Raw genomic sequence first — 57,671 nt, 5'->3', positions numbered from 1 at the left:
CCACCGCTCCCGCCTCGACCAGCACCGCGATCACCTTGCCCGGCATCGGCGCGGTCAGACGTCCTTCGCCGCCTTCGGCGTCGGCGGCATGCGCGAGCAGGTTCTGCCATTCGAACGCAAGCGCCTCGCCATAACAGAACACATGGAACGTGTCGCCGTCGACGAACACGCGGCCCGTCACGCGAGCGTCGCCGAGCGTCGCGCGGAATTCGTGCGCGCCCGCGCCGGCCGACCAGCTGAAGCTTTCGCGCACGCCGTCGTGTTCGAGCGTTTGCGTGCCGCCGTCGCGCGCGAACCCGACCGTGAACGCCTCGCTGCCTGCGTGCTGGCCGCCGTCGTCGAGCGCGCGCCAGCCGAGCGTCTGCGTATAGCCGCTATTGAGCCGCCAATGCGACAGCGCATCCCACGGCGACGCACCGTGCGCGATGCCGCCCTCGCGCGTGAGCAGCGCCGCGCAGGCGAGCGCGAGTGCTTCCCTGAAGGGCTTTTTTACCGGCGCGAACAGCGCATCGTGATGACGCTCGATCAAACCCGTGTCGAGATCGCCGCTCGCGAACGGCTCGCTCGCGACGATGCGCTGCAAGAACTCGACGTTCGTATGCGGCCCGACGACCTCGCACGCATGCAACGCACGCGCGAGACGCGCCAATGCTTCCTCACGCGTCGCGCCGTGCACGATCAGCTTCGCGATCATCGGATCGTAGAACGGCGTGATCGTATCGCCCTCGCGCACGCCGCTGTCGATGCGCACCGGCGCCTTGCGGCCAGGCTCGCCGAGACCGGCCGCGTCGATCGCGAACTCGACGCCCTCGGGCATGCGCAGATGCCTGAGCGTGCCCGTGGACGGCAGGAAGCCGCGCGCCGGATGCTCGGCATAGATGCGCGCTTCGATCGCGTGGCCGTCGAGCTTCAGTTGCGGCTGCGCGAGCGGCAGCGCCTCGCCCGCGGCCACGCGCAATTGCCATTCGACGAGGTCCTGCCCCGTCACCATCTCCGTGACCGGATGCTCGACCTGCAGGCGCGTGTTCATCTCCATGAAATAGAACTCGCCGCTGCCGGTCATGATGAATTCGACCGTGCCCGCGCCGACGTAGTCGACCGCGCGCGCGGCGGCCACGGCCGCTTCGCCCATTGCGCGCTTGATGTCGGCGGCAAGACCCGGTGCCGGCGCTTCCTCGAGCACCTTCTGATGACGCCGCTGCACCGAGCAGTCGCGATCGAACAGATAGACCGCGCCGCCGTGCCGGTCCGCGAACACCTGCACTTCGACGTGACGCGGCCGCGTCAGATACTTTTCGATCAGCACGCGGTCGTTGCCGAAACTGCTCGCCGCCTCGCGCTTGCACGACAGCAATGCGGCCGCGAAATCCTCGCTGCGCTCGACCACGCGCATGCCCTTGCCGCCGCCGCCCGCGCTCGCCTTCAACAGCACCGGATAGCCGATCGCATCCGCTTCGCGCTGCAAGAGCCGCGGGTCCTGATCGTCGCCGTGATAGCCGGGCACGAGCGGCACCGCGGCCGCGTGCATCAGCGCTTTCGCGGCGGCCTTCGAACCCATCGCGGCAATCGCCCCGACCGGCGGCCCGATAAAGACGATGCCGGCCGCTTCGCAGGCATGCGCAAAATCTTCGTTCTCCGACAGAAAACCGTAGCCCGGATGCACGGCCTGCGCGCCGGTCGCGCGCACGGCCTCGATGATGCGCTCGATGCGCAGATAGCTTTGCGCCGCCGTCGAGCCGCCGATATGCACCGCTTCGTCGCAGGCGGCGACGTGTTTCGCGTTGGCGTCCGCGTCGGAATAGACGGCCACGCTCGCGATGCCGAGCCGCTTGCAGGTCGCGGCGACGCGGCAGGCAATCTCGCCCCGGTTGGCAATCAGGATCTTGTTGAACATGAGTGTCTCGATGAAGTGTGCGGTTCGGCGCCGGGTTGCTGTGTCAGCCGCGCCAGGACGGCGCGCGCTTGTCGAGGAACGACGCGATGCCTTCGCGGCCTTCCGCGCCGGCGCGTGTGCGCGCGATGCGCGCGGCGGTGTCTTCGATCAGCGCGTCGTTCAGTTCGCGGCCCGCGACGTCCTGCACGAGCCGCTTGCAGGCTCGCACCGCTTGCGGTCCGTTCGCGCACAGCGTTTGCGCGAGTTGCGCGACGCTCGCGTCGAGTTGCGCCGCGCTCACCGCTTCGCTGACCAGACCGAGACGCCACGCGGTCGCGCAGTCGAACGCTTCGGCCGTGACGAAATAGCGCCGCGCCGCCTGCTCGCCGAGCGCGCGAATCACGTAGGGCGCGATCGTGGCCGGAATCAGGCCGAGCCGCGCTTCGGAGAGGCAGAAATGCGCGCTGTCCACCGCGACGACGATATCGCAGGCCGAGATCAGGCCCATGCCGCCCGCGTACGCGTCGCCCTGCACGCGCGCGATCACCGGCTTGTTGCAGCGGTACACGGCTGCCAGCATGTTCGCGAGCCGCATCGCATCGGCGCGGTTCTCGTCGTCCGAATAGCCGGCCATCTGCTTCATCCAGTTCAGGTCGGCGCCCGCGCAGAACGCCTTGCCGTTCGCGGCCAGCACGACCGCCCGCACGTCGTCGCGCGCATCGAGTGCGGTGAATGCCGAGGTCAGTTCGGCGATCATCGTTTCGTTGAACGCGTTGCGCACGTCCGGGCGATTCAGCGTGAGCGTCGCAACCTGGCCGGCCACTTCGAACTTCAGCGTTTCGTATTGCATGCGTTGTGCTCCTTTACCGGGCTTTCCCGCATCATCGCGTCGTGGCGCGCCATCACATTCTGAACACGCCGAAGCGCGTGTCTTCGATCGGCGCGTTCATCGCGGCCGAGAGGCCGAGACCGAGCACGTCGCGCGTTTGCGCCGGATCGATCACGCCGTCGTCCCACAGACGCGCGCTTGCATAGTACGGGTGCCCCTGATGCTCGTATTGCTCGCGAATCGGCTGCTTGAACGCCTCTTCCTCTTCGGCGCTCCATGCGCCGCCCCGGCTCTCGATGCCGTCGCGCTTGACCGTGGCCAGCACCGACGCGGCCTGCTCGCCGCCCATCACCGAGATGCGCGCGTTCGGCCACATCCACAGAAAACGCGGCGAATACGCGCGGCCGCACATGCCGTAGTTGCCCGCGCCGAACGAACCGCCGATGATGACCGTGAACTTCGGCACCTTCGCCGTCGCCACGGCCGTCACCATCTTCGCGCCGTTTCTCGCGATGCCTTCGTTTTCGTATTTGCGCCCGACCATGAAGCCCGTGATGTTCTGCAGAAACACGAGCGGAATCTTGCGCTGGCAGCACAACTCGATGAAGTGCGTGCCCTTGAGCGCCGACTCCGAAAACAGGATGCCGTTGTTCGCGACGATGCCGACCGGATGTCCCCAGATATGCGCAAAACCGCACACGAGCGTCGTGCCGTAGCGGGCCTTGAATTCGTCGAAGGCCGAGTCGTCGACGATGCGCGCAATTACCTCGCGGATATCGAAAGGCTTTCTCGTATCGACCGGAATCACGCCGTAGATACTCGTCACGTCATGGCGTGGCGGCTTCGGCTCCTGCAACACGAGCGGCACCGGCTTCACGCGATTCAGATTGCCGACGATGCTGCGCGCAATCGCAAGCGCATGCGCGTCGTTCTGTGCGAGATGATCGACGACACCCGAGAGGCGCGTATGCACGTCGCCGCCGCCGAGGTCCTCGGCGCTCACCACTTCGCCGGTCGCGGCCTTCACGAGCGGCGGGCCGCCGAGAAAAATCGTCCCCTGGTTCTTCACGATGATCGACTCGTCGCTCATCGCCGGCACGTAGGCGCCGCCCGCCGTGCACGAACCCATCACGACCGCGATCTGGGGAATGCCGGCCGCCGACAGATTCGCCTGGTTGTAGAAGATGCGGCCGAAGTGGTCGCGATCGGGGAACACGTCGTCCTGATTCGGCAGATTCGCGCCGCCCGAATCGACCAGATACACGCACGGCAAGCGGTTCTCGCTGGCGATTTCCTGCGCGCGTACATGCTTCTTGACGGTGACCGGATAGTAGGTGCCGCCCTTGACCGTCGCGTCGTTGCAGACGATCACGCACTCCTGCCCGGCAACGCGGCCAATCCCGGTGATGACGCCCGCGCCCGGCGCGTCGTCGTTGTACATGCCGTAGGCGGCCAGTTGCGAGAATTCGAGGAACGGCGTACCCGGGTCGAGCAGTTGCGCAATGCGCTCGCGCGGCAGCAGCTTGCCGCGGCTCGTGTGCTTGTCGCGCGCGGCCTGGCCGCCGCCCTGCGCCAGCAGTTCGACCTTCGCGCGCAGATCGGCGACGAGCGCTTCGAGCGCCGCCGCATTCGCGCGGAAGTCATCGGAACGCGGGTTCAGCTTGGATTCGATGATCGGCATGAAGTGACTCCAGGTTGCCGCTTTTTATGGGCCGACTTTAGGGCCGACTATAGGCCGACTTTATGGGCCAACAAGCACGCCACAACGCACGACGCCATGACGCCGCAACGCATGCGCACTTGCGTCACAAAGTCTCGGCAAACAGCTCGCGCCCGATCAGCATGCGACGAATCTCGCTCGTGCCCGCGCCGATTTCATAGAGCTTCGCATCGCGCCACAAACGCCCGACCGGATACTCATTGATATAGCCATTGCCGCCGAGAATCTGGATCGCCTCGCCGGCCATCCACGTCGCTTTTTCGGCGGTATAGAGAATCACGCCCGCGCAGTCCTTGCGCACCTGGCGCACGTGCCCGCTACCGAGCGTGTCGAGCTGACGCCCCACGGCGTACAGATACGCGCGACAGGCCTGCAGCGTCGTATAGAGATCGGCGACCTTGCCCTGGATCAGCTGGAATTCGCCGATCGACTGGCCGAACTGCCTGCGGTCGTGGATATACGGCACGACCGCGTCCATCACCGCGACCATGATGCCGGTCGGGCCGCCCGCGAGCACCGCACGTTCGTAGTCGAGGCCGCTCATCAGCACTTTCACGCCACCGTTGAGCTGGCCGAGAATGTTTTCTTCCGGCACCTCGACGTCCTGAAACACGAGTTCGCCCGTATGCGAGCCGCGCATGCCGAGCTTGTCGAGCTTCTGCGCGACCGAGAAACCCTGCATGCCCTTCTCGACGATAAACGCGGTAATGCCGCGCGAATTCGCCTCGGGATCGGTCTTCGCATAGACCACCAGCGTGTCGCAATCGGGACCGTTCGTGATCCACATCTTGGTGCCGTTGAGCACATAGCGGTCGCCCTTCTTCTCGGCGCGCAGCTTCATGCTGACGACGTCCGAGCCCGCGTTCGGCTCGCTCATCGCGAGCGCGCCGACGTGTTCGCCCGAGACGAGCTTCGGCAGATACTGGCGCTTCTGCGCGTCCGTGCCGTTGCGATGAATCTGGTTCACGCACAGATTCGAATGCGCACCGTAAGAAAGACCCACCGAGGCCGACGCGCGCGAAATCTCCTCCATCGCGACCATATGCGCGGTATAGCCCATGTTCGCGCCGCCGTATTCCTCGGCGACGGTCATGCCGAGCACGCCGAGGTCGCCGAACTTGCGCCACAGGTCCATCGGGAACTGATCGGTGCGATCGATTTCCGCCGCGCGCGGCGCGATTTCTTTGGCGGCGAACGAGGCGATGCTGTCACGCAGCATTTCGATTTCTTCGCCGAGCGGGAACTGCAAACCGGGCAGATTGCGCATTGCGGTATCTCCTGAGTTCATTGGCGGCCGGGCGCGGCTCGCGCTGTGCACGCCCAAACCACGCGCATCGCACGCCCAAACGTATCAACGCGCATTTCACGCCAGATTGACGTATGCGTCAATAGGTATTTTTGAGCGTGACTCAGAAATTTACGAACCGGCATCGGGCGCCAATTAGGTGCTAGTATCGCGACGATCAGACATCGAAATCTGTATTTCCTGCGCTAACCGGCTCCACAAATCTGAATCCGACTCACATGACCGCTGCCGTTAAGACCGGACTCCCCGTCTCGCGCCGCGAACCGGCCGGGCGCAAGTCGCAACAGCGCGTGAAGGAAATTCTCCAGGCCGGGCGCGACGTGTTCGCCGCCAAAGGCTACGAGCACGCGACGACCGCCGAAATCGCGCAGCGCCTCGGCATTTCCGAGGCAACCGTGTTCAGCTATTTTCGCGGCAAGCGCGAACTCTGCGCGCGCGTGATCGGCGACTGGTACGACGAGATCATCGAGGCGATCGAAGCGGGCTTGCCGCGCGACGGCAGCGTGCGCCAGCAGTTCGCGTTCATCGTGCGCATGCATGTGCGGCTGATGCTCGTGAACGGCACGGACCTGTGCGCGCTCGTGCTGTCCGAAGGCCGCGCGCGTCATCACGAGTTGAGCGAAGCGCTGACCGAATTGCAGCGCCGCTACACCGCGCCGCTGATGCGCGTGCTCGCCGAGGGCCAGCAAAGCGGACAGATTCGCGCGGACATGCCGCTGCGCCTGCTGCGCTCGATGGTGTTCGGCCCGATGGAGCACGTGCTATGGGATGCGACGCTGACGAACCGGCAGATCGATATCGATGCGACCGCGGATCAGTTGATCGACGTGCTATGGGCCGCGCTCACGCCGCCCGATCTCGCGCTGAGCGCGTTGCAGCGCTTTCGCGCGGAAGTGGCCGAAGCGAACCGGCGTTTCGAGGAGACCACCAGGATGGCCGAAACGGCGCAAGAGGTCACGCAAAAGACAACGCAGGAAGCAGGCAGAAAAGCAGGCAGAAAAACGGCAAAAAAAACGGCGAACCCGAATCGTTGACGACACCGCGCATCTTGCGCCTCGAACGTCTTCAAAATTTCTACTTACGAATCGTCTTCCCTATGTCAATCCGTCTTTCGCCACTGTGCCCTTCATGCGAGGATCAGGCCCATGCCCGGACCCGTCACCACGACCCACTACGATCATGCACTCGAAGAGCAAGGCATGCGCAAGCAAGGCATGCTCGGACGAGGCGGCAACATGGGGAACGCGCTTTTTTCGATCGACTATGATTGCCTGCCCCCCGAAGCCCGCCGCACGATCGACCTGATCATTTCGGATGGGCCCTTTCCTTATCCGGGGAAAGACGGCTCGTCGTTCGGCAACCGCTTCGGCGATCTCCCCAACGGCAAGTATCTCGAGTACACGGTCGCCACGCCGGGTGTGCGCAATCGCGGCGCGCGGCGCATCGTCGCCCGTGCAACCAATGGCATGCTGTTCTTTACCGCCTGCCATTACGAACGCGTCAGCGCGCGAGGCGGCACCGCGACCGAACGGGCCCAGGCGCAAATCGACGCGACGCAGGCGCTGGACCCGGAATGGCGCAACGGCTTCTACATCATCACCGGCATGACTCTTACGCTGCGCGATGAGGTCACCAAGGCGGTCAAGCGCCAGAACGGTGCCACATAATAAGCGGCGAAACATGAGCTGCGAAACATGAGCGTGGCCGCTGAACCCGGCGGCCCGCACGAAAAAAACGCTCACGCAAGGATGAAAAACGAGACGGTCTTCCCGCCTAGCCGAACATCGGCGGCGGGCGGACGATAATGACCTTGTCCGACTTGCCCAGTTGCAGATAATGCGGCCCGCGGTCCTTGTTGCGGCCGTTCCAGATGCGCTCTGAAATCTTTGGGCCGTAGTGTCCTTCGCCGTCATCGGCGCCATTCGACTCCGCCGTATAAAGAATGCCCTGCTGACAATCGACGTCGTAGATCAGCGCGATGTGCCCCGGCGACCGTGTCTCCACCTGCGCATCGTTCATCCATAGAATCATGTCGCTCGGCTGCACGTCGTCGAGTTCCCAGATCAGCGGGCTCTCGCCCGGCGGCCGATGGTTATGCTTGGCCTTGTTGATAAAGGTAAAGCAACTCGCGCCGCCGCTATATCGCTCGATATCCATGATCCCGAGCGCATCGTAAAAGGCCACGACGAAGCCCGTGCAATCCACGCCGAGATTCCGGTCGGCCCATGCCTGGATATTCTCGGGCTGGACCGTGCCCGAGTCGACCGCGAGCGTCAGAATATGCTCGCAGTCGTCCGGCGAAACCTTGCCGCAATTGGCCCGCGCAAATGCGCTGTCCTTCGGCCCGAGATGCTTCTTGAGCGCCGCCGTTCGCACCGCCGCGCGCGCCTGCGCTTTCGGGCTCGAATAGTCCGCGCCGATCATGTACTTGTTCAACGACACGCTCGTCGGCCATTCGCTGCTGCCGGCCTGGAGGTTCATGTATCGATCGACGAAATCGTCGGCGGTAAAAGTGTCGCTTGCCATGTGCTGTACTCCATAACAATCGTCGCGAGAGGTCCGGCCTTGCGGATCGCACTGCTCGCGCGCTCCGCGCGCCGGCGGCGTGTTGCTACTCTCCCGTGCCGCTTCTGCTCCCCCGCTTTTGCTTCCCCGCTTTTACCCTCTTACTCGCCCCCTTGCGCCACCCGCTCCTGCAAGCGCCGCCGCACCTTGCCGACGTCGATGCCATCCGGCCCCGGCGTATCGACGATCGGCATATAAGCCGCGGGGGTATGCAGCAAATACGCCTGCATCTCGTCGATCACGATGCGGTCGCTCGGATCGTAGCCGAGGTTCGCCAGTTGCCGGGTCAACTCCGCGCGTTCCTCGTAGCTCAATTCCCGCCACCAGAACGAACGGCATGCGTGCGCGTAGGCATTATTCGAGAAGTACTGCCAATGCCCCAGTTCGTGACTGAGGATTGCCGCCCTGACCGCGGCGTTGATCGTCTCGCCGCCCGGTGCGGGACCGAGCCCCGGAATCGTGATCAGAAAATCGCGCGGACTCGCCGCTTTCCAGACGCCCTGCTCCTCGCGGATCAAACGCCATCGCACCAGAATCGCCTGCAAGGTACGCTCGCCCTGATTCAGCACCACGCCCTGCTCGCGCGCGAGTTCGAAAAAATGCGTCAGCTCGACGGTGCTGAAGTTGTTGCCCGCCGTCAGTCCCGCCGGATCGGCGCCGAAGCGCCGCGCGTGAGCCACCAGCGCCGCCGCCGACACCACGCGGTCGCGCGGCATGTCGCGCCTCTCGAGCAAGGCCACCACGCGCGAAAACATGGCGCCCTGCTGCGCGAGGCTGGCGGCCTGCATCACATGGAGTCCAGGCTGATCCGTCACGGTGAACAATTGCAGACGCGCGTCGGACACCAACGCGGCTTCGAGCTGGCCCAGCGGCAAACGGATGGCCCCGGTGTCGCCATCGACGGCGAGCGCGGGCCATGAGCGCGCGCCCGATCCGCTCGATGCACCCGACTCGCCTGATCCGTCCGGGCCATCGGCGGCACGCGCCGGCGCGTGCATGTCCACGGCAAGCGCGAACGCGGCGAACGTCACGAACAGCAGCGCCGCCCGTCTCGCGAGGGCGCAATACCCGCGATAGCGCGTCATCGGCGGCCTCCCGACAGTGTCTAATCCGTGACCGTGACGATCGTCACGCGGCGGTTCTCGGGCGCCGTCGGATTGCGCCGGTTCAGCGGATCGGCGGAGCCCTTGCCGACCGACGACAGCCGCTCGGAGGCGATGCCGTCTTTCTGCGTCAGGTATTCGACCACCGCGGCGGCACGGTCTTCCGAGAGCTTCATATTGGCATCGGCCGAACCGCGCGGATCGGCATGCCCTTCGACGCGAAACCGGTAGGCCGCGAGCTTCTCGGACTGCAAGGCACCGGCGACCTTGTCGAGCGCGGCCTTCGCGCTATCGGTGAGCGTGGCCGAATTGGTGGCGAACGTGATGAGGATTTGCGCGGAAGGCGTTCTCGCCGGCGCGGGCCGCGGCGCGCCTGCGGGCGGCTTGTTCGACAGCACGAAGCCGCGCGTCACGATGTTGTCGTCGGGCCCGCCGGACTGCGCGGGTTCGAGCGCTCGCGTGACCGACTGCTCGTTGATGTCCTGCTCTTTCATCACCGGTTCGGCGGCTCGCGCGGCCGCGCACAGCGAGGACAAGGCGCACAGCGCGGCAACCAGAACCGCGCCTCGCGCGCGGGTTCCGGAAGCAGAATGTGTCAGGCGTGACATACGGAAATCTCCGCGGAATTGACCGGCCATCGGACCGCGAGGCCGCCAGCGCCTCGTCGCGGACCGTCGGCGAACATGGACGGACCCCGTTGCGGGGCAGCTTCATCCTTCAAAGACGAATGACGGGAAGCCAATTTGAAACCCGTCACCTTATACGTTACTCATCCGTCATCCATCCGGCACCCATTCGACGCGGCGATGCCATGGCTACGCACCCGCGTGCGCAATCAATGCGGTCACCGCGTCCCATTCATCCCTGCCGGCGTCGAGCAGACTCGCGAACTGCGCGCCGCTCGTCGCGCCCGCGCACCGTCGCGCGGACGGCGCCACGGCCGGCGATCCGTCGCTCCACCAGAGGCTCCGTCCCGCAGCGACGGTTTCGACCAGCAGCGCGGCGAAGCCGTCGGATGCATCGGATGCATCGGGTATGGCCCGCCGCCATGGCATCGCTTCGCGCCCCTCGTTGCGCCAGCGCTCGGCGCGCACCGCCGCGTCGAAACCATCGAGCGTGAACTCCGGCGCGAGGGTCGACAGGGCCAATGCCACCAGCCGGTCATACCAGGCCTGTGCATCGGCCAGCCGTCGTTCGAGTTCGGCGGCCTCGATGGCCTGCGCGATCGTGAACGGAAAATAGCGCCCCACCCGGTCCACCCCCGGCGTCAGCACGCCCGCCCAGGCATGCGGGCCATACGGGCCCGCCGCCAGCGCGAAACACCACACGGGCGCGTTCAGATACAACGGCAGCCACTGCGCGCCGAAGCGCTGCCGCCCGAGCAGCATGCCGTTCTGCAAGCCCTCGTCCCACGGCATCATGAACTCCGCCGGCAAGCGGCGCGCGACGAAATCGCCATGCGTGCGCACCTTGCCGAAAAACCCGGGCGCGGCCGATGAGTCCTCGCTCATAACCGGTCCAGACAGCGGAACTGCTCGAGCGCGGCGCGGCGGAACGGGTTCACGATACTGCTGGCCGAGAGTTCGAAGGCCGCGCGCCGGCCATCCGATTCGAAACTCAACCGGAAGCGGTCGGGCTGCGAAGTCGGTTGCAGATGGGCGTCGTCCATCAGATGCAGCAGAGCCCACGGTCCGTCGGCCCGCGCCGCCGGCGCGTTGCCCGCCGGCGTGAACTCGACGTGCGCCTGGCCGGTGCCCTTGCCGCTCGGCCACTGGAACACCATCGACTGCGGCGTGTCGGGTTTGACGATCATCTGCTGCCCGTCGATGTCGAGCGTGAACTGCGTGATCGACGGATCGATCGTCAGCGGCTTCACCTCGAAGCGCACCGACACGTCGCGCCCGCCCGCGCGGAAGAACGCATCGCGAATCTGCGCCGCCCGCTGGAACTGGCCGAGCACTTCGACGGGGATGCCGAGCGTCTCGGCGCCGCTGCGCCAGCGCCATTGCGGCCCCGACATATCGACCAGCATCGCCAGGTTCTTCTGGAAGAAATCGTCGATCAAACCGCCCGGGCCGAGCAGGCGGCCGAAATCGTCGGGCGCGGCATCGCGCGTGGACCCGCGCACGAGCGGATAGCGGCCGTCGAGCGCCTGCCGGCACAGCTGCGCCACATTCGCCTGCCACAGCGCGTTGAGCCGCGCGCGCTCGCCGCCCGTCATCAGCGCGTCGGCGCCGGTCGCGACGTTGGCGGCGACCGCCGCCAGCGGCGGCGGCGCGCTTTGGGCCGCGAGCTTGAGCTTGTTCAACGCATCGCCGGGCGGCGGCGGCAAGCCCTGGCGACGCGCCGCGTCCGCAGCTTCGAGATAGGCCGCCGCGTCCTTCAGCGCGGCCAGTTGCGTGTCCAGCGGCACCGGCCCCGGCGCGCCCGGTTTGCCGGCGAGGTCATGCAGCGCCTGGAAATGCGCGTCGACCGGATTGAGTTCGGCCGGCGGTGGCGGCGCCGCGTCGTCCGGCGCGTTGCCGAGCGCGCTTTCGAGGCGCTTCTTGGCCGCGTCGAGCTTGCCGCTCAAGGCGGCGACGCCCTGCTGCGCGAGCGAGCCGGCCGGCGCGCCGTTGCCCAGCGTGGTTTCCTGCGCCGCGGCCAGCATCAGCGAGCGCAGCGGCGAGTCGGCCGCCGCCAGCAGGTTCGCCAGGCGCGCGCCCTGGTCCACACCGTTGAACGGCACCACGTCGACATCGCCGAGCAAGGCATCCCATTGGCGGATGTACTCGTCGTAATAGAGCCGCGTCATGCCGGCCTTCAGGTCGTCGAGACCATTCGGCGTCAATACGGATTCCTCGCGTCCCAGCACCCAATCGTCCTTGGCGATATCGAGCACCGCCGCGTCGCGCAACTGGACGAACTTCCGGTAACCGGCCCGCGTATAAGCGCCCGACACGCCACGCGTCAACGGCGCGCCGCTCTTGCGCACCAGCACCAGCGCGGCATTGCGCCCAGCGGCATTGGCGACGCTGAACTCCGGCAGCCTGCTCTGTTCGAGATCGCGTTTGACGCGGTTGAACAGGCGCTGGGTCAGCGGCATCTTCGCGAGCGTCGCCCGCGCCTGCGCGATCAGGTCCTTGTCGAGCGGCAGCGACGCATCGAAGCGCGCCGGCTGGAACAGCGCCGCCAGATGACCATCGATATCGTTGCGCTGCTCGTCGCTCGCATCGCGCAACGGTCCACGGCGCCAATCGACATCGGCCCACAGGCGCACCGAGTCGGCGTCATAGTGCAGCGAATCGCCGAGCATCAGATAGGCGCGCAGCACTTCATACTGGAAGTCGGGATTGTTCGCGTCGCCGCGGCGCAATTCGTCTTCCATGCGGCTCACCACGAGCGGCAGCAGCGTCTGCCGCAACAGCCGCCGATAACTGGTCTGCGCTTCGAGGCCGAGCTTGTCGCCTTGATAAAGGCCGAGGCGCGACAGCCACGGCACGCTTTTATCGCGGTCCGCATAACCGCCGGGCAGATCGCGCGCGGCATTGAGCAGCGGCAGCAGTGCCAGCGGGTTGTCGCTGGGCTGCGTGCTCTGCGCGAGCTTCTGCAATGCGGCCGCATGCTGCTGCACCTTGGCCACGTAGGCTTCGTTGCGCTGATAGCTGACGAAGAACAGCACCAGCGCCAGCACCGCGACGACCCCGATCGCCGCGAGCGCGGCGCGCTGGAACCACGCGCGGCGCCGCTCCAGTTTCTGGTTCACGCCCGCGAGCCCGGCTTCCTCGAAAATCACGTTGCGCAGCAGCTTCGTGATGAAGTACGCTCGCCCGCTCGCCGCATCCGGCACGACGACCTGTTGCTGAAAGCCGAGCGCCGAGGCCACCGCGCTCATCACGCGGTCGATCGGCCGGCCTTCCTGGGTGCCACTCGTGAAATACACGCCCCGCAGCAGCGCGGACTGCTCGAAGCGGGACGTGCTGAAAGTTTCGTTCAGAAAGCTCTTCAGCATCGCCTGCAATCCCGCGAACTGCTGCGGGAATCCATAGACGAGCGCGCGCCGGTGCACGTCGGTCTCGCGCTGCATGCGATTCAGCACGCGCGCCTGCAACTGCTTTTCGAGTGCCTCGAATTCGGCCGGAAACGCGGCCAGCGCGTCGTCGGGCGAGCCCTGCTCCGTGTAGGGGAACGTCATGCCCCAGACCTGTTCGCGCTCGTCGCGGCCGAGGTCGTCGAAAAACTCGGCGAAACCGGCGAGCAGATCGCATTTGGTCACGATCACGTAGACCGGAAAGCGCATGCCGAGCTGGCCGTACAGTTCCTTGAGCCGTTCGCGCACGGCCTTCGCCTGCTGGTCGCGCTGGGTGTCCGACAGTTGCAGCAGATCGCCCGCCGACAGCGCGACGATCACGCCGTTCAGCGGCCGGCGTGGCCGGTATTTGCGCAGCAGTTGCAGGAAGCCGGCCCAGCCGGCCTGATCGGCCTCGGCGAAACTATCCTGGGTGGTAAAGCGGCCCGCCGTGTCGAGCAGCACCGCATCGTCGGTGAACCACCAGTCGCAATTGCGCGTGCCGCCCACGCCGCCGACCGACTGCTTGCCGAGCCGGTCGGCCAGCGGAAACTTGAGCCCGGAGTTCAGTAGCGCCGTGGTCTTGCCCGTGCCGGGCGCGCCGACGAACATGTACCACGGCAATTGATAGACATACTGACTACCGAAGCGGCCCTTGACCCGCGCCTTGCGCAAGGTCGCCATCGCCGCCTCGAAACGCTGCTTCAGGGCCGCGATGTCGGCCTCGGATTCTTTCTTGCCGGGCGCGGGCTCGTCCGTTCCCTGCGCCACCACGCGCGTGAAGCGGACGTTCGCGAGCCGCATCGCAAGCCAGCGCACGGCCCAGTAGAGCGCCCACAACAGCAGCAATACGACGATCACGACCCAGCGGCTGCCGGTGCTGTCGAGCGGCTCGTGACCGGCATACGCGACGAGCGGCCCCTCGACCCAGACGATCAGCGACAACGCGAGCACGCCGAGCAGCGACAGCACGATGGGCCGTCTCAGCCAGTTGAAGATTTTCATGCCCGGCTCCTCTGTGCCTTGCGCGACGAACGTCTTATCAGGTTCTTCACGATGCCGCTCCCGGCGCCAGCACCGTGATATCGACGCGGCGGTTGCGCGCGCGATTCGCGGCGGTGTCGTTGGGCGCGATCGGTTCGGCATCGCCGCGCCCTTCGGCGCTGAAACGGCCAGGCGTGCCGGCGCGGGCCGCGAGCATGTCGCGCACCGCTTCGGCGCGCGCCTGCGACAGATGCCAGTTCGACGGGAAGCGCGCGGAGAACACGCGCTGGTTGTCCGTATGACCGGCCACGACCACATTGCCCTGCACGGCCTTCAAGGCATCGCCGATCCGTTCGATGAGCGGCACGAAACCCTCGGCCAGATCGGCGCTGCCCGACGCGAACAGGCCGTCGCCGTTGATCGTGACGACGGTCCGGTCGGGCAACTCGGCCACGCGCACGAGACCGCGGGCGATTTCCGGCGCGAGGAACTGCGACAGCTTCGGCGCAAGCTTGGGCGCGGCCGCGAGTTTCGAGGCCAGCGCGGGCGCGGGCGCGACCCGAATCCCGTGCAGCGCTTCGAATACGCGGTCGGACATGTCGTTGAGCCGGAAGCTCAGCACCAGATGAACGATCACGAGCACGAGGCAGGCCACCGCCGCCGCAACCCACAAGGGCACCAGTTGCAGCAGCGGCTTGCGCTCGACCTTGACCGGCAGCCAGTGCGGCGACAGATCGCGCTCGGCCGCGCCGCGCTGGCCGCGAATCATCTGTTCGAGGCGTTCGCGGATCGTGTCGAGCTGCGTGCGGCCGCCGTCGATCAGACGGTAGCGTCCTTCGAAACCGAGGCCGAGAATCACGTAGATCAGTTCGAGCACGTCGACATTGCCGGCGGGGTTCTGCGCGAGACGCTGCAGAATCAGGAAGAAACGCTCGCCGCCCGAGGCCTCGTTGTGGAACGTCACGAGCAGGCTGCGGCTGCCCCACAGGCCCGCGCCCCACGGCGTGCTGGCGATCGCTTCGTCGAGGAAGGTGCACAGGCAATAGCGCGAGGCGCCGAGCTTCTCGTCGTCGATGCCGTTGGCGCGGCCCTGGGCTTCGAAGTTGCGCACCATCTGCATCAGCTGGTTGCGCAGGTCTTCGACGTTCGGATGCGTCGGCAACTGGCGCAACGGCAGCGCCAGTTCGATCAGCGGGTTGGCCGCGCGCAGCAGCGGATTGAGCCCGCCGCCCGCGGGCAGCATCGGTGCGGGCGCCGCCGCGGCCGCCATGAACGCGGCCCGCGCGCCGCCCGGGGTCGGAATCAGGATCGTCGCGCCGGGGTCGTCGGCGGGACCACGCAGTTCTTCAGGAGTCACGATGAACGTCCTCAATCAAGGTATCAGCGGCGAATCGCCCAGAATTCCATCGCGAGACCGGGAAATTCGCCGGCGACGTGCAGCGCCATGCCGGCGGAACTCGCGAACTGCTTCCACAGCTCGTTGCCGCGATCGAGTTCGAAGTAAGTAAAGCCCGCATGAAACGGCAACTGCCGGGGCGCCACCGGCAACGCGCGCAGGCCGATGCCCGGCAGTTGCAGATTGACCAGATCGCGAATGCGCTCGATCGGTCCGATCTTCACCTGCGGCGCGAAGCCGGTCAGGATGTGCTCGGCCGGCATCTGCGCGCGCACCGCGAGCACGAAGGTGGCACCGGCAAACAGCGTCTTGTCCGGCACGATCGCCACGCGCAGGCCGAACTTGCGCTCTTCGAGCGGGATCGCCACCGCGTGCGGGTCCATCACCATGCTCAGCGACGCGCGGATATCGTCGATCACCGGCGCGAAGGTCTCGCGCAACCATTCGTGGCGATACACCGGATACGCGGGCGGGCGCTTCGACGCCTGGCTGAAAGTCGCCAGTTCGCCGGCCAGTTGCACCGCCACCTCGTAGAGCGCTTCGGGATGCAGACCGGTCATCGTCGAGAGATGCGAGGCCAGCGGCTCGTGACGGTTGATCAGCTGCAACAGCAGGAAATCGGCCACTTCCGCGACGCCCGTCACGCCGGGCTGCGCGAGGCGCCCGGCCAGCGCTTCGCCACGCTGATGCAGCAGGCCCACGAGATCGTCGACGAAGGCGCCGAGGCGGCGCGCCACGCGATAGTCGAGACACGGCGGGCTGTAGTCGTTTTCGAGCACGACCCGGTTGTCGGGCAGGCGTTCGAGCACGCGCGCCACGCCCAGCGCCGTATAGGCATTGGCTACGTCGGGAGCGAGCGCGAGGCGCACCCGCAGTTTGCCGATCTGCATCAGCGCCGCGCCGGCGTTCGGATCATTGCTGTCGCTCACGTCGAGTTCGGCGATACGGTGGCGCGCGAAGTTCTCCTCGCTCGCCTCGTTGCCGGTTTCGGCCACGCCCGGCCGGCGCACCGGCAGCGCCAGTTGCACCAGCACGTTGCGGGTGCCCTCGGGAATGTCGAGCGGCTCGGGCAGGTCGTCGTCGGCGGGCAGATCGAACGGCGTGCCGTCGGGCAGCACGCCCGCGCAGGACAGCAGCGCGAGCTTGCCGAGCTTGAGCAGCGGCTCGTCGATCTCCAGCGCGGTAAAGCCCCAGCTATACGGACGCAGGCCGGCGGCGCGCGCCTCCAGTTGCCGCTGCAGATAGCGGTCGTGCTGCTGCAAATGCTGGGGCTGCAGAAACATCCCCTCGGACCAGATGACTTTGCTATTCCAGGACATGTTGTTTCGTTCGATCGTTTCTGGGTGGGATCGGCTCAAGGTTTCGGCTGACGTGCGCGGGCCGCGTGCAGTTCGTCGATCTGGGCCTCGTACGCGTCATTGAACGCCTGGCCGAAAAGCTTCTGGAAGTCGTCCTCGGCTTCGCGCGCGACGGCGCCCTGCAAGCCGACGAACAGGTCCCATAGCTTCGCCTTGCGGTTCGACAGCACTTTTTCGAAGGCGCCCGGGTCTTTCAGCTGCGCTTCGATCGAGGCGGGATCGAAGCGGCCCAGCACATGCGCGAGCGCCGCGCGCATGCCGGCCAGCACGGCGAGTTCGTGCGCCTCGATATCGTCGAAGGCGCGCTTGAGCGCTTCGTCGGGCGGCAGATAGCCGGCCGTGCGGCCGGTCAGCATCTGCGCCAGCGCGCTGTCGACGTCGGGGAAAAATTTGAGCGGGTTGTTGTCGCGCGCGACGATCACGGTCGTGTCGAGGCGGGCTTCGCGTTTGGTCATCGAGCGGGCCCGCAATACCGCCATCGTGCCGCGCAGTGCTTCGCGCAACATCGTGCCGATCAGGCGCGCGAACTCCGGCCCGGGCAGATTCGGCGCGCGCGAGGGGTCGAGGCCGAGTCCTTCGAGCAGGGCCTGGAAGAGCACGGCGCGGTCGTCGCTCGTGGCACCGGGGGTGTCGTGGCGGGTTGGGGTTGTCGGGGCCGCTGGGGTTGCTGGGGCCGCGGGGATTGCAGGCGCGGCTCGTGCGGCGGACATCGCGGGCTGCGCGTTGCCTACTACGTCTTCGTGGATGGCCTGGGGCCGCGACGCTTCCGGGACCGGCAGCGGCACCTCAGGGAGCGGCGACGGCGCGGCAACGGATGACGTCTCCATCTCCACGGGCGAAGCCGGCTGCGCGGCAAACGGCACATCGGGTTGTGCGGCTGGCGTTGGGACCGGCATCGGAGCCACCGCTGGCGACGGCGCGGGCACGGGCACCGGCGTCGCCGCGGGCATCGTATGCCGCACGCTGGCGGCCTGCGGCGCGACCACGGGCACGACCACCGGCACCACCGGCGCCGAGGGTGCCAATGACGCCGACTGCGCAACCGACGGCAACGGCATCGACGGCGTTCCGAACAGATCGTCGAACGGGGTCATCGCGGCACCTGCCGGACCGGGGTCCAGCAAGCCCGGAGGCAAGCCGGTCGGGCCGCCCAGCGGCGCAGTCGGCAGCGCAGCCGGCGCGGGCCACGGCGCCATCTCCGGCGACGCATGACGCTGCGCGCTCGCATACGACGCAGCGCCCGCCTGCGCGGGCGTTTCCCACTGCGCCAACGCATCGGCGAGCGGATCGTAGTCAGCGGGAATGCCGCCGGCGGGCGCCGCCGCCGCGCCTTGATCCTGGTGCGACGACTGGCTCGACGGCGGGTAAGACGGCTGACCCGGCGGCTGACTCAGCGGCTGACTCAGCGGCTGACTCGACGGCGGGCGCGGCGCCTGCGCCTGCGGCACCGCAAACGCCTGCCACTCCGGCGACACATGATCGCTCTCCGAGCCCGCGAAGCCCGGCCGCGACGAAATCCGCTGCGCTTCGCCGAAGCCCGGCTGCCCGAGCGGATCGAGCGCGCCGAGCCGCAGCGCGTCACCTTGCGAATCGGCCGGCAGCGGACCCCCGAGCACCTGCGCGGCGCTCAGCGGATCATGCCCGCCCGTCAGGCCGCCCGTCAAACCACCCACCCCCGCCGCCTGCTCGCCGAGCGACACCTCAAGCAGATACGGGCCGATCAGCAGACGGTCGCCGTCCGCGAGTCGTGCCTCGCGCGTGCCGCCGAGCGCGCGCTGATTCAGCACGCTCGGATTGCTGCCCAGATCGCACAGCAGATAGTCGCCGCCGCGAAACTCGATGCGCGCGTGAACGCGCGAGATCGCGCGCTGCTGATCCGGCAGCACCAGCGTGCAGTCGTTGGCCCGGCCGATCGTGCCGCCCGCCGGGCCGAACGCGATCGCGATCGGCTCGGCCAGCGTCTCGTCGTTGAACCGCGCAACCCGCAGCGAAAGAATCGGATAGTTCACTTGGCTCCCCACAACCGGTCCGGTGCATCACTCACGGCATCAATCACGGCATCAATCACGATTTGATTTTTTTGGTGCCGTCGTCGGCGTCTTTGGGCGCGGTCGGCGCGGTCGGCGACGAGCCGCTGCCCGAGCCCGCCGAGCCGCCCGAGTTGAGCAGGATCGGCGTGCCCGACACCGCCACGCTCGCCGGGCCGATCACCACGAAGGCGCCGCCCGCCTTCAGCGTGATGCTCGCGCCCGCCTCGATCACGACGTTCATGCCCGCCTTGATATGGATATTCATGCCGGCATCGATCGCATAGTCCATGCCGACTTTTTCCTGCAGCTTCTGCCCGACCTTCAGCGACGCATTGCCGTCGACCTCGGCGTTCTGGTCGCCGGTCACGGCATCGTGGCGCGCACCCGTGATCGCGATGAACTCGTTGCCGGTCACCTTCAGATGCCGATCGTTGCCGACGTTGTTCAGCATGTCGTTCTTCACCCACGTCTCGTGATCCTTCTCGGCGTGGAAGAACAGTTGCTCGCTGCCCTTGTCGTCGTCGAAACGCATTTCGTTGAAGCCGCCGCCGCCCTTGGTCGAATTGCTCTTCAACGTCGAGAACATCTGATTCGCCGGCAGCGCGTACGGCGGCATCGTATTCGCGTTGTAGACGCAGCCGGTCACGAGCGGCCGGTTCGGGTCGCCCTCGACGAATTCGACGACCACTTCCTGACCGATACGCGGCAGAAAGAACGTGCCCCAGTTCTTGCCGGCCCAGCTCTGCGAAACGCGTACCCAGCAGCGCTTCATGCGCGCGTCCGCATCGGCCGGCGGCGCGAACTGCTCCCAATGAAACTGCACCTTGATGCGGCCGTATTTGTCCGTGAGAATTTCCTCGCCGTCCGGGCCGACCACCACCGCGGTCTGCGGGCCCGCCACCACCGGCTGAACGGTCAGCCGCTCCGAGCGGAAGTGGTTTTCCTTGCGCAACGCGGTGAAGGCGCAGTCGAAGAACGGCAGCGACGGATCATGGCGCACCGTCGATACATAGACATCCGAATTGATCTCGTACATCGCGCTGACCACCAGATAATCGTGGTTTTGCGCGTCGCAGGCGTGATGTTCGAGCTTGAACTGGCCGCCCGGCCAGATGCCGCGCGCGCTCGAACGGCCCGAAATGCTGTCGTTGCGCGCCTGGCGAATCTCGATGCCGACCTTCGCATACCGATCGCCGTCGCCGGATTGCACGTGGCCGCTCAGATGCTCCTGCATCGTGTACACCGGCGGATCGTAGACTTTCGGCCGCGTCGCGCGCGACAGCAGCCCTTGCTGGTTGCTCGACGAAGGCTTTTCGAAATCGTAGTCGTTGACTTCATACTTGCCGGTCTGCAATTCCGCGCCCGAACTCCACGCATACACGCATTCCTTCTCGTTCGACGGCTCGTGCCACGCATCGTAGGAGATCGTCGCGTAGTGCTCGATCGGCGCGTGCACGTCGCTCGAATCGGTCAATACCAGCGTATGCTTGCCCGCCTTGTGCTCGAAGTAGTAGTAGATGCCTTCGTGCTCCATCAGGCGGCTTACGAAAGCGAAGTCGGTTTCGCGGTATTGCGCGCAGTGCGGCAGCGTCGGATAGCTCGCCTGGCATTTATTGCTGAGGTCGATGCTGTAGTCCTGCAACACGCCGGTCACGATATCCAGCACGCTTTTTTCGTGGAAAAAGCGGCTGTGCGACGCACGCGTGAGCAGCCACAGCCGCGGACGCACCACGGCTTCGTAGCGCGCCATGCGGTTGCGCACGCTGTCGCCTGGCGCGACGATGCGGAAGGCCGTGACGATCCCGTTGAATTGCCGCTCGCCGTCGCCGGGCAGCGACAGCGCGATCGAGATGTCCTGCCCGAGCAGATCGGCGGCTTGCAGATCGTTGCGCTGGCTCAGCAGATCGAGCCGCCATTCGCAGAGGCGTCCCAACTCTTCGGTGCCGCTCAGGTGCAGAAACAGCAGGTCCTGGCCGGCAGGCGCGCAACTGACGGTGACGTGGCGGTTCTGATTTTGCGTGGTCATGTCACGGAATCATCGTCTTGACGGTCGCGGGATTGACGATCGTGACCACCCCGCCCCAGTTGCACATGCAGGTCGAGACGTTATCGAGCGACGGCTGGTTGCCGAGCAGCACGGTCGGCGCGCCGGGCGCCCACGGCGACAGGGTGGCCGGGATGCACGGCATCGGCGTCAGCACGCCCAGCGCGGCGGCCGTCGCGGCGGCCACCGTCGGATTGGCGGGCGAGCTGCACACGCCGAACGGCATGATGTTGACGAGCGGAATGTGATCCATGATGTTGGCCGCGGGCGGCCCTTCGCCCATCACGCGATTGACCGGCAGCACCACGAGAGACGAAGGCGCCGCGCCGAACGAACATTGCAGCGTTGCGCCCATACTGACTTGTTGTGGCATAGAAAGGCACTCACCATGCGAAGTAGCCGAAAATCCGCGCGAACGTCGCGTCGGTCCGATCAATCGAACGTATAGAGAAACTCGCCGTCGCGCGCCCCGATCTGCACTTTCGCGACCGCGCTGCCGTTCATCATGCGCGTCAGGAATTCCGTGCTGATGCGCGGCAACAGCGTGTTGGTCAGAATCGCATCGATCATGCGGCCGCCGCTTTCGAGCTCGGTGCAGCGGCTGCCGATCAACTTCACCACGTCGTCGTCGTAGCTGAACGGAACCTTGTGCGAGACGCGCAGGCGCTTTTCGATCCGCCCAAGCTGCAGGCGGATGATCGCGCCGAGCATCTCGTCGGAGAGCGGGTAGTACGGAATCACCACGACACGCCCGAGCAGGGCCGGCGGAAACACCTTGAGCAGCGGCTCGCGCAGGGCCTTGGCGATGCCCTCGGGCTCCGGCATCAGTTCCGGGTCCTTGCACAGGCTCGTGATGAGGTCCGTGCCCGCATTGGTGGTCAGCAGGATCAGCGTGTTCTTGAAGTCGATCACGCGGCCCTCGCCATCTTCCATCCAGCCCTTGTCGAACACCTGGAAGAAGATTTCGTGCACGTCCGGATGGGCCTTCTCGACTTCGTCGAGCAGCACCACGCTGTACGGACGGCGGCGCACCGCCTCGGTCAGCACGCCGCCCTCGCCGTAGCCGACATATCCCGGCGGCGCGCCCTTCAGCGACGACACCGTATGCGCCTCCTGATACTCGCTCATGTTGATCGTGATGACGTTCTGCTCGCCGCCGTACAGCACCTCGGCGAGCGCCAGCGCGGTCTCGGTCTTGCCGACCCCCGAAGTGCCGGCGAGCATGAACACGCCGATCGGCTTGTTCGGATTGTCGAGACCGGCGCGCGAGGTCTGGATGCGCCGCGCGATCATCTCGGTCGCATGCGCCTGACCGATGATGCGCCGGTTCAGATTCTCCGCGAGCTTGAGGACGTTTTCGATTTCGTTGCGGACCATCCGGCCGACCGGTATGCCGGTCCAGTCCTGCACGACGGAAGCGACCGCCTGCTGGTCGACGGTGGGGAGAATCAGCGGGTCTTCGCCCTGATGCTGCGCGAGTTGCGCCTGCAGCTCGCGCAGTTCGGCGAGCCGTGCCTCGCGTGTGGCGGTGCCGCCGGAAGCGCCGGTTTCAGCCGCTGCGTGGTTCGCTTCCCGCTCTGCTTCGTTCGCCGCGCCGGCCTGCGCCGCGCCTTCCACCTTGCCGGTCTCGCCGCGCAATTGCGCGCGCAGATCGAGAATCCGCGTCACCAGTTCTTTTTCTGCCTGCCAGCGGGCGTCGAGCGTGGCGAGACGCGCCTGCTCGGCGGCGAGCTTTTCCGCGGCCGCGGCCTGACGCTCGCGCGTGTCGACACCCACCGCATTTTCGCGGCCGATGATCGCCAGTTCGGTTTCGAGCGCCGCGATACGCTTGCGCGAATCGTCGACCGAAGCCGGCGTCGCGTGCTGGCTGACCGCCACGCGCGCGCAGGCCGTGTCGAGCAGGCTGACCGATTTATCGGGCAACTGGCGCGCCGGAATATAGCGATGCGAGAGCCTCACCGCCGCTTCGAGCGCTTCGTCGAGCACCTGCACCTTGTGATGCTGCTCCATCGTCGAGGTAACGCCGCGCATCATCAAAATGGCCTTGGTCTCGTCCGGCTCGCTGACCTGCACGACCTGGAAGCGCCGCGTCAGCGCCGGGTCCTTCTCGATGTGCTTCTTGTATTCGGCCCACGTGGTGGCCGCCACCGTGCGCAGCGTGCCGCGCGCGAGCGCCGGCTTCAGCAGGTTCGCCGCGTCGCCGGTGCCGGCCGCTCCGCCCGCGCCGACCAGCGTATGCGCTTCGTCGATAAACAGAATGATCGGCTTTTCCGAGGCCTGCACCTCTTCGATCACCTGCCGCAAGCGGTTCTCGAACTCGCCCTTCATGCTCGCGCCCGCCTGCAGCAGACCGACGTCGAGCGTGCGCAACTGCACGTCGCGCAACGACGGCGGCACGTCGCCCGCCGCGATGCGCTGCGCGAAGCCCTCCACCACCGCGGTCTTGCCGACGCCCGCCTCGCCGGTCAGGATCGGATTGTTCTGGCGGCGGCGCATCAGAATGTCGACCACCTGGCGGATTTCCTCGTCGCGCCCGACGATCGGATCGAGCTTGCCGTTGCGCGCCTGCTCGGTCAGATCGGTGGTGAAGCGCCGCAGCGCTTCCTGTTTGCCGAGCGCGGCAGCCGGCACGGGGCCGCCCGCATCGCCCCCATCGGCGCCCGCGCCCTGCGCGCCGCCCGCCTGAAAACCGTCGCTCGCGCTCATCGCCGCTTCCGGCGACTCGCGCAGCAGGCTGTCGAATTCGTCGACGAGCGCCTCGAGCTTGATGCGCTCGAACTGGCGCGAGATGCCGTACAGGCTGTTGCGCAGCGACGGCGTCTTCAGCAGCCCGACCACCAGATGGCCGGTGCGCACCTGCGACTCGCCGAACATCAGCGAGCCGAACACCCAGCCGCGCTCGACCGCTTCCTCGACCTGCGAGGAAATATCGGTCACCGAACCCGAGCCGCGCGGCAGGCGGTCGAGCGCTTCGGTCAGATCGCGCGCGAGGCCGGAAGGCTCCAGCCCATAGTGCTTGACGATGCGGTGCAGATCGGAGTCCTGCAATTGCAGGATCTGATGGAACCAGTGCACGAGCTCGATATAAGGATTGCCACGCAATTTGCAGAACACGTTCGCGCTTTCGATTGCGCGGAATCCGAGCTTGTTCAGCTTGCCGAACAAGGCTGCCCGTTTGATCTCGGCCATATGGCTATTCCCCCGATGATGTCGATGATGGCACCGCAGAAGAAGACGGCGCACGCGCCGCCGCGGCAATCCGTGAACGGCCATCCGGCGCGGTCGGCTGCAGCACCAGCTGGCGCTGATCGCCTTGCGCCGCCTGGCCGAGCGTCCAGGTGGTGTAACCGAGCCGCGTGTGACGCCCGAGTTGCAGACGCGGCACGTCTTCCTGTCTGAGCACGAGCCGCAGGTCCCAGTCGAGCCCGTCGCGCGCGTAGTTGCGCACCCAGTCGACGAGACGCTTCAGGCTCTCGCCGCCCGGCAGAAAGCGCTCGTAATCGGCGCGGCTCAGCGGTCCGATGACGATGCGAAACTTATGCTGGCAATCCCACGTGCGCGTGCCGAGCAGCGCCGCCACGCCGAGCGCGGCGCCGTCGGCCGCGCCCAGACGCAGCAGCGAACCGGCGGGCAGCGTCATCCAATGGCCGACCCACTGCTCGATCTCGACCGGCAGGTTGAAAAAGCGCGTCAGGACGAGCTTCAGCCCCGCGGCCGGACGGGTCGGCCCGGCCAGCAGACCGGCGAAGTGCAGCTTGGCGAAATCGGGCACCGCGTCGCGCTCGCGCAGCGCCGGCTCGCCGAGCCCGAACAGGCTGCCGACATAAAAGGAAAAGCGGTCGCGCCCCGGTCGGTCGAGACTCACGGCCGGCTGCGCATTGGCCCACGCGCGGTAGAACAGCGTCACCATGCGGTGATGGAAGACGTCGAGAAAACGCGCGAAGGTCGGGTCGCCCGCATTGCGCGCACGATCGCGCGCGTATTCCGTCAAGTGCGTGGGCAGCGGGCCGTGCGGTCCGAACAGGCCGAAAAACTTGACCGCGAGGCGCGCGGCATGGCGTTCGCCGGCCGGCGTGAAGGCGCCGAGCGAGGTCGGCTGGAACACCAGTTCGGGTTCCTGCACGAAACGGATCGCGTCGTCGCGCGGCTGCATCGACTCGCCCACGCGCGGCTTGTCCGGGTACGCGTTCTCCAGCAGCCGCACGACCTGGAAGAAGTCGAAGCGGCGCGCGTCGTCCTCGAGCCGGCGCAGCAGCGTCAGAGCGTCCGGCATTGTCCGACCCTCGCTGGCCAGCGCATGATCTCGCCGCGGGAAAGCGTCTTCACCACGGTCTCGGTGAACGAATTGATCGAGACGTATTGCGCGAAATAATGCGCGAGCACGGCGCCGAGCAGAAACGCGCCGGCGCCTTCGAACGCGGCTTCGTCGAGCGTCAGCGTCACTTCGAGACCGCGGCCGAACACGATCGGTCCGGCGCATGGCAGGCGGCGCGTCACCGAGCGCGCATCGATCGAGCGCACGCCTTCCACGAGCCGTTGGCTGGCGATATCGTCGACGGGACAGTAGAGGCTCAGCAGATCGCGCAGCGCGCGAGCGCCCTCGCGCGCGTCGTTGTCGAGCAGCGACGCGTAGTTCAACGACAGGTGGCTCAACAGCCGCCACGCCACGGCCCCATGCGCATACGACGGCAGCGGCCGGCTCGGGCCGCTCACGCAGCGCACGCTCTGCACCGGCGCTTCGACGTCGAGCGTGAAATCGGCGGGGCCGACCCCGACCGGCATCGTCAGGGGCAAGTCGCGATTGGTGCACAGCACCTGCAAACCTAGTTGCCGCAGGTCGGCGCGAAACGGCGCATGCTTCGCATCCACCAGCGCAATGTACATCTCGCTGCCGAGATAGCTGCTACGCGGTCCGCGCTCGTGCTGCCGCGACGAGGGCAAACGCTTCTCGCGGCGCACCTGATAGTAGGCGCCGGCCCGATACGTGGCGCCGAGATCGCGGGCGTGATAGAACGGCTCGAACTGCTGCTCGCCGCCCGCGCTCGCGCTATAGCCGGTGGCGGTCTCGATCCGGTAGATCTCGAAGTCCATCGGCCGGGTGCGATCGGCCACCACGTGATATTCGAACTGCTCGTCCGAGAGCGCGATGCGGTCGGTACGCTTCGCAAACAGGTTGATGGCGGGCGTGCAGTGCAGCGCGAAATTGCCTGCGTCGAGCGATTGTTCGAGCTGCGGATCGCCACGCTTGAGCAGCACGATGACTTCGAGTTCGGTCTCCGCGCAACGGCGCAGCGCCGCCTGCAAGCCGTCGATCGTGAGAAACATGAAGCGCTGTGGAAAAGCGAAGTACTCCTGCAGCAGACGGTAGCCCGGGAACGACTGGCCGCTGAGCGGCAGCAACGCTTCGTCGTCGGCAAAACCGAGCGGGCGCAGCGCGCTCGCCGGCAACTGCACGTGCCATGCCGCCGGACGTTTGGCCGGCAGCACGACGATGCCGCTCACCGAACCCAACAAACGCTCGTGGATGCGCGTGGCCATGCCGTCGGTGCCGCGCAGATACAGCGTCAGCCGGTCGAGCTTCAACTGGTTGAATTTCAGGCCGCCGGTGGCGCGCAGCCGCAATCTGAGGCCGGCCTTGATGGCGGCGCCGCCCGCCATGCTCGCCGGCAGCGCGCTGTCGATACCGCCGAGCGAACCGGTATGCGTAAAGAAGCGCGCCTCGGCGATTTCGAGCGGCCAGAGCGCCAGTTCATGGGCGCTGCGGTATTCGCAACGCGTCGAACCGTTCTTGTCGAGCACGCTGCGCAGCGCGCTACCGCGCGGAATGCGCACGCCTTCCGCAAGACTCGAACTGCTCAGGTCGGGCTGGATCTGCACCACGGCCATCGACGGCGTCGGCGCGAGGTAATGCGGGTACACCAGCTCGGCGAGGTGCTGGGTAAAGCGCGGAAACTCGTCGTCGATTTTCAGCTGCACGCGCGCCGCGAGAAAACTGAAGCCTTCGAGCAGACGCTCCACATACGGGTCCGCGCATTCGAGACTTTCCATGCCGAGCCGCCCGGCGATCTTCGGAAATTCGCGCGCGAACTCGCCGCCCATCTCCCGTAGATGCTGCAGTTCCTGGCTGTAGTATTTGATCAGGTCGGGATTCATGGCTTCAGCGCGGCCCGCCCTGATCGATCACGCGCATCTCGCCGGCCTCCAGGTCCAGTTCGGTCCTGAAGTAGAGCCGCTCCGGATACGGCTGCGCCCACAGGTCGCCCTCGACCAGAAACGACACGGTGTTATGACGCCCGGTGGTTTCTTCGAACTGCATCGAACTGACCCGCACGGTATCGCGCAGAATGCGCGGCTCGAACGCCCAGATCGCGTCGCGCACCAGCCGTTCGAGCCGCAGCGGGTCGATCCCCGAGGCGGTCTTGCCGGCAATGTCCGGCAAGCCGAAGTTGATGACCGAGGTCGCGACGTACGGATAACCGCTCAGGTCCTGCACCGACGCGAGGCCGTTCGCATTCAGCAGCCAGGCGAGGTCGCGCTGCACGCTCTCGCGCAGCGCGCGCATCGACAGCACGCGGCGCTCGCGCGCCTCCTGGCTCGCCTCGGGTTCGAGATCGGTCAGCCGGTCGAGCAGCGACGGCTGCAGGCGGTCGCGGGCGGTCAGCTCAGCCATGATCGGGGACGGCCGCGCCGTTCTCTTCGGGGTCCGCAGCACGGCTTTCCAGTTCGATGGTTCGTACGTCGAAGAGCGCGTAGTCGTTCGCCTCCGAGGCGAACATGCGCTGTCCGACGGGCCGCGCGGTCGCCGGATCGTCACTGCTCCAATCGGTCAGTTGCGCGAGCCACAACGCGCGATCCGGATGAGCGAGCGTGCCCGGATAGCGGGCCGGAATCAGGCCGGCGGCCTGGCCGTCGTTGGCCCAGGTAAAGATGGCCGGCATCCAGACCCGATCGCGCAGGTCCGAGGGCGGCTCGATCACGATGCGTTTGATACGGTCAAACGGAATCCAGTAATAGCGGCCGTTCAGCAAGGTTTCGAGGGTCGGGCCGAGCCGGTTGTCGGCATCGGCGAGCCATGCAAACGGCTCGCCGTTCAGCGTGCCGGCGGTGGCCGGCGCTTCCTCGAGCGCCTGCGCGCGCGCGGCCGCCGCCGCGCCGGCATCGCCCGCGGCTTCGAGCCGCAATGCTTCGACGAGCAAGGCGAGCCAGCCGGTCGGCTCGCCGAAAATCAGCGGCGCGTGTTCGCCTTTGAACACCGCGTCGCGCAATGCTTCGCACTGCAACGCCGCGCGATAGGTTTGCACCATCGGCAACGCCGCGGCGTCGAGTTCGCCCACCACGTTCAGTTGCGTCAGCGCGCGATCCCACGCGCCCGTCACCGCGAGCAACTGGAACAGAAAGACGCGATAAGCGGCTTTCGACGGGTCCTTGCGAACCTGGTTCTGCAATTCGCTCAGGCATCCGTCGACATCGCCCGCGCGCAAACACTCTTCTGCTGTCATGCCGGTTCGCTCCGCTCAGGCTGAGGTCATCCCACCCGCCGCCGCACCGCGGCGGCGTGGCCGGCGCGGTGCGGTCGTCTCATGCTGCCTGCCGCTCAACTCTCGGCGTTGGCGGGAATGTTCCACTTCGTTTCGACCACCCCGCCTTCCTTCGCACCCTTGGCGTTTTGCGGCTGATACTCGACATGGAACTTCTCGAAGTTGAGCGTGACGTTCTCGGTGAAACGCTCTTCGCCGCCCGAGCCGCCCGTCGAGTAGGAGCTGACCAGCACGCCTTCGAGCGTGACCTTGTAGTACTCGAGCGGGTTGTCGCCGCCGGCCTTGCGCACGGTCAGCAGCGCCTTGTCGATGTGCGTGCCCTTGGTACAGGCCGCCATGATCGGCGGCGTGGCCTTGTCGCTGTATTTGGTGAACGAGAGGTCCTGCACCGATACCTTGCCGGCCCCGCCGCCCGTCCCCATGTGCATCGTGCCGCTCTGGCTCAGCCCCCAGCTCCATGCCAGCACTTCGATTTCTTCCTTATGGGTCTTGTCCTGCGACTCGCCCTTAATATCGCCCAGCTTCATGAACATATCGATGGCCATGTCTTTCTCCGCTCAAAACAATTCGTCACTGAAAAAAAGGGATTTCCGTCATGCCGCCTTGGCGGACGGAAGCTTCGAAACCAACCGTAGCGATACGGTCAGGCCTTCCAACTGGTAATGCGGACGCAGGAAAAACTTCGACGTGTAATACCCCGGATTGCCTTCCACTTCTTCGACGACCACCTCCGCGGCGGCAAGCGGCCGTCTTGCCTTGGACTCTTCCGTCGAGTGCGCGGGATCGCCATCGACGTACTGCAGAATCCAGTTCTGCAGCCAGCGCTGCATGTCGTCCTTCTCCTTGAAGCTGCCGACCTTGTCGCGCACGATGCACTTCAGGTAGTGCGCGAAGCGGCTGCACGCGAACAGGTACGGCAGACGGGCGGCCAGATTCGCGTTCGCGGTGGCGTCCGGGTCTTCGTACTCGGCGGGCTTATGCAGCGACTGCGCGCCGATGAAGGCGGCGAAATCGGAGTTCTTCTTGTGCACGAGCGGCATGAAACCGTTCTTCGCCAGTTCGGCTTCGCGGCGATCGCTGATGGCGATTTCGGTCGGGCACTTCATGTCGACGCCGCCGTCGTCGGTGGGGAACGCATGCACCGGCAGATTCTCGACCGCGCCGCCCGACTCGATGCCGCGAATCCGCGAGCACCAGCCATACATCTTGAACGAGCGATTGATGTTGGTCGCCATCGCATAGGCCGCATTGGCCCATGAGTATTTGCTGCTGTCGGCGCCGGCGGTGTCTTCCTCGAAATCGAACTCCTCGACCGGGTTGGTTTTCGCGCCATACGGCGCGCGGGCGAGAAAGCGCGGCATCGCGAGACCCACGTAGCGCGAATCTTCCGATTCGCGCAGCGAGCGCCAGGCCGCATGCTCAGGAGTTTGAAATATTTTCGTCAGGTCGCGCGGATTCGCCAGCTCCTGCCAGGAGTCCATCAGCATCACGGCGGGATCGGCACCCGCGATGAACGGCGCATGCGCGGCGGCGGAGATCTTCGCCATCTGCGTCAGCAGATCGACGTCGGGGCCGCTGTTGTCGAAGTGGTAATCGGCCACCAGCGCGCCGTACGGCTCGCCGCCGAACTGGCCGTACTCCTCTTCATAGAGCTTCTTGAAGAACGGGCTTTGATCCCACGCGGTGCCCTTGTACTTCTTGAGCGTCTTGTACAGATCGCCCTTCGATACGTTCATCACGCGGATCTTCAGGGTTTCGTCCGTCTCGGTGTTGTTCACCAGATAGTGCAAGCCGCGCCATGCGCTCTCGACTTTCTGGAACTCTTCCGAGTGGATGATCTGGTTGATCTGCGCGGTCAGCTTCGCGTCGATCTGCGCGATCAGCGATTCGATCGTCGCGAGCACGTCGCCGGAAATCACGTTGGTATCGCGCAGCGCCTGTTCGGCGAGCGTGCGCACCGCCGTTTCGACGGCTTCCTTCGCCTTGTCGCTCTTCGGCTTGAATTCCTTTTGCAGCAGGTTCGCGAAATCGCTCATTTCGAGCGAGGTTTCGCCGGGTTGCGCTTGCCCTTGCGTACTAGGTTCGGCCATGGTCAGACTCCCCTGTGGTTCACACTCATTCCTGCGGCTTCGGTGCGGACGCCAGCGACTGCAGCAAGGCCGGATCGCTCAGCAGCTTCGCGATCAGGTCCTCGGCGCCGGTCTTGCCGTCCATGTACGTCAGCAGGTTCTGCAACTGGCCGCGCGCTTCCAGCAGCTTGGCCAGCGCATCCACCTTGCGCGCGACCGCCGCGGGCGAGAAGTCGTCCATGCTCTCGAAGGTCATGTCGACGGCGAGGTTGCCCTCGCCCGTCAGCATGTTCGGCACCTGCACGGCAACGCGCGGTTTCATCGACTTCAGACGCTCGTCGAAATTGTCGACGTCGATCTCGAGAAACTTGCGATCCGCCACCGGCGCGAGCGGGTCCGCCGGCTGCCCGGAGAGATCGGCCAGCACGCCCATGACGAAGGGCAGATTGACCTTCTTCTCCGAGCCGTAGACTTCGACGTCGTACTCGATCTGAACCCGCGGCGCCCGATTGCGCGCGATGAATTTCTGGCTGCTTTCCTTGGCCACGACCATTCCCCTGGTTGACGCCGCACGGCCGCGAGCAGCATGGCGCGTGACTGGCGTTGCTAAACGCAAAAAGCACATCCCCGGCTGACTGCTTACTCGTTCTCGATACCGCCTACCTGCCGGGCCTGGCTCATTCCTTCGGGCGCGAGGTCCTGCAGGATTTCCATAAAGCTCTTGTCGACCAGACGGCGCGCGCGCAGCAATAACAGCGGCACCGGGCTGGAGGGTTCGTGACGTTCGTAGTACGCGCAGATCTTGTCGAGCACGCGGATCACGTCCTGACGATCCGTGATGTCGCCGGACACCGGCACCGGCGCCGCGCCCGCGCGTTGCCCCGGCGCGGCCTCGCCGGCCGCCGCCTCGTCCAGCGCCCCCTCCGCCGCGACGGCCGATGTGCCGAGACGTTCGCCGAGAAAGTCGGCGGCGCGCCGCAGCAGCTTCGTGAGCGGCGAGAGGTCGATGGCGCGCGCGGCGCCGACGTGTTCGGTCAAGACCGTCTCGATGCGCATCCCGGCATGCAGCGCGTCGAGCAAGGCGGCGTGCGTGGCCACCGCGTCTTCGTGCGCGTCGGCGATCACCGCGTCGATCGAGCTGAGCGACGGCGCTTCGACGCCATTGGCGAGCGGCACTTCGCCGGTCGCATATTCGATGTCGCGCAAACTGACGATGCCATGCGCGCGCGACGACACGAGCGCGGCATCGCGCACGTCCAGCAGCATGCCGGAGGCTTCGGTCAGCGCGGTGAGCGTGTTGACGCGGGCGGTCGGATCGTTGTCGTCGTCCGCATCGAGTTGCGGATACACATGATCCCAGCGCTGTTCGAGCAGCCCCTGCACCAGCGCAAGACCCTCGGCAAAGCCGGCGAAACCCTTGCGATTCAGCAGCGCGCGCGACAGGTGCACCGCGACTCGCAAATCACGGCTTCTCGCGAGCAGATCGAGTGACAGCGCTTCCGCGACTTTCCAGTCGGGCGGCGTGGCGGCGACGGTAGTCTCGCCGTACTGCACCTCGGGCTTGCCATGCACGACCTGCTCGAGTTGCAGGAAGTCAGGGTGGTACTCAAGGTCGTCTCCGCACGGACTCTCGGCGGATATCTCGGCAAGCAATACGCCCGCAGCAAGCGTGGCCATGTCTTGTATCGGTCTCGGATGAGTAGTCTCGACGCACCGTAAAGGACCGGTACGGGTTGCCTTGCCGCCAGGGAATGAGCGCTCCCCCGAAATACCTCTTAACTCTATTTAAATTGCCCGCGCCGGACTCACGCGATCTTTTAGCGAAGCTTACGTTTTCTCATTGGCAATTCGATATGAGAATAGCACGCGGCCCGGAAAATCAAAGCCGGACAGCAATAAAAAGTCATTTTGGTTAATTAAGTTAAATACTATATGAAATAGCTTCCAATTTCATAAATATTTAAAACGCTCGCAGCTTTCCGTTCCAGAACAAACCGTAATCATCAGACTAAACGGTCGTCCTATAATTTCTCCACCGCCCCTTTTGGGTCGGTCGATCGGCGGGATGTTCCGGCATAGTGGTAAACGAATCCGGCACCCCGATTTTGCAAAAAAATTAAACTTTTTTTGCACCGCTAAGCGCTTAAATCATAATTACGGGTTAGTCCCGATAGAAATACGACAATGCGCATAAATGTCGAATAGCCCATTAAGTTTTATCTTGTATTAAAGAAAACGGGCCAATAGACTAACGCTGTTTCCAGTCACTCTACCGGTTGCCGCGCGGCATTACCGGTATTGCATGGATTTGACGCGCCGCTGTCTGGGAGGGCGGCGCGGCTGCACGGATTCGTCGAGGACTGGAGTCCCGTGCATCACGGACTCGCCAAGAATGGGCAGTTAACCAGTAGAGCCTCGCCCGAGCGAGGTTCACCACTCCGGGGTGACAAGTGGCAGAGATCCAAAGCGCAGCGGTAATAGACCACGCTGGAGAAAGCGCGCTGCCCGACCTGTGGCAGCGCCGCACCTGTTTGAGCCATGACGAGATGGCATCGATCTACACGATCGTGCGCCGCGCGCTGACGGGCTACCATCCGTCGGAGTTGCAGGCGCTCGGCGAGGACAAGGAAGAACTGATCTCGCAGTTCCTCTATTTCAAGGTGTTCCGTCTCGACGCCGCGCAGACGGCATCGCCCACCTTCCCGCTGCACAGCGCGCCTTCGAGCAGCCACGCGGTGTGCGCGTACTTCCGCCGTTATCTGATCGACTGCCTGCGCAGCGCGAGCCATCAGCGCAACGTGTCGATCGACGAAGACGACGTGATGCCGGAAGTCGACCGGCAAGCGGCCTTTCATCCGGACCCGATCGGCTCGGTGCTATTGCAATACGGCCTGCATGAAGCCGAAGTGCGCGAATCGGCGTCGCGCTTCATCGCCTCGCTCGACGACGCCGACCGCATGCTGCTCGCCGGCAGTCTCGGCTGGCTCTCGAACGAGAAAGGCGGTTTGTCGCAAGTGGCGGCGCGTTACGGTATTGCGTCGTATCACTATCGGGCCCGCAAGCTCGGCGTCACGCTGAAAAAAGGCTCGATCCCGGCCGACTTCAGCCGCACGGAAATCGGCCAGTGGATCGAGCAGGACCTCGGCATCGACATCACGCCGTGCAATCGCATGGCCATCCTGCTGGTGCTGGGCATTCTGTCCGCGCAGTCGCACGCGCAGGAATAAGGTCGAGAGACCGCGAGCACATGAGAGGTCAACGGTGCAACTCGTCACCGCAAGCCTGACCGACCGGGGCGGCCGCCCGCGCAACGAAGATTCGTTCGGCGACTGGTCGAGCGAACGGCTCTACTATTGCGTCGTCGCCGACGGCGCCGGCGGACACGGCGGCGGCGACGTCGCTTCGCGCCTCGTCGTCGATTCCGTACTGGCAGATTTGCGCTACCTGACCGTGGCCGAGTTGCCGCCGACCGGCGAGCGCCTCGCGAGCGCGCTCACGCATGCCAACGAGAACATCGTCGAAGAACAGTTGCGCGGCGACGGCAACGAGAAGGACATGCGCTCGACCGCCGTGCTGCTCGCCATCGATCGCGACTGCGGAACGGCCGCGTGGGCGCACTGCGGCGACACCCGCCTCTACTGCTTTCGCCATGGCGGAATCAGCGCGCGAACGCGCGACCACAGCATGGTCCAGGAGATGGTCGACGCCCACCTGCTGGCCGCCGAGGAGATGCGCCATCACCCGCGCCGCAATGTGCTGTATGCGGCGCTCGGCACCCGGGACCCGTTGCAGATCGCGAGCGTGGCCGGCACCTTCGCGCTGCGTGACGGCGACGCTTTCCTGATCTGCACCGACGGACTCTGGGAGTACGCCGACGACGCCGGCATCGTCGACGCGCTGGCGCAGGCAGCGACGCCCGCCGCGTGGCTCGACGCGCTGGCGGACAAGGTGCGCGCGAACGCGAGCGCCAATCACGACAACTTCACGGCGCTCGCAGTGTGGATCGGTGGCGATCCGGAAGCGACGGAATTGAGGGTGACGCCGGGCGCCGGACCAGTGTAGACGTCGCGGCCCCCATCCAGTGGAATCCTGACGAACCATGAGCGCAACGTCCGAAGCGTACGCCATCCGCTCTCTTTCGCAGGATTCCTGAGCAGGCTTATTGAGTGAGCTTATCGAACAGGCTTACTGAGCAGAATCACCGAGCAGGATTCGTATCGTGCCGATCTCGATCATCATTCCCTGCCTGCAAATGGCGACGACGCTCGGGCGCGCGCTGGACAGCTGCCTGATCCAGCCGGAGGCGGCGCAGATCATCGTCGTCGACGACGGCTCGACCGATGCGTCGTTCGAAGTCGCGCAGCATTACCGCCAGCGCGACGCGCGCGTGGAAGTGCTGCGCATGCACGTGAACGGCGGCGTCGCCGCCGCGCGCAACTGGGCCGCGATGCACGCGACGCAGGACCTGCTGGCCTTCATCGACGCCGACGACGAATACCTGCCCGGCGCACTGGCTGCGGCCAGCCAGTATTTGCAGCGCGCGCCGCGGGAAGCGTCCGTGCGGCTCGACGTCGACTATGTTGGTTTTCCGCAGGCCATCGTCGAGCATCCCGACTTCGACAAATATGCAGCGATCCTCAGCAATACCGTGCCGAGCAGTCTGGTGATCCGGCGCGCGGTGTATCGCGCGCTCGGCGGCTTTCCGCTCGACGAATTCTTCCGCCGCGTCGGCGGCGAAGACGGCGCATTTTCATGGGCACTCGGCAGGCTGTTCGGCAACCGGCGGCTGATCGACGGCAAGCGGGTTCGCCAGCATTACCATCCCGGCATCCACGCCGAGCGGTTTTTCAGAATTCATATGGGCATGGAACGGCCCCTCTATGAAGAGGTCGTCGAGGCATTGCGGCTGTCGCAACGCTTCGTCGCCAGCGCGGAGCTGGCCCTCGCGCAACTGCGCGCGCTGCATGCGCCGGCCGGCGGCGCGGCAGCGGAGGTCAGCGACGCTGGCGACGCTAACGCAAGCGCCCCCGCAGCGCCCCGCGAAACACCCAAACAACGCTAGAAGTCGCCGCAGCCGTGCTGGCTGTTAATCAGCATGCAACTGTTCAGGTTCGGCTGCGAACGCACCCGCTTCCACTCCACCGCGAGAATGTCCTGATTGTCGCCCGGTGTCGTCGTGCTGAAGAGCGGCTGGTTCGAGCCGATGCAGATGTTGGTGCCCTGCAGATTGTTTTCGTAGACGAAGGTCTGCTCCTGACTGCCGAACACCGATTGCAATCCGCTGTGTGCGATCGGATCGAAGATCGGCTGCGGCGAGTTCGGCAACGGCAGCACGGTCAGCGTGCCGGGCAATTCGTTGACGATATAGCCCACGTTCGATCCGAAGTTGGGGTTGATCGGATAGCTCCCCGCCGGCGATCCGGCGTTTGCCGTGGTCGTCTCCGAGCCGCTCAACGCGCCCGCGGCGGTGTCGCCATTGATCAGGCCGCTCGCCGTGAACGTGAAGGCGGGGTTCGGCGCGCCGACGAAGCGGGTCGCGCCGTCCGCGGTGACGGTCAGCGTCGGCCGCGCGGCATAGACGAAATGATCGCCGCTGGTCGGCACCGTGCCGCCCCAGCTACAGCCCGAACCGAACAGGCAACCGTAGAAATTCGGCTGCGCGGTGTTCGGCTGTACGCTGCCGCGCGTCTCGCCGTTCCAGGTGCTGGCCCAGATGCGCCAGCCATTGCCGGCGCTGAGCGTGCCGCTGCCCGCGTCGACGAAAACGCCGCTCTCCATTACGAGGTCGATCGAGCCGTTCGCGCTCAGATTCGTATTCGGCCCCGCCGCAGAAGGCGTGCTGCCGCCGAGTCCGATATTGCCAGTGCTCGCGGTCGCGACGAGGTTGCCGGTCAGCGTGGAGTTGGTCGCGTCGACCGTGCTCGTGCTGCCCGTGGCGTAACTGAACGTCTGGCTCGTCAGGGGACCGATCACGAAACCGTGGGAGTCCGAAAAATCGACGTTGCCCGCCTGGGACATCGCCAGCACGGCGACGTCGTTTTGTGGATCGGTCAACTGGAAGTTGCCGGGACCGGCGAGCAGCAGTCCGGCCGCCTGAATGCCGCCGGGGTCGGTAACGGGACCGGCCGAAATCAGCGTCAAGGTTTGGCCCGGCATCGAGATGCCGTAGGGCAGCGCGATCCCGCCACTGCCCGCGCCCGGATTGGTCAGCGTGAGATTGTTCGCGAAGCTCGGACGCGTCGTGCAAGTCGTGCTGCCCGACGCGCACTGCCCGTTGACGGTGATCGCGCCGGTCTGCGTGCTGGACCCGAGCACGATGTTCGGGATCGACGCGAAGGTCGCGAAGGTCGCGGCGTCGATGCTCAGGCCGCCGCCCGTGCCGAGCAAGGTGATCGGCGTGCCGTCCTGCGCGGTGATCGCGAAGCTCGACGGGTCCACCGAGGCCGGCATGATCGCCAGCACGCCGCCCGGCGAGCTCAGCGCCGCCTGCGTGATGGCTAGGCTGCTCGCGGTGCCGTCGTTGAATGCGCGCAATACGATCGAGCCGGGATTCGCCGTCGAAATCGTCGCGTTGTTGCCGTTCGTACCGGTGGTCGTCAAGGAGAAGCCGAACTCGCTCGACTCGTCGACCGGCATCGGGACGCCGATCGCAACGCCCGGATCGGTCGTGGTGGTCGAACCGGCGATGCCGATGGTGGTGTTCGCTCCGGTCGCGCTGAGCGTGCCGCTGCTGATCAGCACGCCATAGTCGCCCTGCAGGTTCGGGCTCGCGGCAACGGGTCCGGTCACCGCGCCGCGAATATCGATCGCACCGCCGTTGGTCGAGGTGACCGACGATGCATCGGTAATCAGCACGCCTTCGACACCGGAACCGACGCCGCTGCCGTAGAGGCTCACGGTGCCGCCGGTCGTTATCGAGGTGGGACCGGGCTGCACGCAGTCGCCGCAAGGCGTGTTCTCCAGCGCGAGGCCGATCACCGAGGAGCCTTCGGCCGCCGTCCCGACACTCTGCCCCGTGAAGGCGATGTTGCCGCTCGTCGACTGGACCGACGACCCGCGCAGGTCGAGACCGATACTGACGCTCATGTTCGACGACACGCTGCCCGAGGCGGCCATGGCGCCGCTGCCCGTGCTCAACGTGCTGTTGTAGATATAGGTGCCGGTCGCGAAGCTGCCGCCGGTGGTGGTGCCGGTCACGCCCCCCGTCATGCTGATCGGGCCGCTCGTGTTGGAGATCGTGGTGTTCTCGACGTCGATGCCGAGACTCGCGTCGCCGCTTTGCGACACGCTGCCGCCAATCGCGATCGCCCCGCCCGAACTGCTGATCCCCGGTTGCAGCGTGCCGGTGTCGCCCTCGGAAACGCCACCGAACACGTAAACGCCGGTGCCGAAGCTGCCCGTGGACGTGCCGTTCACGCTGATCGGCCCGCTCGCGGTGCTGACGGAACTGTTCGACAGAAAGACGCCGGTGCCCGGCTGCTCGATATTCGAACTGCCCTGGCCGTTGATGCTGAGCGCGCCGCTGCCGGTCTGAATCTGGTTGCCGCCGATCACGAACACGCCGTCGTTGGAAGCGCCGCCGGCGGTCGCCGTGCCCTCGATGTCAAGCGGGCCGCTGGTCGTCGAGATGGTGCTCACGCCCTCGATCGACACGCCCGCCGCGTTCGGGCCCAGCGCAACGCCCGTGAGGGTCTGCGGGCCGCCCTCGGTGGAAATCTGCGACGCGTTGATGAGGATGCCTGTCGATGCCGTCACCAGATAGCCGATCGCGACACCCTCGAGCGGGAACGTGCCGCTGGCCGACAGCGCGCCGCCCGCCGTGTCGATGATCGACGTGTCGATCAGCACCGGGCTGGTCCCGCCGTTGCCGTTCAACGTGATGCTGCCGCCGTTGGTGTTGACGGTGACGCTCTGGAACGCGATCAGACTGTTCGGGCTCGTCCCCTGGGTGTTCGCATCGAAAGTCAGGCTGAGCGGGGCCGCGCTCGACGTGATGTTGCTGTTGATCTTCACCGAGCCCGTCGCGTTCAGCGTGAGCGTCGCGGCCTTGGTACCGGTCGTGATGCTGAGCGGTGCGTCGACCACGATGTCGCCCACGTCGTTGTTCGCATCGAGCCCGGTCGATATCTTCACCGAGGTGCCGCCGCTCAGCGGACCGGTGAGCGCCGAGTTGAGGATGTACGTGGTGCCCGTGAACGGGCCGAACGTCACGGGGCTGTCGGCCGACGGAGTCGGCGCGACGGCGCCCTCGGGCAAGGTCGTCACGATGTCGACCTCGAACGGATCGAGCAGCCACAGGCCACCCTGCCCCTTCGGCGCCGATGCGTCGACGCTCATTCCGGTCGTGTCGAGCGTGTGCCCCGAGGTTTCGATCAGGCCGCCGTTGCCGCCCTGCGGGCCGCCCTTCGCCGTCAACGTGCCGTAAATGCGGCTGACCGTCTCGCTATAGGCGGCGATGTTGCCGCCGTTGCCGTCGACGAGCGCGTCCGCGTGGATGCTCGCGGTGGGCGACATCCAGATCGCATTGGCATTGCGCACGGTCGGGTCCGCACCCGCCGAGCCGCCGCCGAAATGCACGGTGCCGCCGCCGGCGGCGCCGCTCGCGTCGACATAGGCGCCCGCCAGCAGCGCCACGTCGTAGCCCGTCACGTCGATCCGGCCGCCGGTTTGCCCGGCACCGCCGCTCGCGTCGAGCGTTCCGCTCACGAGCGTCGCACCGTTCGTGCCGCCGTCGAGCAGAATATGGCCGTCGTGTTCGCTAAGGCTTTGCGCGCGCACGATGCCCTGCTGGTTGATGACCGTGCCGGCCAGCGCGTCGGCGGTCTGCGCGCTCATCACCACCGTGCCACCGTCGGCGGCCAGCGTGCCGGTGTTGCCGATCAATGCGTTGGCCGCCCCATGGTTGATCTTCAGCGTCGTCAGGCCGTCGCCGGCGAAGTCGACGGTAATGTCGTTGCCCGCGCCCAGCGCGACGGTGCCGAGCTTCGCGTTGACCGTGCCGCTATTGCTGACCGTGCCGCCGAGCAACGCGACGGTGCCGCCTTCCGCCGCCGTCAGCGAACCGGCATTGCTGACCGATGCCGCCGAGGTGCCGACGAAGCGATAGTTGCCGGCGAGGAAATCGGCATTGGAGATGTTGAGGGTCGAGGCGATCATCGACCCCACGTTCACCGACGACCCCGGCGCAAAGATCACCCCGGCCGGATTGACGAGAAACACCTTGCCGTTGGCCTGCAGGCGTCCCGCGATCACGCTGGGGTCGTTGCCCGTCACGCGGTTGAGCAGGGCCGAAGCCGCCGACGGCTGCACGATCCTGACCGCTTCGCCCGCGCCGATCGAAAACGTGTTCCAGTTGACGATCGCATTCGACGAGCCTTGCGTAATGTTCATCTGCCCCGCGCCCGGCGAGCTGATGCCGACCGTGCCGGCCACCACCTGCGCGCCGGTCGGGTTCGCGAACGCGGACGGCAGACACGACGCCGCGAACAGCGCGGCGACCGCGCCGGCAATCGCGTTGTTGGCGCGCCTCGGCCGCGCCCTGCATGGCTTGTTCATCGCACACCTCGGCGCCGGGAGCCTCCCGGCACGACCCACGATTCAACGATCCTGCCGCCAGCGCTGCGCGCGCGGCAACCGGCGACCCGATTCATGCTTTCGCTGCCCTTCGTCATACTGTGTTTTGTGATGCTCTTCGCGATGCCGCGTTGCCCCGTCAGAACGTCTTCGTCAGTTGTACGTAGAAGCGTGGGAGCTTGTCGTCGCCGGTCGTGTCGGGCGCGGTCGTGCGCCATGCGACCGTGCCCTGCAACGAGAAGCCGCCCGGCGCGGCCCAGAATGCGCCGACCCCCACCCCGCTGCGCGTGATGACGTTCGAGCCCTGGTTCGGCCGCGAACTGGCGTTGTACCAGCCGGTTCCGAAGTCGAAGAAGCCGAACACGGTCGCCCGCGCATCGATCGCAAAGCGGCCTTCGAGCGTGGCGACGAACCCCTCGTCGACCAATGCTTCGGAGGGCGAATAAGCGCGCACCGCGTGCGGACCGCCCAGCAGGAAGCGCGACGAACTGTCGAGCGTGGTCGCGGCCCACTGGCCGGATACGCCGGCGAACACGCTGAACCGCTCGGTCACCGCATTGAGGCGGTTGGCAAAGAAAGTCGCGCGCAGTTCGTTGCCTTGCGTGTCGCGTCCCAACGACGAGGCATCGAGCTGCTCGGCCGCCGCGCTGCGGAAATGCAGGCTGCCGATCAGCAACTCCACGTCGGCGCTGTTGAAGCCGCCGCCGAACAGCGCGTCGCGGCTTTCGTAGCTCAGGCCGATGCTGCCTTCCACGAGCGACCTCGGATTGTGCTGATCGACGACGCCGACGTTGTCGATCAGATCGCGGTATTCGAAATTGACGCGGCCCAACAGGCTCTGATTGCGCGTGCGCACGAGCGGATGCGTGAGCGTGAAGTCGACCACGGTCGCCTCGCCCTGCGCGTCGAGCGAGGCGAACTCCTTGCCGAGCGCGTAGTTGAGCCGCGACACCGCGACCCCGAGGCGCGTGCCTTGCGCATTGAGCGGTGCCTCGTAGCCGACGCGCCCATAGAGCGTGTCGCCGCGCTGGCCGCCGAGTAGCCGCAGGTCGAGGTTGTCGCCGATCATGAACGGCGAATTCAGGCGGGCCAGCGCGCCGAGCCGCCAGGTGCCGCTCGCGTCCGCGCCGAAGTTGTCGAGGTCGACCGCGAAGGTCCAGCGTTTGGCAGGCGCCACGCTGATGGTCAGATCGACCGTGCCGGGCTCCTCGCCCGCCTCGATTGCCGAGGACACCTGAATACCCGGCAGATCGGACAGCAGCAGCATGGTCCGTTCGAGCTCGTGCTGCTGCAGCGGCCGGCCGAGCGGAATCTGCGCGACCCGCTCGCGCAGCAGGTCTTCGCGGATCGGCGTGCCGGCCGCGATGTCGAGCCGCACATGGCCGACGCGCCCTTCGAGCACGCTCAGTTCGACGTTGCCGGCGCTCACGTCCTGCGGCGGGATCACCACCTGGGCCAGCAGATAGCCGCGCTCGCGATACACCTGCGTGATGCGCGCCGCAATCGCTTCGAGGCCGGCAAAGCCGGTCTCCTTGCCGATCCGGTCCTGCACGGGCGCGAGCAGCACGTCGGTGGCGATCGTGTCGTTGCCCTTGAGCGTGATGTGCTTCAGCACGAAGCTCGGGCCGGCCGCGGTGACGGGCGGCGGCGCCGCCTGCGGCACCGCCGGCAACGCCTGGCTGCCGGCCGGCGGGGCGGGACGCGTATCGCGCGGCGCCGTCTGGTTCAGGATGCTGCCCGCGTTCGGCAGCGTCTGTCCCCACGCGAGCACGCTGCCGCAGGACACCGCCGCGGCGATCAGTCGGAGTCTTTTCATCGATGTAGGTCGAGGTGTCGGTTCATCCCTGTTGCGGCCGCGCGATAGTCAGGCGCCAGCCGCCCATCAGATCGAATGGCGCCCAGAAAAACGGATGCGCGAAACGCGGCGTGTGCAGCACCGCCAGTTGCGCGGTGCGCATCGCATCGATCGCCTCATGGCCTTCGGCGAGTTGCGAGTAAAAGGTGCGCATCGTCAGCGCGCTCGATTCGTCGGCGACCGGCCACATCGACACGATCAGGCTCGTCGCGCCGGCATAGAAAAACGCGCGCGTGAAACCGAGAATCTCGTCGCCGCGCGCGATCCGCCCCAGCCCGGTCTCGCAGGCCGACAGCGTGACGAGCGAAACGTTGTTGAGCTTGAGGTTGTAGATGTCCTTGGCGAGCAGCGAGTCGGGGCCGTCGGCGGGCTGCGTCGCCGGCGCGAGCAGGATGCGCGAGTGCAGCGGATCGATCGTGTCGGCCTGGGCGTGGGTCGCCACGTGCAGCACGCGGCCCGCCGGCGCGTTGTCGCGAAAGCTCAGGCGCGTGGCGTCGCCGTGCAGAAACACCTCGTTGTGCGCGAACAGCGGTGCGATCCCCTGCACTTCCGCCTCGGCGCCCGGCAGCGCATACGCGGGCGTGATGGTCGGATTGCCGAACGCGACCAGGTCGCTCGCGATCTTCTGCTGGCGTTGCGCGAGTTGAATGGCGACACTCGCCGACGGCGCGAGCGCGATCGGATGGCGTTCGATCAGGAAGCCGTCGGCATTGTGCAGCGCCTGGAACGGCAGATAGTGCAGCGCGCCGTGCGGCACGATGATGAGCCGCTCGTTCGGGCGCAGGCCGAGCGGCGCGATCAGCAGCGCATCGAGCTTGTCGCCGTAGGTGAGCGCGGCCGGGCGGCGATGCACGATCGCGTTGCGTATGTCGGTCACGGCGGCGTCCATGTCGGCGCGCGCGATCGGCAAGGTGTAGCCGGTCAGGCCGTCGCGACGCACCACCCAGACGATCATCTCCTTGTCGAGGCTGTGGTATTCGACGATCGCCTCGTTCGGCCTGAGCACGGCGCGCGTCGCGGCGAGGCTCGGCACCTGGCCGTTCAGTTGACGGTCGTCGACACCGGCATCGACCCGGTTGCGCACGACGTCGAGCAGCGCCCGCGCGCGGCTGCGCTCGGACAGCATCCACGCGCCCTCGTAGTCGCCGGCGTCGACACTCAATGCGATGGCCTCTTCGAAGACCGTTTGCGTATCGCCGAACAGGCCGGTCTTGAACTCGTCGCTGCGAAACCGCGCGCGGATTTTCTCGGCGTCGTCGACGGCCAGCAGATAGGCTTCGCGCGCATGCGGCTTGTCGTTGAGCGCGAGATCGGCGCGGCCGATGCCTTCGTGAGCCCACAGGCGGTCGTAGTTCGCGTCGCCGGAATTGCCGCTTTGGCCCAGCAGCGCTTCGAACGCGCGTCGTGCATCCTCGGGCTTGCCTTCGGCAAGCAGCAGATTGCCTTCGATACGCTGATACTCGGGGGCAAGTTCCGCCGTGGCCGGCGCGCCGATCGCGTCGAAGGTCTGGCGCGCGCCGGCCGTGTCGCCGGCGGCAAGCTGCGCGTTGATCACCGACATCAGCACGAGCGGCTTGTAGCGCGGCGACGCGGTCGCCAGCGCATCGTTGTAGGCGGCCAGCGCCTCGCGGGGTTTGCCCCGGCGCAACGCGACATCGCCGAGTACCTTGTCGGCCGGCGCGTAGACCTGCTCGGGCGCCTTCGGCGTCGAGGCGAGCGCCTCGCGGGCGTAGCGTTCGGCGTTGTCGAGATCGCCGGCATAGCTGTAGGCGATCGCGAGATCGCGCTTGGAGAGGGCCGCGAGGTCCGCGTTATTGGTCTGCCCGGCGACCACGAGCGCACGCGCGGCGGCGTCGACGCTGTCGCGGAAGTCGCCGCGCTCGGCCGCCGAAACGGACATGCTGCAATAGTCGTAAGCGGGAAGTTTGACGTGATCGCGCGAGAGCAGCAGACGCCCTTCGGCGGTCAATGTGTTGATCGTTTCGGCGTCGCGTTCGCGTTCCTCGGCCTGGCGAAAGCCGAACGATTCGGGGGCCAGCCCCGCGGCGCTGGCGGGCCGCGCCACCGCCGCGGACGCGCCGCCGGCCGCCTGCGCTTGAGGCGCCGCGCCCACCAGCAGCGCGCCGGCCACGAGCGCGCCCGTGAGCCACACCGTATCGATACCCCGGGTCAACGTCACGACAGCGCGCCGGCCGATACCGCGCACGACGCTGTGTGCCATCCCGCTTGATAAGCCTTGGCGCTCGTTCACTTTAACTTCCTGCAAGAAGGCAAAAGGAAGCGGCTGGGACGGAATGCGCGCACAACCCTCGTGTTGCGCGCAGCGATTTTTTGTTACTACCGTGTAAACGAATCATGCGCGCCGATTTTGAAACAGGGAGCGCGCGCCGCGAGCACCGCCCGGCGCGGTTCGCGCTCGTGCGCCGAGCCGTTTTCAAAATGCGGCGCGCTGATTCGTCTTCAAGGGGTGGACGCGCCTGCGCGCGAGGGTGGCGCTCGCGTATGCCGGGCGCGGCCGTCGTCCACTCCAAAGAGCCGAAGCCGATGAGCAGCCCCGACGACAAAACCGTGATCGTGCAACGGCCACCCGCAGCGGACGGCCCACCGGTCGCAAGCGAAAACGCGGACCCCGATCGTACCGTCGTCACCCGCCCTGCCGCGCAGAGCCCGAACGCGCAACATGCGCTCGCCGCCGGCACCCGGCTCGGCGAGTTCGAGATCGTCGAATTGATCGGCGAAGGTGGCTTCGGCATCGTCTATCTCGCCTACGATACCCAGCTCGGCCGCCACGTCGCGCTCAAGGAATACATTCCGGCCGCGCTGGCTTCGCGGGTCGGCGCGGCCGAGGTGTCGGTCAAGTCGGAGCGCCATGAGGAGACCTTTCGCGCCGGCCTGAAAAGCTTCATCAACGAGGCGCGGCTGCTCGCCCGCTTCGATCATCATTCGCTCGTCAAGGTGTACCGGTTCTGGGAAGCCAACGGCACCGCGTATATGGTGATGCCGTACTACGAAGGCATGACGCTGCGCGACGGCTTGCGCCGCCTGCCCGCGCCCCCGGACGAAGCCTGGCTGCGCGCGCTGCTTGCACCGCTGATCGAAGCGCTGGCGGTGCTGCATGCGGCGCAGTGCTATCACCGCGACATCGCACCGGACAACATCATGCTGCTCAAGGGCAGCGGCCGCCCCGTGCTGCTCGACTTCGGCGCGGCGCGGCGGGTGATCGGCGACATGACCCAGGCCTTGACGGTGATCCTGAAGCCCGGCTATGCGCCCATCGAGCAATACGCCGAAGTGGCGGCGCTGAAACAGGGGCCGTGGACCGATGTGTATGCGCTGGCGGCGGTGGTCTATTTCGCGATCGAGGGCAAGACGCCGCCGCCTTCGGTCGGCCGGCTGATGAGCGATACCTATGTGCCGCTCGCCACGACCGCGGCGGGCCGGTATAGCGAGCGGTTTTTGCGCGCGATCGACCACGCGCTCGCCGTGAGCCCCGAGCAGCGTCCGCAAAGCGTTCAGGCACTCGCGAGCGAACTGGGCATTGCGATCGATACGTCCGATGCCGGGCAGGAGGCGCATGACGACACCTCTCGCGCCCCCGTCGATGCGGCGGGCGCCAGCGCGCCAACGGTGCCGCCCGTCACCGTCGCGGCGAAGCGCAACGAGCCCGCGACGGCGGCCGTCACCGCGACTGGCGCCGACGGTCAACAGAAACGCGCGGGGCTGATTGCGGCGGGGGTGGTTGGCGTCGTTGCGCTGGCGGCGGTCGGCACCTGGTTCGCGACGCGCACGCCACCGGCCGCGAGTACTGCTGCGACCACGACAGCGACCACAACCGCGACGGCAACGGCAAGCACCGGGGCTCCCGGTGCAACGACGCCGAAGCCCGTCGACGCCGCGCCGACGACTCCGGCCGATATCGCTCAAAGTCCGGCGACCACGGCCCCCGCGCCGGTCATCGGGAGCACGCCTGCAACGCCCCCCGCCAGCGTCACGCCAACGCCTGCCGCACCTGCTGCGCCTACCGTTCCTGCCGAGTCGGCCGCATCGGCCGACACCCTCGCCCCCTACACGCCCGCCAGCGAGCTGGAGCGGATTGCGTCGCTGGCCGATCCCGCGATTCATGTCACCGCCACGCCGAGCAGCGCGACCGCCACGATCGGCAAGGATCATCTGCAATTCAGACTCGCCAGCAATCGGGCCGGTTATGTGTACGTCTTCATGGTCGATCCGGACGGGCAGTACCTGCTGCTGTTTCCAAACGGACTGGACCGCAACAACCGGATCGCCGCCGCTCAGACGCTCTCGCTGCCGCGCGCGAGCTGGCCGATGCTGGCGGGCAATCCGCCGGGGCCGAATCACTTCCTGACGCTGGTCTCGACGACGCCGCGCGATTTCTCCGACGGCGGACTGAAGCCCGCGGCACCGTTCCAGACCTTCCCCGACGGTGCCCAGCACGCAGCGGCCGCGCGCCGCAGCCCGAGCTACTCGCCGTTCGCGGGCAAGCCGCGCTGCCCGGCCGGCAGCGCGAATTGCACCGGCGAGTTCGGCGCCGCCACATTCACCATCGATGCCGTCAAGCCGTGAGGCTAGCCGCGCGCACGATGTTCGCGATGGCCCGAAGGAGGCCGCATGCAAAAGGTTCCGCTTCTTCTGCTTGCGCTGACCGCCACGCTCGCGGGTTGCGTCAGCAACAATCCTGCGACGAGCGTGGTCCTGGGGGCCACGAGTCATGCGGCGGTGTCGTCGTCGCCGGTCTCGCCGGTCGCAGCGGTATCGACAGGTGAGCAGGCGGCGACGGTATCGGCATCGTCCGCCGCGCAACCCGCGTTGACCGCACCGCCGCTCGCGCAACCTGTCGCGCCGCCACCGCGCATGCCCGCTGCGGCGATGGCGCCGCCAACGGCACAGGCAACGGCTGCGAGCCCGACCGGCGGCGCGGTCAGCGGCGGCACTACTGGCACCACTGGCACCACAACCAGCGGCACCGCCAGCACACCATCCAAACCCGCCCTCGCCAGCGGCTTCGCCACGCGCCACGCGTACTACGAGCCGACCGCGTTCGGCGATCTGCCCGGCTGGGACACCGACGACGTCGCCGCATCCTGGGACGCGTTCCGCCGCAGTTGCCTCGTGCTCGGCGCGCGCAGCGGCTGGTCGGACCCATGCAATGCCGCGCGCGCGGTGGATGCGCGCAACGTCGCGGCCATCCGGCATTTCTTCGAAACGTATTTCAACGCCTATCAGATCCGCAATCCCGACCGCTCGGCCGACGGCACCATGACCGGCTATTACGAGCCCCTGCTCAACGGCAGCCCGCAGTACGGCGGCGCCTACGTCTATCCGCTCTACGGCACGCCGACCGACATGCTCTATCTCGACGCGCGGCGTTTGCCGGACCGCGCGCGCGGCAGCGTGAGCGCGGCGCGCATCGAGGGGCGCAACGTGATCCCGCTCGGCGATGCAACCGGCACGACGAGCGGCGGCGGCAACCCGAAGGGCGTCTATACGCTCGACCTGCGCGACAGCGTGCCGGATATCCGCGACAAGAAGATCCGCCTGCGGCTCGACGGCGAGCGCATCGTGCCGTACTACACCCGCGCCGAGATCGAGCGCGGCGCCTTGAAGGCGCCGGTCCTCGCCTATGTCGACGATCCGGTGATGCTGTATTCGATGCAGTTGCAAGGCGCGGGCAAGGTCCGCATGAGCGACGGCTCGATCCGCCGCTTTGCCTATGCCGAACAGAACGGCCGACCGTTTCTGCCGCCGCTCGCGCACAACGGCAACGCGGCGGCCGGCGCGCGCAAGCTCGTGGTGCGCGGCATGGAGATGCAGGTCGACGTCGGCGACGACGACGCGCCGGCCGCGGGCAACGACGGCGACGCAGCGCCCACCACCGCCGATGACGACGAACCCTCGTCGCCGCTGCTGCGCGGCTTCACACTGGCGACGAGCACGCCGTCGAGCGCGGGCACGATCACGCCGGCCATCGCGGACACCGCCGGCGCGCACAAGCCGGGCAATGCGGCAAGCGCCGCAATCGGTGCAACCGGCGCGCATGACGCGAACGCAACGCGGCCTCGCCCCGTGTTCGCGATCACCGATCCGAGCTATGTGTTCTTCCGCGCGATTCCGGATTCGCCGAATGGTCCGCTGGGCGCGTTGGGCGTGCCGCTGTCGGCGGGACGCTCGGTGGCCGTCGATCCGCGCACCACGCCGCTCGGCGCGCCGGTGTTCGTCTCCACGCGCGACGACCCCGCGGCGCCCGGCGCGGTCAACCGTCTGATGCTGGCGCAGGATTCGGGGGGCGCGATTCAGGGGGCCGTGCGGGCCGACTACTTCTACGGCTTCGGTCAAACCGCGCAGACGCAGGCAAGCCACACCAAGAAACGGCTGCGCATGTGGGTACTGCTGCCCAAAGGCCTGCACATCGCCGCGCAGGAGACCTCGCTGAAAACGCGCGGAGCCGGGCCTGCCGCATCGGATGCCGATTGCCTCGTCAGCGATCCCGTGCTCTGCGTGGACGACACGCCTTAGGCGTGTCGCGCAAAGCGGCGGCGGCTTCGCGTGCGTGGCCGCGGGTGGGCGTGCGTAGCCGCGGGTGGCCGCGGGTGGCCGCACATAGCCGCGGGTGATCGTGCAGGATCCCACATGATCGCGCCAGCCCCCGTGAGGCCGCCCGGCAAGCGCCGAACGCGGCGTGCCGCCGGTGCCGCTTGTGCCGCTTGTGCCGCTTGTGCCGCTTGTGCCGCTTGTGCCGCTCGTGCCGCTCGTGCCGCTCGTGCCGCTCGTGCCGCTCGTGCCGCTCGTGCCGCTCGTGCCGCTCGTGCCGCTCGTGCCGCTCGTGCCGCTCGTGCCGCTCGTGCCGCTCGTGCCGCTCGTGCCGCCCACGCCCCAGCGAGCCTTAGCGTGCCGATGTCATAATCGCGCCAGCGCATTCCGCGCGCGGTCGCGCCCGTCCTCGCGCGCCGACCCGCGCGGCCCCCGTTAAACCCCACGCAGCGCCCGCGCTTTCGGCACGCCGGCGCGCGCATGGAAAGGCGGCCACGCCGCCTTATCAACCGCTTCCGGAGAAGATTTTGAGCGCCCTCGACAACCCCTTGCACGATCAGGAAATCGGCTCGGCCGACGCGACCCAGGACACCACGCGCATCGACGACGTGCGCATCGGCGCGGTCCGTCCGCTGATCTCGCCCGCGCTGCTGCAGGACGAACTGCCGGTGCCGCCCGCGGTGCAGACGCTCGTCGAAAAGACCCGCGTGGAAATCGCCGATATTCTGCATGGCCGCGACGACCGGCTCGTGCTGATCGTCGGTCCCTGCTCGATTCACGATCACGACCAGGCGATCGAATACGCGCACAAGCTGAAGGCCGCCGCCGATCACTACAAGGACGACCTGCTGATCGTGATGCGCGTGTACTTCGAAAAACCGCGCACGACGGTCGGCTGGAAAGGCTATATCAACGATCCGCGTCTGGACGGCAGCTTCCGCATCAACGAAGGCCTGCGTCTCGCGCGGCAACTGCTGCTCGACATCAACGGGCTGGGGCTCGCCACCGCGACCGAATTCCTCGATCTGCTCAGCCCGCAGTACATTGCCGATCTGATCGCCTGGGGCGCGATCGGCGCGCGCACGACCGAGAGCCAGAGCCATCGGCAACTCGCTTCGGGGCTCAGCTGCCCGATCGGTTTCAAGAACGGCACCGACGGCGGCGTGCAGATCGCCGCCGATGCGATCGTCGCGGCGCGCGCGAGCCACGCGTTCATGGGCATGACGAAAATGGGCATGGCCGCGATCTTCGAAACGCGCGGCAACGACGATGCGCACGTGATCCTGCGCGGCGGCAAGAAAGGACCGAACTACGACAGCGCGGCGGTCCAGGCGACCTGCGAGGCGCTCGGTTCAGCGGGTCTGCGCGAACAGGTGATGATCGACTGCTCGCATGCGAACTCGAACAAGTCGCATCTGCGTCAGATCGAGGTGGCGCAGGATATCGCGCGGCAGTTGTCGCAAGGCGAGCGCCGCATCATCGGCGTCATGCTGGAAAGTCATCTGGAAGAAGGCCGTCAGGACCTGAAGCCTGGCGTGCCGTTGCGTCACGGCGTGTCGATTACGGATGCCTGCGTGAGCTGGACGCAAACCGAGCCGGTGCTCGCGATACTCGCCGACGCCACCCGTCAGCGTCGCGCGGGCTGAGCCGCCGCGCGCCTGCGGCAGCCTGGCTTTCGCTGAAAGCCAGGCACACGCGCCACGCCAGCCGCCGGACCAACCTGCCTGTCGGGATTGCCGGGGTTGGGCAGCGCGTGATTCCTCACACCCGATGCCGCGCCTTTGTGCGCCTCACGGCACGCATGGCATGCTGGAGAGCGCAGCGCGCGTCCGGTGCGAAGCGCGTTCCATTACGACGCGTTGACGGCTTCCTTGAACGCCTTGCCCGCGGTGAACTTCACCGTCTTGGCGGCAGCGATCTGGATTTCCTCGCCCGTCGACGGGTTGCGACCCACGCGTGCTGCGCGCGCGCCGGTCGAGAAAGAACCGAAACCGACCAGTTGCACCGTATCGCCGCCCACCACGGCCTTGGTCACCGCTTCGACGATCGCGTCGATGGTCTGGCCGGTGGCCGCTTTGCTTTCGCCCGTCGCTGCGGCGACTGCGTCAATCAGTTCCTGTTTGTTCATAGCACTTCCCGTATGGTAATCATGGAACCGGCGCCCTTTCGAGGCGCCGGGACCGACACACTAACGCATAGCCCCACCTTCGCGCAAACCCTTGGTGTAAGGCTTGTATCGCCGACGCGGGGCACATTTAACGATTTCCCGGCGCAAAGTGCCATAAGAATCGCGGGCTTATGCGTGCCGGCCATTTCGGGCGCGCGCGCCGCACATCACAATCCGTTGCAATTTCAGTGCTTTAGCGCGGACCCCGCGCGTATCGCGGGCCTCGCCGTCATGGCGGGGCGGTTCGCGGCGAGTGCGCTCCACACGTGCGCGATGCTCTGAAAATTTACTTTCGGCAAGCCATTAAAAATCGTGGCGACCGTGCGGCAAGGCCTTCCTGCGCTGTCTTGCCGCCGCCCTACGCGCTGCCGTATCGCGCTTTTTTTGATGCGCGGCCAACCCCGCATGTTGTGGCACTTTGAACATGACACGGCATAAACGACTGGTTTCGCTGCGATCTACGCTCATCATCCGGTAGTACTTACCGGGAAGAATGCGAGCCCGTCTTCGTTTTCCCGGCGTTTCTGCGTGGAGCCCGATGGCCCGTCCGCATCGGCGAGACGGCCCGCTCAAGTTTCGCAGCATCCCGCCGATATAGAAGCGGCGCGGGCCGCGCAAACGTCTTCGAGGGATGGGAATGGTTTGGCTAGCAAGGTTGAGAAAAGCGCTGTCGGTCGCGCAAGGCGATCCGGAAATCGTGCGCGCGCAGTTGCAGGCATTCAGCCGCCAGATACCGCTTCTGTACTTCATTCTGCTCGTCAACACGGCCTCGGTCGCGATCACGCATCTCGATAGCGCGCCGGCCCCGGTGTCGATCTACATGCCCGCGGCGCTCGGCCTGATGTGCATCGCGCGCTGCGTGCGCTGGTGGCGCGTGCGGCATCGCGCGCTGACCCCGGAGCAGGCCGTCGCCGAAATGCACAGCCTGACCTGGCTCGTCGGTCTGTTCGGCGTTGCGTTCTGCGCCTGGTCGCTGCTGCTGTTTCCGTACGGCACCGCCTTCGAGCGGGCCCAGGTCGCGTTCTATATGGCCACGACGCTGGTCGGCTGCGTGTTCTGTCTGATCCATCTGCGCGTGCCGGCGCTGCTGCTGCTTTGCATCGTCATCCTGAGTTTCGCCGTCTTCTTCGTTCTGACGGGCTATCCGGTCTTTATGGCGATGGCGGTCGACATGACGCTCGTGGGCGTCGCGCTCGCGCTCGTCATTCAGCGCTACTGGCGCACCTTCGCCGACGCCGTGCATGCGCAGCGCGAATTGCAGGCGAGCCAGCAGAATACGCAGCGTCTGAGCGACGACAACTTCCGGCTCGCGAACATCGACAGCCTCACCGACCTGCCGAACCGGCGCAGTTTCTTCGCGTCGCTGCGCGAGATGTCGGAGCAGGCCTTCGCCACCGGCGGCAGCTTCAACGTCGGCCTCATCGATCTGGACGGCTTCAAGCAGGTCAACGATATCTACGGGCATTCGAGCGGCGATCTGGTGCTGCAGGAAGTCGGCGCGCGCCTGCTCGCGCTCGACGAACCGGGGCTGCTGTTCGCGCGCCTCGGCGGCGACGAATTCGGCGTGCTCGTGCAGTACAAGCTCTCGAACGACACGCTGATCGAGTTGGGGCAACGCATCTGCGATACGCTGAGCCAGCCGTATCAGGTCGCGGACAACGTCGCGGAACTGTCGGGCACGATCGGCTGGGCCGCGTTTCCCGAAGCGGGGTCGACGGTCGCGCAGGTGTTCGAGCGCGCCGACGCCGCGCTCTACGTCGGCAAGGAAAATCGCCGCGGCATGCCGGTGATTTTCTCGACCGAACACGAGACACGCATTCGCCGCCTGAGTCTCGTCACCCAGGAACTGCGTCACGCCGATCTCGACGCAGAGCTGTTCCTCGAATTCCAGCCGATTTACGATCTGCTCACGCTGCGGCCCATCGGGCTCGAAGCGCTCGGCCGCTGGCAGAACACGCGGCTCGGCATGGTCAGGCCCGAGGAGTTCATTCGGATTGCAGAGCGTACCGAACTGATTCTGTGCATCACCGAAGTGCTGCTGCGCCGGGCGCTCGCCGAAGTCGTGCACTGGCCGCCCGTGCTCTATCTGTCGTTCAACCTGTCGGCGGTCGATATCTCGACGTCGGCACGCGCGCGGCGGCTCATCGATATCGTGCTGGACAGCGGCGTGCCGCCGCATCGCGTGACGTTCGAAATCACCGAGACCGCGTTGACGCGCGATTTCGAACAGGCGCGCAGCGCGCTCACGATGCTCAAGCAGGCCGGCTGCCGCGTTTCGCTCGACGATTTCGGCACCGGCTATTCGAGTCTCAGCTACGTGCACCGCCTGCCGTTCGATACGATCAAGATCGACCGCGGTTTCGTGAGCGACGTCGACTCGAACAGCGCATCGAAGAAGATCATCAAGTCCGTGATCGACCTGTGCCGCAATCTCGGCCTCGAATGCGTGGTCGAAGGACTCGAAACGCCGTTGCAGGCCGAGGTCGTCAAGGCGCTCGGCGCCCGCGCGGTGCAGGGCTATCTGTTCAGCCTGCCGATGCGGGCGAGCGCGGTCGGCACCTATCTGCGCGCCGCGCTCGCACAGGGTCACGCGGCGGAAGTAGAAGCGCAGGGCTAGCCGCGCGCCGCGACGTGCCCGCCATGCGGGCGGGGCAAGGTATGCTTGCGCGAGACGCGGTTGCCCGGCAGCGGGCCATGCTGTTGGGCCGTACTATCCATGCTATCGGGCCGCACTATCGAACCACGCGATCGGGTTGTACTACCGGGCTGCACTACCGGACCGCACTATCTGGTCGCACTTCGGGGCCCCACTTCGGGTCGCACTTCGCAATACCGCACACGAGACATCACGCAGCACGCGCGCCGTTCGCGAGATGGCCGCTCCAGGGGGAACGCATCATGCCGCTTCGTTTGCCGCCGCTGCCCGCGCTTCGCTTTTTCGAAGCGGCCGGCCGGCTCCAAAGTTTCAAGCTCGCCGCGGCGGAGCTCAACGTCACGCCGAGCGCGATCAGTCACGGCATCGTCGGCCTCGAACAGGCGCTCGGCGTCGAGCTGTTCGTGCGCGAACCGCGCGGCATTTCGCTGACGGCGACGGGCGCCGATTATCTGTCGTACGTGTCCGAGGCGTTTTCGCTGATCGCAATCGGCACGCAGCGTCTGCCGAATCATCGCGCGGACCGCCCCATCGCGCTCAGTTGCGCGCCGACCTTCGCCGCACTCTGGCTATTGCCGCGTCTTGCCGGGTTTCGCGCGCGCTGGCCGAACGTCAGCGTGAGCGTGGATACGTCGCATCGTCAGGTGGGCTTTCCGGTGGACGGCTTCGATTTCGCGATTCGCATGAGCCGCGCGCCGGTTGCCGGCATGGCCTGGACGCGTCTGTTCGGCGAGCGTTTCGTGCCCGTGTGCAGCCCCGCCTATCGGCAAACGCTGCTCGACGAGCACGGCACGGCGAGCCTGCAACACGCGACGCTGATTCACGTGAATGCCGCCAGCGAAGACTGGCAGGCGTGGCTCGACGCGACCGGCGCCGATGGCGTCGACGTGAGCGGCGGCCTGCGCGTCGACACGATCCAGCTTGCGTTCGAGGCGGCCAGCATGGGGCTCGGCGTCGCGCTCGGCCGCAAGCCGCTCGTCGACGGCGATCTCGCGAGCGGCGCGCTCGTCGAGGCCTGCGCGAGCACGATCGCGTCGACCACCGCCTACTGGCTCGTCAGCGCCGAAAACGCGGAAAGCGCGATTCGCCGGCCGGAGCTGGCCGACTTCAAGCGCTGGCTCGCCGACTCGGCGGCACAGTTCGATTCGCAGGCCGCGGCGTAATCGCACGGCATGGGCGCGACATAACTGTGGCATAAGCGCGGCATAGGCACGGCACCGGAACAGATGAGCCACGCTCACCTGTCGCCGAAAACTTTTCTTTTGCCGCAGCGGCTGCGGACTGCGAACATGGCGCTCAAGGAGAACCCGCCATGTCGACCACCCATAGCAAGCGCTACCCCGCTGCCTTCCATCCGACGACGACCACGCTCGTGATCGTCGCCGGCGCGCTCGTCCTGAGCGCGGCGATGGGCATCCGCCAAACCTTCGGGCTGTTCATCGGCCCCTTCTCGTTCGATCGCGGCGTACCGGTCACGCAGATCGCGTTCGCAATCGCACTGCACAACCTCGTATGGGGCTTCGCGCAGCCGTTCGCGGGCGCGGCCGCGGACCGCTACGGCTCGGCGCCCGTGGTCGCGTTCGGCGCGACGACCTTCGCGGCCGGCCTCGGGCTCGCGGCGGTCGCGCCGGGCGGCGCCTTGCTGATCGTCGGCATGGGCCTGCTGGTCGGCATCGGCGTGAGCTGCACGACGTTCGGCGTCGTGCTGCCGGCAGTGGGCCGCATCGCCTCGCCGGAAAAACGCAGCCTCGCGATGGGCCTCGTCAGCGCCGGCGGCTCCGCGGGCCAGGTGTTGATGGTGCCGCTCGTGCAAGGCATCCGCCTGCACGCGGGGATCGCGACCTCGCTGTTCGTGCTCGCATTCGTGATGCTGCTGGTCGCGCCGCTCGGTATCGTGCTCGACCGGCGCGCCCCGACACCGGCGGGCGCTCAGCCGCAGGAAGCGCCGGCCATCCCGCTGCGTGCCGTATTCGCGCAGGCCGCGCGCAATCGCGGCTACCTGCTGCTCACGCTCGGCTTCTTCACGTGCGGCTTCCAGCTCGCGTTCATCGCGACGCATCTGCCCGAATATCTGACGCTCTGCCATATGCCGCTCGGACTCGGCGCCACCGCGCTCGCGCTGATCGGCCTCTTCAACATGGCGGGCAGCTGGGCATGCGGCTGGCTCGGCGGCCGCTTCCGGCAGCATTACGTGCTCGGCTGGCTTTATCTGCTGCGCAGCGCGACGATCGGCGTATTCTTCGTGCTGCCGAAAAGCGCCACGTCCGTCGTGCTTTTCGCGGCCGTGATGGGCCTCACGTGGCTCGGCACCGTGCCGCTCACGAGCGGTCTCGTCGCCAAGGTGTTCGGCACGCGCCATCTCGGCAGCCTGTTCGGCATCTGCTTTCTGAGCCATCAGATCGGCTCGTTTCTCGGCGCATGGCTCGGCGGCCTCGTCTTCGATCTGACCGGCTCGTACTCGCTGCTGTGGGAAGCGACCGTTGTCGCCGGCGTGCTGGCCGCGATGCTGCACTTCCCGATCGACGATACGGCGGCGAGCGCGCCCGCGCCGCGCGCCGGCCCTGCGCGCGCCTGAGGCGAACCTCGCTGCGAGCCGCTGCCGCTACGGATACCGAAGCAATCTCAGCCGAGGCTATTTCTTCGGCGTGTCCGCGGCGGCTTTCGGCACGCGCCCCATCAGATAGAACTCGTCGTTCGGACGCATCGAGATCACGTTGGCCATGCGGTTCGACAGGCCGAAAAACGCGGTAATCGCCGCGATGTCCCAGATGTCTTCGTCGGTCAAGCCGTGCCCGCGCAGCGTCCGGAAATCGTCCTCGCCGACCGTGCCGGATGCGCGGCACACCTTGAGCGCGAAATCGAGCATCGCTTTCTGACGCTCGGTGATGTCGGCCTTGCGATGATTGACGGCGACCTGGTCCGCGAGCAACGGCGCCTTTTCGTAGATGCGCAAAATCGCGCCGTGCGCGACGACGCAGTACAGACAATCGTTGAGCGCGCTCGTCGCGACCACGATCATCTCGCGCTCGCCTTTCGTGAGACCGCCTTCCTTCAGCATCAACGCATCGTGATAAGCAAAGAACGCGCGGAATTCGTCGGGGCGATGCGCGAGCGTCAGAAACACGTTCGGCACGAAACCGGCTTTCTCCTGCACCTCGAGAATGCGGGTACGGATATCGTCAGGCCACTCGCCGGGCTCGGGCACCGGGTAGCGGCTGATGGGCTGAAGCGTTGCCATACGCTGTCTCCGTGATGTCCTTCAGGGTGTGGAGATCATTGTAGCAACGCCCTGGCGACGCCATTCGCGCCGAACAAGGTCCGATATCGCCGCGCGCAATCAGGCGGCCGAACATGAACGCGCAGTGCCGTACGATCCGTTGGGGGATGGGTGATGCGGTGCAATGTCGCATCGCTTGTCCCGCACGGTTCGGCTTTCTGATGCCCCATCAAGACAGCCCACCCCAGCCCACCCCTCCCCGCCGCCGCAAAAACCCCGCCGCGCCGATGTGCTTTCACAACGCCGACCCGCTACCTGTGCTTAAATCCGTCTTTCGCGCCGACGCGCGCGCCTGCTTCCGCGAGGCCGCCAGCGTCGCCCGTGCCATGCACCGGCCGGGCGCGGGCGAATTCCCTCTTTTGCTTGCCTTATCAGGAGCGCGGTTGTGTGGCATTTTCCGGTTGCTATTCCAGCCTCTCTCGGCGTGTGGGCCGTGTTCATGAGCGTGCTCGTCACGCAGCTCGGCATGCCGATTCCGGCCGCGCCGATGCTGATTCTCGGCGGAACCATGGCAGCCATGGGACAGACCTCGTACGCCGCCGTGGTGTGCGCGGCGGTCGGCGCTACGCTGCTGGCCGACTCGCTATGGTTTTTCGCCGGACGCGCGTACGGCCGCCGCTTGCTGAACTACCTCGTGCGCTTCTCGCTGTCGCTGGACACGACCCTGCGCGCCACGCGCAACACCTATGAGCGCTATGGCGCGCCGATTCTCGTGGTCGCGAAGTTTCTGCCGG

The 57,671-nt window shown here is 66.5% G+C and carries 41 protein-coding genes (2 of these 41 running past the window's edge); 13 read left to right on the top strand and 28 right to left on the bottom strand.

The annotated features are described in order from the left end of the window. The 4 genes from F3J19_RS08960 to F3J19_RS08945 form a co-directional block, all read right to left on the bottom strand. Window positions 1-1,894, bottom strand: the 5' portion of a protein-coding gene (locus tag F3J19_RS08960) for an acetyl/propionyl/methylcrotonyl-CoA carboxylase subunit alpha (protein WP_167039889.1). The gene continues 155 nt to the left of window position 1, outside the view; only the first 1,894 of its 2,049 coding nucleotides appear in the window; it begins with the start codon at window positions 1,892-1,894; its stop codon lies off the left edge, out of view. 43 nt (window positions 1,895-1,937) lie between these two features. Next, the gene (locus F3J19_RS08955; RefSeq protein ID WP_167039888.1) at window positions 1,938-2,723 is read right to left on the bottom strand and encodes an enoyl-CoA hydratase/isomerase family protein; all 786 of its coding nucleotides are present in this window, start codon (window positions 2,721-2,723) and stop codon (window positions 1,938-1,940) included. 52 nt (window positions 2,724-2,775) lie between these two features. After that, the gene (locus tag F3J19_RS08950) at window positions 2,776-4,383 is read right to left on the bottom strand and encodes a carboxyl transferase domain-containing protein (RefSeq protein ID WP_167039886.1); all 1,608 of its coding nucleotides are present in this window, start codon (window positions 4,381-4,383) and stop codon (window positions 2,776-2,778) included. Between the two features lie 124 nt (window positions 4,384-4,507). Next, a complete protein-coding gene (locus tag F3J19_RS08945) occupies window positions 4,508-5,689 on the bottom strand; it encodes an isovaleryl-CoA dehydrogenase (protein WP_167039884.1) in 1,182 nt (393 codons plus the stop codon). 257 nt (window positions 5,690-5,946) lie between these two features. Between F3J19_RS08945 and F3J19_RS08940 the strand changes: the two genes are divergently transcribed. Beyond that, window positions 5,947-6,762, top strand: coding sequence for a TetR/AcrR family transcriptional regulator (locus F3J19_RS08940; RefSeq protein WP_240158829.1), 816 nt, complete (start codon window positions 5,947-5,949; stop codon window positions 6,760-6,762). A gap of 165 nt (window positions 6,763-6,927) precedes the next feature. Next, window positions 6,928-7,395 (top strand): ribonuclease domain-containing protein, encoded by a 468-nt coding sequence (locus tag F3J19_RS08935; RefSeq protein WP_167039883.1) that lies wholly within the window; start codon window positions 6,928-6,930, stop codon window positions 7,393-7,395. Between the two features lie 106 nt (window positions 7,396-7,501). On the opposite strand, the gene F3J19_RS08930 is transcribed toward F3J19_RS08935, so the two are convergent. From F3J19_RS08930 to tssA, 19 genes are all read right to left on the bottom strand, one after another. Continuing rightward, window positions 7,502-8,254 carry a hypothetical protein gene (locus tag F3J19_RS08930; RefSeq protein ID WP_167039881.1) on the bottom strand — a complete coding sequence of 251 codons (753 nt, stop codon included), beginning with the start codon at window positions 8,252-8,254 and terminating at the stop codon, window positions 7,502-7,504. 140 nt (window positions 8,255-8,394) lie between these two features. After that, window positions 8,395-9,378 (bottom strand): hypothetical protein, encoded by a 984-nt coding sequence (locus F3J19_RS08925; RefSeq protein ID WP_167039879.1) that lies wholly within the window; start codon window positions 9,376-9,378, stop codon window positions 8,395-8,397. A gap of 20 nt (window positions 9,379-9,398) precedes the next feature. Then, entirely contained in the window at window positions 9,399-10,004 is a 606-nt protein-coding gene (locus tag F3J19_RS08920) for an OmpA family protein (protein WP_167039877.1), read from the bottom strand. A 207-nt stretch (window positions 10,005-10,211) separates the two neighbouring features. Next, window positions 10,212-10,907, bottom strand: coding sequence for a type VI secretion system-associated protein TagF (gene tagF, locus F3J19_RS08915; RefSeq protein WP_167039875.1), 696 nt, complete (start codon window positions 10,905-10,907; stop codon window positions 10,212-10,214). Beyond that, the gene (tssM, locus tag F3J19_RS08910; RefSeq protein WP_167039873.1) at window positions 10,904-14,449 is read right to left on the bottom strand and encodes a type VI secretion system membrane subunit TssM; all 3,546 of its coding nucleotides are present in this window, start codon (window positions 14,447-14,449) and stop codon (window positions 10,904-10,906) included. The genes tagF and tssM overlap by 4 nt, the downstream gene beginning before the upstream one ends. Window positions 14,450-14,495: 46 nt before the next feature. After that, entirely contained in the window at window positions 14,496-15,785 is a 1,290-nt protein-coding gene (locus F3J19_RS08905) for a DotU family type VI secretion system protein (protein WP_167039871.1), read from the bottom strand. 23 nt (window positions 15,786-15,808) lie between these two features. Continuing rightward, on the bottom strand, window positions 15,809-17,143 hold the full coding sequence (gene tssK, locus F3J19_RS08900) for a type VI secretion system baseplate subunit TssK (protein WP_167039869.1): 1,335 nt from the start codon (window positions 17,141-17,143) through the stop codon (window positions 15,809-15,811). A 35-nt stretch (window positions 17,144-17,178) separates the two neighbouring features. After that, window positions 17,179-19,191 (bottom strand): type VI secretion system-associated FHA domain protein TagH, encoded by a 2,013-nt coding sequence (gene tagH / locus F3J19_RS08895; protein ID WP_167039867.1) that lies wholly within the window; start codon window positions 19,189-19,191, stop codon window positions 17,179-17,181. A gap of 55 nt (window positions 19,192-19,246) precedes the next feature. Then, window positions 19,247-21,238: a type VI secretion system tip protein TssI/VgrG gene (gene tssI, locus F3J19_RS08890; RefSeq protein ID WP_167039865.1), complete on the bottom strand. Its 1,992-nt coding sequence runs from the start codon at window positions 21,236-21,238 to the stop codon at window positions 19,247-19,249. 1 nt (window position 21,239) lies between these two features. Continuing rightward, window positions 21,240-21,629, bottom strand: a complete 390-nt coding sequence (locus F3J19_RS08885; RefSeq protein ID WP_167039863.1) for a DUF4280 domain-containing protein — start codon at window positions 21,627-21,629, stop codon at window positions 21,240-21,242. Window positions 21,630-21,688: 59 nt separating this feature from the next. Further along, entirely contained in the window at window positions 21,689-24,445 is a 2,757-nt protein-coding gene (gene tssH / locus F3J19_RS08880; RefSeq protein ID WP_167039861.1) for a type VI secretion system ATPase TssH, read from the bottom strand. Window positions 24,446-24,449: 4 nt separating this feature from the next. After that, a complete protein-coding gene (gene tssG / locus F3J19_RS08875; protein WP_167039859.1) occupies window positions 24,450-25,529 on the bottom strand; it encodes a type VI secretion system baseplate subunit TssG in 1,080 nt (359 codons plus the stop codon). Next, window positions 25,514-27,409, bottom strand: a complete 1,896-nt coding sequence (gene tssF, locus F3J19_RS08870) for a type VI secretion system baseplate subunit TssF (protein WP_167039857.1) — start codon at window positions 27,407-27,409, stop codon at window positions 25,514-25,516. Before tssF ends, tssG begins: the two co-directional genes overlap by 16 nt. A gap of 4 nt (window positions 27,410-27,413) precedes the next feature. Then, window positions 27,414-27,926, bottom strand: a complete 513-nt coding sequence (tssE, locus tag F3J19_RS08865) for a type VI secretion system baseplate subunit TssE (RefSeq protein WP_167039855.1) — start codon at window positions 27,924-27,926, stop codon at window positions 27,414-27,416. Beyond that, the gene (locus tag F3J19_RS08860) at window positions 27,919-28,755 is read right to left on the bottom strand and encodes a type VI secretion system accessory protein TagJ (protein WP_167039854.1); all 837 of its coding nucleotides are present in this window, start codon (window positions 28,753-28,755) and stop codon (window positions 27,919-27,921) included. The genes tssE and F3J19_RS08860 overlap by 8 nt, the downstream gene beginning before the upstream one ends. Before the next feature lie 95 nt (window positions 28,756-28,850). Beyond that, window positions 28,851-29,339, bottom strand: coding sequence for a type VI secretion system tube protein Hcp (locus tag F3J19_RS08855; RefSeq protein ID WP_167039852.1), 489 nt, complete (start codon window positions 29,337-29,339; stop codon window positions 28,851-28,853). A 48-nt stretch (window positions 29,340-29,387) separates the two neighbouring features. Next, complete coding sequence (gene tssC / locus F3J19_RS08850; RefSeq protein WP_167039850.1) at window positions 29,388-30,884, bottom strand: type VI secretion system contractile sheath large subunit; 1,497 nt, start codon at window positions 30,882-30,884, stop codon at window positions 29,388-29,390. 25 nt (window positions 30,885-30,909) lie between these two features. Then, window positions 30,910-31,416 carry a type VI secretion system contractile sheath small subunit gene (gene tssB, locus F3J19_RS08845; RefSeq protein WP_205192674.1) on the bottom strand — a complete coding sequence of 169 codons (507 nt, stop codon included), beginning with the start codon at window positions 31,414-31,416 and terminating at the stop codon, window positions 30,910-30,912. A gap of 86 nt (window positions 31,417-31,502) precedes the next feature. Next, on the bottom strand, window positions 31,503-32,540 hold the full coding sequence (gene tssA, locus F3J19_RS08840) for a type VI secretion system protein TssA (protein ID WP_167039846.1): 1,038 nt from the start codon (window positions 32,538-32,540) through the stop codon (window positions 31,503-31,505). An 869-nt stretch (window positions 32,541-33,409) separates the two neighbouring features. On the opposite strand from tssA, the gene F3J19_RS08835 reads away from it, so the two are divergent. The 3 genes from F3J19_RS08835 (at window position 33,410) to F3J19_RS08825 (ending at window position 35,925) form a co-directional block, all read left to right on the top strand. Beyond that, window positions 33,410-34,090, top strand: coding sequence for a hypothetical protein (locus F3J19_RS08835; protein WP_167039948.1), 681 nt, complete (start codon window positions 33,410-33,412; stop codon window positions 34,088-34,090). 34 nt (window positions 34,091-34,124) lie between these two features. After that, window positions 34,125-34,925, top strand: coding sequence for a protein phosphatase 2C domain-containing protein (locus F3J19_RS08830; RefSeq protein ID WP_167039845.1), 801 nt, complete (start codon window positions 34,125-34,127; stop codon window positions 34,923-34,925). Window positions 34,926-35,079: 154 nt separating this feature from the next. Then, entirely contained in the window at window positions 35,080-35,925 is an 846-nt protein-coding gene (locus F3J19_RS08825; RefSeq protein WP_167039946.1) for a glycosyltransferase family A protein, read from the top strand. On the opposite strand, the gene F3J19_RS08820 is transcribed toward F3J19_RS08825, so the two are convergent. The 3 genes from F3J19_RS08820 to F3J19_RS08810 form a co-directional block, all read right to left on the bottom strand. Continuing rightward, on the bottom strand, window positions 35,922-40,418 hold the full coding sequence (locus F3J19_RS08820) for a filamentous hemagglutinin N-terminal domain-containing protein (RefSeq protein WP_167039843.1): 4,497 nt from the start codon (window positions 40,416-40,418) through the stop codon (window positions 35,922-35,924). The two genes, F3J19_RS08825 and F3J19_RS08820, sit on opposite strands and share 4 nt — an antisense overlap. A 157-nt stretch (window positions 40,419-40,575) precedes the next feature. After that, window positions 40,576-42,252, bottom strand: coding sequence for a ShlB/FhaC/HecB family hemolysin secretion/activation protein (locus tag F3J19_RS08815; protein ID WP_167039841.1), 1,677 nt, complete (start codon window positions 42,250-42,252; stop codon window positions 40,576-40,578). A gap of 22 nt (window positions 42,253-42,274) precedes the next feature. Next, window positions 42,275-44,512, bottom strand: coding sequence for a CHAT domain-containing protein (locus tag F3J19_RS08810; protein ID WP_240158827.1), 2,238 nt, complete (start codon window positions 44,510-44,512; stop codon window positions 42,275-42,277). Window positions 44,513-44,835: 323 nt separating this feature from the next. On the opposite strand from F3J19_RS08810, the gene F3J19_RS08805 reads away from it, so the two are divergent. The 4 genes from F3J19_RS08805 to F3J19_RS08790 all read left to right on the top strand — a co-directional run bounded on the left by F3J19_RS08805 (window position 44,836) and on the right by F3J19_RS08790 (window position 50,486). Beyond that, window positions 44,836-46,875 (top strand): serine/threonine-protein kinase, encoded by a 2,040-nt coding sequence (locus F3J19_RS08805; RefSeq protein WP_167039840.1) that lies wholly within the window; start codon window positions 44,836-44,838, stop codon window positions 46,873-46,875. 45 nt (window positions 46,876-46,920) lie between these two features. Next, window positions 46,921-48,825 (top strand): MltA domain-containing protein, encoded by a 1,905-nt coding sequence (locus F3J19_RS08800; RefSeq protein ID WP_167039838.1) that lies wholly within the window; start codon window positions 46,921-46,923, stop codon window positions 48,823-48,825. Window positions 48,826-48,988: 163 nt separating this feature from the next. Then, on the top strand, window positions 48,989-49,279 hold the full coding sequence (locus F3J19_RS32365) for a hypothetical protein (RefSeq protein WP_205192667.1): 291 nt from the start codon (window positions 48,989-48,991) through the stop codon (window positions 49,277-49,279). A gap of 88 nt (window positions 49,280-49,367) precedes the next feature. Continuing rightward, entirely contained in the window at window positions 49,368-50,486 is a 1,119-nt protein-coding gene (locus tag F3J19_RS08790; protein WP_275692057.1) for a 3-deoxy-7-phosphoheptulonate synthase, read from the top strand. Between the two features lie 203 nt (window positions 50,487-50,689). On the opposite strand, the gene F3J19_RS08785 is transcribed toward F3J19_RS08790, so the two are convergent. After that, window positions 50,690-50,968, bottom strand: a complete 279-nt coding sequence (locus F3J19_RS08785) for an HU family DNA-binding protein (RefSeq protein WP_167039836.1) — start codon at window positions 50,966-50,968, stop codon at window positions 50,690-50,692. A 676-nt stretch (window positions 50,969-51,644) separates the two neighbouring features. Here F3J19_RS08785 and F3J19_RS08780 point away from each other — a divergent pair. The 3 genes from F3J19_RS08780 (at window position 51,645) to F3J19_RS08770 (ending at window position 56,235) form a co-directional block, all read left to right on the top strand. Further along, a complete protein-coding gene (locus F3J19_RS08780; protein WP_167039834.1) occupies window positions 51,645-53,624 on the top strand; it encodes an EAL domain-containing protein in 1,980 nt (659 codons plus the stop codon). 281 nt (window positions 53,625-53,905) lie between these two features. Then, window positions 53,906-54,823, top strand: coding sequence for a LysR substrate-binding domain-containing protein (locus tag F3J19_RS08775; protein ID WP_167039832.1), 918 nt, complete (start codon window positions 53,906-53,908; stop codon window positions 54,821-54,823). A gap of 149 nt (window positions 54,824-54,972) precedes the next feature. After that, entirely contained in the window at window positions 54,973-56,235 is a 1,263-nt protein-coding gene (locus F3J19_RS08770; RefSeq protein WP_167039830.1) for an MFS transporter, read from the top strand. A gap of 57 nt (window positions 56,236-56,292) precedes the next feature. On the opposite strand, the gene F3J19_RS08765 is transcribed toward F3J19_RS08770, so the two are convergent. Further along, entirely contained in the window at window positions 56,293-56,898 is a 606-nt protein-coding gene (locus tag F3J19_RS08765; RefSeq protein WP_167039828.1) for a peroxidase-related enzyme, read from the bottom strand. Between the two features lie 424 nt (window positions 56,899-57,322). Between F3J19_RS08765 and F3J19_RS08760 the strand changes: the two genes are divergently transcribed. Continuing rightward, window positions 57,323-57,671: the start of a DedA family protein/thiosulfate sulfurtransferase GlpE gene (locus F3J19_RS08760; RefSeq protein WP_167039826.1), read on the top strand. The gene runs 671 nt beyond the window's last position; the window shows 349 of its 1,020 coding nt (coding positions 1-349); it begins with the start codon at window positions 57,323-57,325; the stop codon falls past the right edge of the window.

Origin of the sequence: Burkholderia sp. Ax-1724, from assembly GCF_011752995.1 — a bacterium.
In the GTDB taxonomy this organism is placed as follows: Bacteria; Pseudomonadota; Gammaproteobacteria; order Burkholderiales; family Burkholderiaceae; genus Paraburkholderia.
The sequence above is the reverse complement of the archived record's forward strand: the minus strand, read 5'-3'. Positions and strand labels throughout refer to the sequence as shown.

Excerpts from the sequence above, each read along its gene's own strand:
- F3J19_RS08770 (WP_167039830.1), top strand. The coding sequence starts at position 54,973 with ATGTCGACCACCCATAGCAAGCGCTACCCCGCTGCCTTCCATCCGACG.
- F3J19_RS08920 (WP_167039877.1), bottom strand. The coding sequence starts at position 10,004 with ATGTCACGCCTGACACATTCTGCTTCCGGAACCCGCGCGCGAGGCGCG.
- tssH (WP_167039861.1), bottom strand. The coding sequence starts at position 24,445 with ATGGCCGAGATCAAACGGGCAGCCTTGTTCGGCAAGCTGAACAAGCTC.
- F3J19_RS08935 (WP_167039883.1), top strand. The coding sequence starts at position 6,928 with ATGCGCAAGCAAGGCATGCTCGGACGAGGCGGCAACATGGGGAACGCG.
- F3J19_RS08835 (WP_167039948.1), top strand. The coding sequence starts at position 33,410 with ATGGCATCGATCTACACGATCGTGCGCCGCGCGCTGACGGGCTACCAT.
- tssF (WP_167039857.1), bottom strand. The coding sequence starts at position 27,409 with ATGAATCCCGACCTGATCAAATACTACAGCCAGGAACTGCAGCATCTA.
- tssG (WP_167039859.1), bottom strand. The coding sequence starts at position 25,529 with ATGCCGGACGCTCTGACGCTGCTGCGCCGGCTCGAGGACGACGCGCGC.
- F3J19_RS08775 (WP_167039832.1), top strand. The coding sequence starts at position 53,906 with ATGCCGCTTCGTTTGCCGCCGCTGCCCGCGCTTCGCTTTTTCGAAGCG.
- F3J19_RS08955 (WP_167039888.1), bottom strand. The coding sequence starts at position 2,723 with ATGCAATACGAAACGCTGAAGTTCGAAGTGGCCGGCCAGGTTGCGACG.
- tssM (WP_167039873.1), bottom strand. The coding sequence starts at position 14,449 with ATGAAAATCTTCAACTGGCTGAGACGGCCCATCGTGCTGTCGCTGCTC.
- F3J19_RS08820 (WP_167039843.1), bottom strand. The coding sequence starts at position 40,418 with ATGAACAAGCCATGCAGGGCGCGGCCGAGGCGCGCCAACAACGCGATT.
- F3J19_RS08815 (WP_167039841.1), bottom strand. The coding sequence starts at position 42,252 with ATGAAAAGACTCCGACTGATCGCCGCGGCGGTGTCCTGCGGCAGCGTG.
- F3J19_RS08785 (WP_167039836.1), bottom strand. The coding sequence starts at position 50,968 with ATGAACAAACAGGAACTGATTGACGCAGTCGCCGCAGCGACGGGCGAA.
- F3J19_RS08805 (WP_167039840.1), top strand. The coding sequence starts at position 44,836 with ATGAGCAGCCCCGACGACAAAACCGTGATCGTGCAACGGCCACCCGCA.
- tssC (WP_167039850.1), bottom strand. The coding sequence starts at position 30,884 with ATGGCCGAACCTAGTACGCAAGGGCAAGCGCAACCCGGCGAAACCTCG.
- F3J19_RS08860 (WP_167039854.1), bottom strand. The coding sequence starts at position 28,755 with ATGACAGCAGAAGAGTGTTTGCGCGCGGGCGATGTCGACGGATGCCTG.
- F3J19_RS08810 (WP_240158827.1), bottom strand. The coding sequence starts at position 44,512 with ATGGCACACAGCGTCGTGCGCGGTATCGGCCGGCGCGCTGTCGTGACG.
- tssE (WP_167039855.1), bottom strand. The coding sequence starts at position 27,926 with ATGGCTGAGCTGACCGCCCGCGACCGCCTGCAGCCGTCGCTGCTCGAC.
- tssI (WP_167039865.1), bottom strand. The coding sequence starts at position 21,238 with ATGACCACGCAAAATCAGAACCGCCACGTCACCGTCAGTTGCGCGCCT.
- F3J19_RS08780 (WP_167039834.1), top strand. The coding sequence starts at position 51,645 with ATGGTTTGGCTAGCAAGGTTGAGAAAAGCGCTGTCGGTCGCGCAAGGC.
- F3J19_RS08930 (WP_167039881.1), bottom strand. The coding sequence starts at position 8,254 with ATGGCAAGCGACACTTTTACCGCCGACGATTTCGTCGATCGATACATG.
- F3J19_RS08765 (WP_167039828.1), bottom strand. The coding sequence starts at position 56,898 with ATGGCAACGCTTCAGCCCATCAGCCGCTACCCGGTGCCCGAGCCCGGC.
- F3J19_RS08885 (WP_167039863.1), bottom strand. The coding sequence starts at position 21,629 with ATGCCACAACAAGTCAGTATGGGCGCAACGCTGCAATGTTCGTTCGGC.
- F3J19_RS08950 (WP_167039886.1), bottom strand. The coding sequence starts at position 4,383 with ATGCCGATCATCGAATCCAAGCTGAACCCGCGTTCCGATGACTTCCGC.
- tagF (WP_167039875.1), bottom strand. The coding sequence starts at position 10,907 with ATGAGCGAGGACTCATCGGCCGCGCCCGGGTTTTTCGGCAAGGTGCGC.
- F3J19_RS08925 (WP_167039879.1), bottom strand. The coding sequence starts at position 9,378 with ATGACGCGCTATCGCGGGTATTGCGCCCTCGCGAGACGGGCGGCGCTG.
- tssA (WP_167039846.1), bottom strand. The coding sequence starts at position 32,540 with ATGGCCACGCTTGCTGCGGGCGTATTGCTTGCCGAGATATCCGCCGAG.
- F3J19_RS08855 (WP_167039852.1), bottom strand. The coding sequence starts at position 29,339 with ATGGCCATCGATATGTTCATGAAGCTGGGCGATATTAAGGGCGAGTCG.
- tssB (WP_205192674.1), bottom strand. The coding sequence starts at position 31,416 with ATGGTCGTGGCCAAGGAAAGCAGCCAGAAATTCATCGCGCGCAATCGG.
- F3J19_RS08800 (WP_167039838.1), top strand. The coding sequence starts at position 46,921 with ATGCAAAAGGTTCCGCTTCTTCTGCTTGCGCTGACCGCCACGCTCGCG.
- F3J19_RS08940 (WP_240158829.1), top strand. The coding sequence starts at position 5,947 with ATGACCGCTGCCGTTAAGACCGGACTCCCCGTCTCGCGCCGCGAACCG.
- tssK (WP_167039869.1), bottom strand. The coding sequence starts at position 17,143 with ATGTCCTGGAATAGCAAAGTCATCTGGTCCGAGGGGATGTTTCTGCAG.
- F3J19_RS08945 (WP_167039884.1), bottom strand. The coding sequence starts at position 5,689 with ATGCGCAATCTGCCCGGTTTGCAGTTCCCGCTCGGCGAAGAAATCGAA.